Genomic DNA, 57,671 nt, shown 5'->3' with positions numbered 1-57,671 from the left:
CGCCGTGAGCATTAACCATTAAACATTAACCATTAGCCCCCCCACCTCGTCATTCCGTAGGTCTCTTAATGCGGAATCTCGTCTCTTTGTTGTAAAGGGCTTTGTTGTAAGGTACTAGGTTTTAGGGACTAGGTGCTAGGAAGAGAAAAACCAGATCCTGAATCAAGTTCAGGAAGACGAGAAAAAGCGACAAAAACCAGATCCTGAATCAAGTTCAGGAAGACGAAAAAACAAACGACAAAACCAGATCCTGAATCAAGTTCAGGAAGACAGAAAAAGCGACAAAGACAAGATCCTGAATCAAGTTCAGGAAGACGAGAAAAAGCGACAAAAACCTAGATCCTGAATCAAGTTCAGGAAGACGAGAAAAAGCGACAAAAACCAGATCCTGAATCAAGTTCAGGAAGACGAGAAAAAGCGACAAAAACCAGATCCTGAATCGAGTTCAGGAAGACGAGAAGAAGCGACAAAAAACCTAGCATGGCTTGCACCATCGCACCTAGCACCTAGTACCTAGCACCTAGTACCTAGCACCTAGTACCTAGCACCTAGTACCTAGCACCTAGCACCTAGCACCTAGTACCTAGCACCTAGCACCTAGCACCTATTTTTTAAGCAACTGCTTAATCGTTGTTAACATTTCTTTTCTAACATGGCCAAGTTTGGGCTTGTCTTCAAAAGGAATCGGGCGACATAATTGCATTGTTTTAACCCCTAAACGGGCGGTGAGCATGCCTGCGCCTAAGCCTTGTGCTAAGCGACCAGAGAGCTTACCGAGCAAATCAGCGCCAATCATGTCTGTGCCAAAATCAGCAATCAGTTCACTTGCGCCAGCATAAACCATATTAACAAACACTTGTTTTATCAATTTAATACGGCTCCAATAGCCAAGTTTTAAGCCATACAAACCTGCTACTTTATTGATCATACGTAAATTGCGCCATAATATAACTAGCATATCTATAATTGCCACTGGGCTAAGTGCTACTAAAACCACGGCTTCTGTTGAAAAACGTGCTATTTCAGCCATGGCTTTTTCATCAACCTTTGACAACACCAAACGTGAGTACAGTTGTAGTAACTCGCTGTCTGAATACTGATTGTCTAACGCCATTTGCCAGCTTTCTTTTTGGTCGGCATCGCCCGCTCCCCAAAGATCCCCAGGTAATTTGTCAGTGATCTGTTGACAAAAAACTTGTACATCTACTGCGTTTTTATTATTTTTTATAGCATTTTCAGTATGTTGTAGTAATTCATTGGCTTGCTGCTTTAATTTTTCTCGCTGCTTAAACTGCCGCAATGTTGACCATTCACGCCACACACTGGCAGAAGTGATCATGAATAAGCAAGCTAAAATCACGGCATAGATGCTGGTAATAATGGGGGAATGCACAAAACCACTAACAAAAAAATCAACCGCTTCAACCCCTATTAATACCGCCAATAAAGTAAAAACAATACGCCATAACCAGCGGCGGCGACCTTTCTTTGGCACAACACTGTTATCCGCTGCGTTGTCGTCATCCTGCACTGCTGGTAGTTCATTTACTTCCTCTATGGGTAAGTAGTCGTGGTTATCAAAAATAACCTGCTGAGCGCCCGCACCTTTGCTTGGCGATTGGCCATGTTGTGGCTCAGCGAAGTCATCTTCTGAAAATAAAATTTGTTGTTGATGGTTACTCTCATCACTTTTATTGTTTGTATGGCTCATATCATTTTATCTGCTAACAAAAATTGTAATACTTGATCCATACGAATATGGGGTAACGGTTGGTTTCTTGTCATACCACGCCTAGGCGCAAAACTGATAAAGTTAAAAGCAGCTTGTTGCCAAAACGCGGGCTTAGGGAGTTGCGCTGGTACTGAGCCAGGAAATAAGGTGAGCTTTTCACCTGAGGCGATTGCGCGGTCACTTTCTGCTGTGTTTTCACTGTCATTACTTGAATGGCTCGCATGAGTATACCCCTGTACAACCGGGATCTGCTCGCCATTATGAACACTTTTCCCTGCTGTGGTACTCTTTACTGACGCAATCGCCAAAGTTTTCATTTCAATCGCTTCAAAGTTAATGCTATGTTTACTTTGAAACAGTAATTCATTCAATAAAGACACCATTGACGCATGTTGCTCACCCGTAACATGGTCAGCCTTGGTCGCGGCAAACAATAGCTTGTCTATTTTGGGTGAAAACAAGCGTGAAAATAAACCCGCCTTGCCATAACTGTAACTTTCTAAAATCATATCAATGGCTAACTGTAAATCAGCAAAGCTCTCAGCGCCGCCAAAAGCCGAGCAGGTATTAAGCGGTGTTAAACAGTCTGCTAACACTATTTGGCGGTCAAAACGTAAAAAATGCTGTTGGTAAAAGCGTTTCACCACGGTTTCTTTATACTCAATAAAACGTGCTCTTAGCATACCAATAAAACTATTATCACTGGCATTTTGATACTCATTACCGTCAATAGCCATTAAATTAGGAAAAGGGAAAAACTCTAAAATAGGCGCGCCAGCCAATTCAGCCGGTAGAATAAAGCGCCCGGGTTGAATAACACTCAGCCCTAACTGAAAACGGAACGTTCGTAACAAGCCAGTATATTCTTGTGCTAGTTGTGCTAATAATTCTTCATCGGCCTCGGCAAAAGGATCAATGGCGGCCACTTTAGTTAAAAAGTCTTGGGTAAACTGTGCCCGTGGCGCTGACGTTAATAACGCATGCGTTTGCTCAGACCATTGCTCGTAGGTTTGCTTAAGCATAGGTAAATCAAGTAACCATTCACCAGGATAATCGGTAATATCTAGGGTTAAGGTAGCCATATCAGCGGCATACTTTAATAAAGACTTTTGTGGTTGGTAACGAATAGCCAGGCGAAGCTCACTAATACCATGTGTCGACTCAGGCCAGGTTGGCGGTTCATTGGTAAGGGCTGCCATAGCTTTGTCGTAATCAAAACGAGGAACCGCTAAATTTTTTTGCGGCACGCGCTTAGCCGCAATAAAATACCCTTTGTGTACCGGATCAAAAAAACTTAATTGGCTGTCCTTACCTTGTGTAATAAGTTGGTTCACCAAAGAAGTAATAAACGCCGTTTTACCACTACGGCTTAAGCCGGTCACGGCCAAATTAATATGTTGGTCAAGCGTGCGATTAAGTATTTCACCGGCTTTATTTTTAAATTTATCTAAGGGTTTGATAAAGCAGCTCCGCGTTGTTAATAAAAATGTTTTTTTAAGGGGCTTTAACCGCTTGAATCACCCAACATAATTTACCTAATTTAATATCTATTGAGCTTATTTCAAATGATTGCCAATTATTGTTAGCGTATGTTTTTACCTGGTTTACCTCTGCAACAGACCAAGCCGCTTCAATTTGGTCTTGCAAGCGCTGCTGAAAAAATTGGGTATTTGTGATAATAGCCGCAACACTTTGCGCGCTAGCATGACGCCAATTCATCACCACAGGCACTAATTCCTTTGCAAGTAAATTATACCAGTCTAACTCAGCTTCACTATTACATGCATGTTGCAGCTTTTTAAATAAAACTAATAGGTTTCTATTTTTATCTTTAAACAAGGTTTGCTGCGCTAGTGTCGGGTTATCTTTATTGTCTATTGTTTGGCAAAAATTTGCAAAGTCTTGTAGCTGCGCTAATAAGCCATTTTTTGTCGATAACTTATTAATAATGTTAATACCAACGTGGCAATCGTCACTAATAAAAGAATTGTGATGATGCACTAAAGCAACAAACCTGCCATTGGGCTTTAATACCCTATTCACAGCCAATAAAGCACGCGGTGTATTGGCATATTCAAAGCCAAATTGGCTTATGACCACATCAAATTCTTCATCATTAAAAGCCAACTCTTCTGATGGCATATCCGCAAAGAATTGAATTTTTTTCAGTGTATTATAAACAGTATCTGTCGGTGAAAACCGAGCAAGTGGGTCAATATTAGCTGCATCTGAGCCATAAACAGTAAAACGAGGATTAAATTCTTGGGCTAAAACAGCCAGCCCACCGTTACCGGTTGCTAGGTCTAATACTTTTGCTGTGTGAGGCAGTGTTTTAAAAACGTCTTGCCAGTACTGCGCTATTTCGCCAGTATATCCTTGCTTGTGCTCCCCTTCTGCAAAACTATTTAGTGACTGGGTTGACGACCAATAACTACTCCAATGTTGCATTTTGCTTACCCTTAAAAAAGAAAAAGGTGAGTATTAATACCCACCTTTTTAAGTTTAACCTTTCATTTAGCTGTTAATCTAGCTAAACGTTCATCTTAATAATGCATTAGAAAGACTGTGCTAAACGTATGTAAGAAACACGTCCATAACCATCATAAAGGTTGTAGTTATAATCGTTACCATCATAGTAACTTAACTGTGGGTGTTTCTCGAATGCGTTTTGCATACCGATAGAAATTTTAGTACCCGTAGATAAGCTATAAGTCGCTTGAATATCATGTGTTATCCAAGTAGCAATATTACCTGAGCGTAAAACACTACCGTCATCTTGCTGCTCAACATCTTCATACTGAGAACCAATCATATTTATGTTCCAGCTTACATCTAAGTTGTCCCATGTATAAAGATTAGTTAACACAGCACGTTGTTGAGGTTCACCTGTATCTTTAATGGTATTACGACCACCATCGATAGCACTGTCAAATTGATGACTAAACTGTAAAGACTGCTTAAACGTACCAGCATCGCCGAAATCAAAGGTAGTATTTACGTTTAAGTCAAGACCACTGATTTCCCATTTACCTTCGTTGGCATAACCTTGGGTAATTAAATCAATACCACCGTTAGCTAAACGCGACACACCTAAACCAGCAGGAATTGGCTCACCAGTTTGCTCACGTTTTAAAATTTCCTCAGCATCAAAGGCACGAATCATGTTAGTGATTTCAATTTGATAATAATCAGCAGAGAAGTTTATCCAATCGGTAGGTTGGTACGCTAAACCTAAAGATAATTGCTCAGATGACTCTGAACCCATATCTGAGTTTGCTAATGTGATTGCATTTACTTGAATTTCACAACCTTCTACATCACCAAGGTTTAGACATGACGGATCGTCACGAACTGACGGGTTATCTGGCGCAGGTTTAGCTGTTAGAATATCTAACGTAGGCGCACGGAAACCTTCACCGTATGACGCACGTAATACTAAGCCGTCCATCGGTTCAAATTTCATTGATACTTTAGGTGAGAAGTCTTCACCGTAATCAGAGTAGCTATCGTAACGACCCGCTACAGTAAATTCTAAGTTATCTAATACCGGAATTAATGCTTCAAAGAATGCACCTTTCACGTCACGACCACCGCCAGCACTGTTACCAGCAGAACCACCAACTTGACCCGCTTCAGACAATGAGTCATAAAGGTCAGAGTATGTTTCTTTACGGTATTCAGCACCAAAAACGGCTTGTACTGTACCGTTCTCTAGTTCCATTACGTCAAACGCTGCAGAAGCAAATACTTCTTCTTGGTCAAAACGGCCAATACGTGTAGTCGTAACTTTTAAACCACTTAATAATGCTTCATAATCACTACGCTCAGCATCCGTTGTAAAACGTGCACCAAACGGGTCATTTAGCATATAAGCGCCACTGTCCATAGCCACACGAGCATTACTACCCATTAAGTAGTTACGACCAACTTCGTAAGATTTAGATGTGTTTTTACGCGCACCAAAATCAACAGTAACATCGCCAATCATACCTTCTGCACCAATTAAGAAATCCGTTGACCAGTTATCAACTTCATTATCACGGTTACCTAGGGCAGCAAAGCGGTGACGAGTTTGAACATTGCGCGGATCTAAACCAGCAGCAACATCTTCAGCACGTTTAGCATCAATGTATGAAGCAAAGTCTGCATCATAAAAAGGACTGCTTGGGTTAATTGGGTTGTTCGGGCTATCGTCTGATAAAAATGCTGCATCACCGGCATCATTTAACGACGGTGCATAACGACCAAATGATTTAGTTTTAGACACCATAGTATGAGAGAAAATTTTCCAATCATCATTGATATCATATTCTGCTTTTAAGAAGGCAGAGTTATTCGCTGAAGAAGCTTCATTGGCATTGGTTGCGTTAAAGTTATAACCACAGGCTCCGGTAGCGCCAAAAGCAAAGTTTTCTAAGCTATTACACTCTTCTTCTGAAATGATTGATCTATAACCTTCTTCTTTAAGTGCGTTAACACCGAAGCTTGACGCGCCAGGTGATACCCACGGGAAAGCATTTTCAAAAATAATGTCACGCGTGTTCCAAGAAACACCACCAATAATTGAAGATTTACCACCAGTCACACCAAATACAGCAGAGCCTTCTTCTCGGTCACCGCCCTCAGAAGGGATACTTGGCTTAGAAGCACCTAAACGTAACTCTACGCCATTAAAATCTTTTTTAGTGATAACGTTAACAACACCGGCAATAGCGTCAGAACCGTATACCGCTGATGCACCATCAGACAATATTTCAATACGCTCAATTGCAGCCATAGGAATCATATTTAAATCTTGAGATTGGCCTGACTGTGAAGACTTAGGTAAACGACGACCGTCAATCAAAATTAATGAACGAGATGCACCTAAACCACGTAAGTCAATTTGTGCAACACCTTGTAAGCTACTACCCGACTTTGGACGGTAAGAGCCGGCAGCATTAAAACTTGTATTACGTAATAAATCAGACACAGACGTTTGGCCTGAGAAGTCAATTGCAGCGCGATCAATGATAGCAACAGGAACTGAAGCCTCTAAGTCAGTACGCTTAATACGAGAACCTGTAATGGCAATACGTTCTACTGATTCAATAACTTCTTCTTCTGCTGAAAATGCGGCAGTTGAAACTGTTGCTGTTGCAGCAGCACCACACATCATCGCTAGGCGGATTGCCTTAGCTACTTTGCTATTGTTATACATGTTTACTCCCTGGATCACATTCGTGATTAGTTTGTTATTTTAGTTAATTTCGAGACTATTTTGTCTCGTAAACTTTTTTGAACGGGTCGCATGACCTGATCTGTCAACTACGATATTAAACGGGATTAGCGCACACCGTCAATACTATTTATGACCACTTGGTAAATATTCTTATTGCAAGGATTTTTAAAGGCCATGGCAAAATAGTTCGAAGTATAATTAAACTTCACAAAAACAATTAGTTACAACTTATGTATGATTTAATAAAATATTTCAATAAAAAGATCATTTTCCGCTAAATTATTGAAAATAAACAAAGGTAAAAAATATATAATGTATTTAATAACAATAACTTAACATTTGAACGTTTATTAAGCTTTATTGCCAAAGCACTTTAAGATTATTAAAATACACAACAATATCAAGCACTAATAAGACAAAAAAGCAAAACCGTAAAGAATAACTTACAAAGGCAGACAAAAGGCATCTTGCTAAATTAATGTTATAGTGAGCACCCTAGCTTATTCCTTTTCAAATCAGGTTAAATAATGAACTCTATTAGGCGTTTATCTGTGTTATTAGAAACACTTAATGCGAAAGCCAAAGAAACAGACAAACAAAACAAACAGCTAAAGGCGCACCGTTTAATTGAAAACAACAACTTGTTTTCATCAACGCTGTTTGTTAGCCAAAGTGATCAGTTTTCGCCTTACATTCAAGAAACCAAGCGGAGAATAACGGAATTTTCCCGTTTAGTGGCAGCCAATAAAATCACCCTATCAAAAGAGCTATTAGTGCAAATAGAGCAACAAATATCAGCCATAGCTAATGCACTGCAATCAAATGGAGTAACACACCAAGCAGCCACTTTAAGTTTTAACGCCAACAACAAGGTACGGATAAAAAAAGCAAAAGCGAAACAAACAGCTAAATATGGTGAGTTAACGAAAAAGGTTATGTTAACTAGCCATCAACTGTACCAGAAACTAACCGAACACCATGAATACGAACGCCGTTTAATGGACATGGTGTTAGAAAGAGAAAATGCCCGACAACAGTGTAAAAGCCATGAGAGTGAAAAAATATCAATGGAAGTACTCGCCTTACACCAACGCCTTGGCCGGTGTCGAAAAGCTATTTCAGCGATAGAGCTTGATATTGAACGTGCTGAAAAGGGAAAGTGATTAGAGACTAAGGGTTAGGAAGAGACTAGAAAGACACTAGTTACTAGAAAGAACAAAGCCCAAGAACCTAGATCCTGAATCAAGTTCAGGAAGGCAGAAAAAGCGACAAAGACAAGATCCTGAATCAAGTTCAGGAAGACGAAAAGTGCCCCACCCCGTCATTCCGGTGGTCACCTCCACCCCGTCATTCCGGTGGTCACCTCCACCCCGTCATTCCGTAGGTCTCTTAATACGGAATCTCGTTTCTTTGTTGTGAAGGGGGAAGGGCAAAAACCAGATCCTGAATCAAGTTCAGGAAGACGAAAAAAAGCAAAAACAAAAACCAAACTACAAAAACCAGATCCTGAATCGAGTTCAGGAAGACGCGGTGAGCATTAAACATTAAACATTAAACATTAAACATTAACCATTAACCATCAAACACTAACCATCAACTATTAACCATTCAATATTAAAAATTCACCATTAACAAACAGGTAATTAAATTAGCATTAAATTGAATCTCAGGTTAATCTTAACCTAAGGTGCTTAGAGCAAAACATACAACGCGTGTTAGGTGCTGGAAAACGTGTTAATAACAGCAAGCAACAAGGCTATAGTAGGAAACCACAATGAAAATATCTGATGACATTCATAACTATTACGAAAAACTGGTAATGCAACATTTTACAGTGGCTAAATTTAATGAAAAATATGATGAAGACTTTATCGCAGACTTAACCTGCGTTGTGTTAAACCAACTGCCGACACGTTATATACGCCATGAAGTTGATATGGCATTTTACTTACCCGCGTCTGAACGGTTTGAAATGGAAACCAAAGTAAAAAGTGCTATTAGTAAATCACTTGAGTTTATGCAGTCACACCACATGAAAAATGACTAAAGTTGCCCTCTAGCACCTAGAATCTAGCACCTAGTAACTAGAATCTAGCACCTAGTAACTAGAATCTAGCACCTAGTAACTAGTAACTAGAACCCTAGTAACTAGTACCTAGCACCTAATCCCTAGCACCTAGTAACTAGCACCTAGAACCTAATCCCTAGTACCTAGTACCTAGTACCTATCATTAAAAATTCAACATTAAAAAAAACCGTCAACTGTCTTTCCAACGGTCTTTTATCGCTAAAATTTGCGGTAGCACTTGCTCAAATACTACCACTAATTCAGGGTCAAAGTGCACACCACTTTGCGACTTAATAAAGGTCATGGCTTTTTCTATGCTCCAAGCTTCTTTATAAGGCCTTACACTGGTGAGTGCGTCAAATACATCGGCTAGTGCAACAATCCGCCCGGCAATGGGGATATCATTACCCGCAAGGCCTTTTGGATACCCTGTTCCATCCCATTTTTCATGGTGCGTTAGCGCCACTACTTTTGCTAAGGTGATTAAATCAGAATCATCTTCACCCAATATATTCGCGCCAATCACCGGGTGGGTTCTCATAATTGCAAATTCTTCATCAGTTAATTTACCGGGTTTGAGCATAATACTGTCAGGAATACCTATTTTACCCAAATCATGCATGGGCGCTGCATGTAACAAGTTATCTGCCTGCTGCTCACAAAAACCGTACGCGAGTGCTATTACCTTGGAATAATGGCTCATACGCATCACATGCATTCCGGTTTCATTGTCTTTATATTCGGCCGCATGACCAAGGCGTTGAATAATTTGTAACCGAGTACGTTTTAGCTCGTCTGCTTGCACTAAAGACAAGTGGGTAGCCACTCTGGCTTTTACTACCGCCGCCGACACAGGTTTTGAAATATAGTCTACCGCACCAAGCTCTAACCCTTGCGCTTCATCGTCGTGCGCGCTTAATGCCGTCACAAAAATAACCGGAATTTTACGAGTAGTAGGCTCGGCTTTTAATTGCTTACATACTGCTAAGCCTGTTATATCAGGCATCATAATATCTAACAGGATCAGGTTTGGGCTTTTACTTTGCGCTAAACGCAGTGCTTCAGCGCCACTTTTAGCAAAAATTAAGCGATAATCTTGTTGTAGAATTTGCTTTAACACGCGTAAGTTGGCGGCTTCATCGTCGACAATAAGAATGGTTGACTGTTGGTTTTCCATGATACTACCCTTTACTTTCAATACGCTCAATCAGCGCAATGGTATACTCTAGTGCGCACTCAAATTCAAAATCATTAAAAGCGCTGTATATTTTATTGATTTCGCCACTGTAACTAAAGCCAGTGTTTTTGGCTGTTTCGCTATAGTCAAATAGCTGCGCTAATAATGACTCTTCTACTTCATTTTCTTTTGCTTTTTCAACAAGTGATTTTAACAGGTCAAGCAATACAGTGAGATCAACCGCTTTAGTGTCAACCGTTTTGCTTTGGCTATTTAACCAAGACGATACTTTATCAGCAAGCTGTTGGTAGGTTGAATAAATGCTGTCATAAGTGGCTGCACACTGCTCAGGGTGGCTGTTAATTAACGACTCTAATTGCGCACATAACCGCTGCAAGCGTGTTAACGCCAAGTTACCACTAATACCTTTTAACGTATGAGCTATGGTAGCAACTTCCGGCCAGTTTTTCTTGGCTATAGCCTCTTCTAGCGCTGCTAGCTGCCCTTTTTGGCCCGTAATAAAAGCCGCTATTTGTTGATAATAGTCAGTAACGCCACCCCACAAGGCAACCCCTTTGCTTTCATCTAATAGCAAGTCAGCTTTTGGTTGCTCACTCACCACTGGGCCAGCACCAAGTTCAATATTAAGTACGCGGGCCATTTCATGGCTAAGTAAGGTAAAGTCAATCGGCTTGTTGGCAAAGCCTTGCATGCCTGCGCTTTCAGCAGCCAGTTTATCGTCAAGTAACACACTGGCAGTTAAGGCAATAATAGGCAGCACAGGTAAATTGTGTTCTTTTTCATATTGCCGGCGCGCTACCGTTGCCTGCAAACCATCAAGTATTGGCATTTGAATATCCATTAACACTAAATCAATGGCTTTACAGTCAGCCATTCTTACCAGTGCTTGCTGGCCGTCTCTGGCGCTAACCACACAATGCCCATCTCGCTCTAGAATTAAGGTGAGTAAATCAAGGTTTTGTTGAATGTCATCAACAATCAATATTTTTAGCGCCGGCAATGTTATTTTTTCAATGGCTTTGTTTTCTTCTTGGCAAGCCGTGGTAGTTAACGGAATATCAAAACTAAAAGCAGACCCTACCCCCGGTGTACTTGTTGCCGTTATTTCACCTTGCATTAACTCCACTAATTGCTTACTAATGGTTGTCCCTAAACCAGTACCGCCAAAACGCCTACTCATTGACGCATCTGCTTGGGTAAAGGCATCAAAAACAGAGGTTAGCTGCTCATTACTCATCCCTATGCCCGTGTCTTCAATGTCAAACTTAACGCGCTCACCTGTAATAGGGTACACTGAAACGGTTACTTTACCTTGCTCGGTAAATTTAATGGCATTACCAATTAAATTGGTTAACACTTGGCGAATACGCTCAGGGCTACCTAAGTAAAAATCACTCAATTTATGCGAAATATTGGCCGTTAGCTCAAGGTTTTTATTACGTGCTTGCAACCACAAGGTTGAAACAACCGCATCCACTTCTTCAATTAATGAAAAGCGTCTTAATTCAAGGTCAAGCTTGCCTTTGTCAAGTTTTGCACTGTCTAAAATGTCATTTAATAAATGCAGTAAAGACTTGGCCGCATTATTAATGGTGCCCATGTGTTTGAGTTGATCTGGCGACAAAGACGACTCAAGTAAGATATCGCTAAAACCAATAATAGCATTCATCGGCGTGCGAATTTCATGGCTCATATTGGCCATAAAGTCAGCCCTTGACTCTGCCGCTAGCTCCGCTTTTTCTTTGGCAACTCTTAATTCTTGCTCCATTTCCCGGCGGTCAGTAATGTCCATAATAAAGCCGTCTAACCAAACTTCACCGCTTTTTTCGTCTGTTACGTGGTTACCATATTCCATCACCCAACGAACATCGCCCGTTTTGGTAATAAGGCGGTATTCAATATTAAACATTCCTGTAATTAACGGGTTATTAAGTACCGACTCTTTATCGTCAGGGTGATATAAGTCTGAAAAACACCGCTTAGGGTTAGGCGGTAAAAAATCACTGGCAGGATAACCGGTCACCCCTTCTACAGCATCACTAATAAAGAGTATTGGCCAGCCGTATTGGTCTGAGCAGCGATAAGCAATACCAGGAATATTACTGATTAACGACCTAAATTTTTCTTCATTTTCTTGTAAAGCTTGCTCCATTTTTATCCGTTGGCGAATATCTGACATAAAGCCAACATACAAATGGCTATTGGCCAGTTTTACATAACCCACCGACAACCTAATGGCAACCAAGCTGCCATCTTTATGCAAGGCCTTTACTTCTTGGCTTGAGCCAATAATTTTCGCTTTACCGGTTAATAAAAAGTTTTTAACAAAATCTTCTTTATTGTCATTGTCATATTTCGAGTTTGACACCAGTACGTTAACATTCTTGCCCACAAGCTCTTCAGGCGTCCACCCTAGCAGGGTTTGCGTAGCACGGTTGGCGTTTTCAATAACTCCCTCGCCATTAATACTGATAATTGCATCAACCGCGGTATCCATCATGGCACGTAAGCGGTCTTCATTACTGCTGGCTTTGCGTGAAATTTCTCGGTATTTATACAGTAAATTAATACCTAATACTAAAACCGTAATAACAATGGAAATAATTGACACCACCAGCGCCAAATAAAATGAAATATTACTGTCTTGGCGACTTAACTCTAACCCAGCGGGTTTAACAAAACGTGCTGAAGCCATACCGGTGTAATGCATACCCGAAATAGCAAGCCCCATTACAGCACTCGCCACTAAATTAGCCTGCCAATCTTTATTTTGCTGCCAAATTCTCAGTAGACCCGCTCTGATCCACAGTGACAATATTGCCAAAGAAACAGCGACCACAATTGACAGCACAAAAATAGTTAAGTCATAACGCAGTAGTGGTGCCATTTGCATGGCCGCCATCCCCATATAGTGCATAGTGCCAATGCCAGCACCCACTAAAAAGCCCGAAACAAATAACGACTGTGCATCAGCCTTATGTTTTTGTAAGTGATTTAGCGCCACCCAAGACGCCGCGACACTGGGCAACATAGACAGTAAAGTGACGCTAACCTTGTAATCAACTACCGTACATAAATCAAAAGCCAACATACCAATAAAGTGCATTGACCAAATGCCGCCACCCAGCGCCAAGCTACTAATACCAAGCATAAGTTGTCTTCTAATAGGCGAGCTTTGCGCCTGTTGTTCTGTGGCGACTTGCAACCCCATAAAAGAAGAAAGTATGGCAATAAATAGCGACAGCACAACCATACTAGGGTTGTAACTGCCATAAATAAGTATGCTGTCAGATGAAATAGTAAACTGGGCAATAATCCAATGAATCATAAGTGGTTTTTTATCTTTCGCTGAGGGGGGCGTTTATAAATAGACAAGTATTATGACATAAAACATCCGCATAAACGTAGTGTTTTTAAGGAATCTAGGGGGAAGCAGTAATGATTAAGAGTGTTAGCCAATAAGCGTTATCATTTGCTTATAAAGCACAGCACTAACCATATAAACTGCCAGTTTATTATTAGGGAATAACTTATTAGACAAAACGGCGACGAGCTTATCTATGAAATAATCACACGGTTTTGAACTCAATTAAGTAGTGTTAATTGTGATCTTCGATAATACTAAAACCATTACAACAGCGCAAAATCATCCAGCCCCGTGATATAAACTAACAAGGTTTTACGGGGCTGTTCGAGCAAGCTTAGTAAGTTTTAGTTCGTTTTCAACAATACTGCATAGCTAAATGTTTTATTTGTTCCTTCTATAGAAAAGGAAAAATTAAGATTAGCTTGAGACCGACCAGTGAGCGGGCTAACAATTGAAAACTCAACTGTTGTTCCATCAGCGATAATTTGACCATTTCTTAACCCGTCAAAATAAGGGGCTACAACTGAGTTAGCATCAGTGGCAATTAAATCCCTAATAACATAATCATTTCCTGCCGCGGTAAGTCTGAATTTAGAGATTTCATAGTAAGATACGCCAATAACACTAGCTGTTGAAACTCCGTTCGTGGAATAAGGCATCCCCCTTTCAGACCACCCTGAAAAAAACTCTTCTGCAAACAATTTTATGCTTTCTGCTTCAGCAAATACAACAACACTATCAACTATACTACTAACATAACCATCATTAACTGTTAGCGAAATTACGTACTCACCACTAACATCAGGAGTAAATGAAGGTGATACAGTAAACTCATTGAGTAATACCGTGGAGCTTCCATAAGGTACAGAAGTAAATGACCATTTATATGACAGTATGTCATTATTTTCATCAGCACTTAAACTACCATCAAGAAGAACTTCATTATTTATTAAAATACTACTATCATCCCCCGCGTTTGCTATTGGAGGAATATTTTCTTGAACAACGTCTATCTCAACAATACTCATTTGACTATTATTTTTGCCATCAGTGACAATTAAGTAAATTTGATATTCACCAAGCTCCGTTGCGACAAAGTAAGGTGTTGCTGATGTATTATTTTCTAATTCAGCATGACGAATTGGCCAACCTATGTTAACAGCAAAACCATCAAGGATATCATGTGCTCCTTCTGGCTTTGTACCTTGCCCACCTAGTGGCGTTGGATATCCGTTCGGGCTAATAGGGTTACTCCATGAATATGTAATTGTATCCCCATCTTCATCAAAACTTGCAGAACCATCTAAGTACACAGTTTCACCCAGTGTTACTATTTGATATGAGCCAGCATTCGCAACAGGTGTGGTGTTATTTTTTTCTAAAATTATTGTTGGTGCCTGAGCAACAAAACCATCAATAAACTGAGTATCGTCAATGACAGTATTACTCGTATTTTTAACTTGATGGGTTGGCAGAACCTCAATGGCAACCATATCAGTTTCACTAGTAGAGGCTTGAACGATAAATCTGTTTTGATTTGCAGAAAAAGATACATCTGAAAAAATGTAACTCCCTCCTACGTCTGTTACTACAACGTAGGTATTTTTAACATTATCATCTTCATCAAGACTTTTAAGGGTGATTTCCACATTTGCTAGAGGACTGGCTGATATACTAACGACTCCTTGAATCGATCCTCGACCCCCCAATTGAGCTTCAGGTGCTTCAGCTTCAAACTCAGGAATAAAGAAAGTACTATTTTCTGTGTTATTAGTTTGGTTTGAAGGTGACACTTCTACTACAATTGAACCATAATTTGCAGATATAATGGTTATGACATAATTACCTTGATCTTCAGTAATAGGAACATCAGAGAAATAGTATGATCCTGTATCATCTGTGGTTACTTCAAACCCAGCAAGGTATACGATTGATCCCTCCACAGGTTCACCTGATACATTGAGCACTACACCTGTAATTGAACCCGTATTATCTTTGACTGTTTCTACAGGAGGCGTAACCTCAACAGGTGGTGTAGTCGAGTCTTCACTATTTCCTTCCCCTCCACAAGCTGCTAATGAAATAATGAACAATGATTGAATTAAAATTTTATTTAGAAATGATAGAGAAAAATAATGGCTCAAAATTAGAGTCCTTCTGATTAATATAAAAAATAGGAGAGATAGAAAATATAGGAAGAACTCCTTTTTTAACTTTCTATTTACATATCAGGTAAATAGCACACTCCATTGGTCGCAAGATAATAACAGTTAACTTTATCAATACCAACAAATATCCACTAATCATACCAAACCTATCAATACACGTCGTTTTGTGGTCAAAATTGTTCTAAGTGATTTAATGAGAATAATTCAACTCTTCATATTTCTAGTTTTATATTCTAGTACTGCTTCTGAACGTACTTTTTGTTTTGTTTTTGAAAGTAATGGCAATCCATCTTGAGCGCTATATTTTTGATAAAACTCCTTTTTTGAACCGTCACTATCGACTATAAGGAAATTAGATCGCGAAGTATCTGGAACTATCGACAAGTCTCTTCTTAATTGCCTTTCACAGCTATGCTGCCAATAGATTAAATGATCGTGTTCCATTAAATGTGGGATGTCATTTAAGGTATACATATTTAATTTGCTTGTAGTAAGTAAAGTATTAATCATAGGGTTTGATTTACTATAGGCCTTAACCCCACTAAAACTACCACGTAAGTACTCAACGATAATATGTTTATCGAACTCTAATAAACACAATTCTGTTTCTTTCCAGCTTTCTGAAAAACCGTCAACAATAGTATGCTCAGGTACTCTAACGCCAAGATTCTGTATAATTGTAGCTGTTTTCAACGGTAAGAATATTCTGAAACTATGGAACCTGCTTTGGTAATTTGACCAGAACGTTACCCTGTTTTTTAATTGCGTAATCTCTCTATCTTTTAGGTTTAGCGTTTCAGCAATTTTTGGTGTTGTGATTTGGAATATAAACTTTTTAAAGTCACCAAACCATGCGGAACCTAATAAGCCTCTTAATTTATTTTGAGTATCTAAATCTAGGTTTTTCCAGCGCGTATTTGCGGCTGTTGGTGAATAGTTCTCAAGAATATAGCCAAGTAATAGCTGAGAGCTTTCTATATTTGAATTATCTATAGTGGCAATTAAACGAGTTATTGCTTGATCTGCTTCTATACCTGAATAACTTTCTAATATTTTTAAATAACGTTGTTCAAATTTAGCAACGCCTTGCTTTGATAAAACGCTCTCTATTGAGTTTATAGACTCTTGCGCTATTGCTATTTTATAAGGTAAACCAAGCTTAAATAACAAGCGCTCTGGTTTTAATGTAGACTGCAATGAGTAATATGCAAGGTCATCTTGGTTATTGTCACTTATTGCAATAACCACTAACGCTTTTTGTTTATCGACTGAAACCAGGGAAGCTAAATCATTTTTATGATTCGTTAGTAACTTATTGGGCATAATTTCATTATTGCCGTCAAAGTATAAGCACATACGCCAAAATGCTATGTGTCTAATATTAGGGTTTTGTTTTATACATTCCCAAATCAGGTTTTTACTTCGTGTTGCTTGATTTATTGTTGCATCACTCAGTAAGTCTTGTTGTTCAAATAACGTAACCCATTCTAATAACGAAATAGATTCGTCGTTACCACTTTGTATTAAATCTAAAATGTCATCTACAGACCTTGGTGGTACGGTTGGCAAAACTAAGTTATCAAATAGCTTTGTATGTTGATCTTTTTGCAACATGTTAGCTGAAGCCAACATATTTTGTGCTGATATCGCTCTAGGTGGTGTAATACAGATCAAAGACGCCATTATCTACTGTCCAACAACTTTGAAACTTTGTTAAAGGCATCTTCATTTTTAAATTGCATTCTAAAAATCACTTTACGATCTTTGTCTTCACTCAAAGTTTCATTAGCATCCATTGAACCACGACCTGCTACTTGGATTTTCTTTAAGAAGTTAGGTTTATTATCTTCAAGCTGCATAGTGTTTATGTATTGATACACACTGTTGGCTCTACCTAAGCTAAGCTGCATGTTGTAGCTTAGTGCACCGTCAGAGCTGGTATGACCTTCTATAATAACTCGAGTTATTTCTTCACTGATCCCTTCATTAGAAAATATTACGCCGCTATACACAGGAATAAAACGATTTAAAAATTCTTTACCTTCTGGCTTTAACTCTTTTTCATTAAAATCAAAAAGCACGGAATCTAACAAAGTTATATCGCCCGTATCAGGATTAATTTCGGCATTGATACCATTCGAGTTAAACTGCTCTTGTAAGGCTTGAATAACAATAACACGTTTATTTTGTGTTTCTTCTTGTGTTATTTTTAATTGTAATAAGGTAACAACGACTAGCAACGCAAATATTAATAACAAGCCCGACATTAAGTCACTTATAGAAAGCCATTCGGTTCCTTCGGTATGCCCATCGGTATCTCTAAAAGACTCCATAGGTTGCTTAAAAGACACTTTAACTAACCTCGCTGTCGTTCATCATACGACGTTGGGTTTCAGATGAAATTAGGTATTCTGCCGATTGCAATAAACGAGTATGAATTTGCGCTGACGCTTTATCCATTTCGGTAAAGAACTTTTCATGCGATTTATTTGCTCGTTCGAAATAAGTATTCAGCTCTTCTGGAATTTGTTTTATCAAAGAGCCGAACAGCTCTGATGAACTGGCATACGATTTCTCTAATTTACCTACTTGTAAGCCAATGGTACTTGCAGTTTGCTCTATTTGGTTTATGTGTGAGCTTTCCATAAGCTGAACCGCTTGAACTAACTTATTCACTATCTCAACCGATTTTTGCATTTCGGTTAGGTTGGTAGTTAGCTCTGTACCTAACTCTTTACGGCGAGTGTATTCTTCTTTGAATACCGTATCGCAGTCTTGAACCACTTTAGCTAAACCATCACGTTGCTTACCTAAAGTGCTTTCCAGCAGATTATTTTGCTCTTTAAAGAATGTATCAAGGCTTTGCTGATACGTCACTCTAAAGTTGTCTAGTTGCTCTGTGACTGTATTTTTGGTTTCAAACAATACCTTATCTACATTAATTAATGTGTTTTCTAGATTTTCTTTGGCATTATTCATTAAGCCAGTTGCGGTTGTACCTACTTGCTCAATTACTTTAACCTGTGCTTCGTTAGATTTTTGGCTCTTATCTAATATATCTTTTACGCGCTGCTCTGTGTTATCAAGCATTATTTTCTGAATACCAGCTTGATGTGTAAGAGATTTTTCTAACTCAACTTTAATGCCACTAAAGGTTCCCGCTGCTTGCTCAGCGCTTTCTTTAAAGGCAATTTTTTGCGAATCCATTGCTTCAACACTGACTTGCACAGATTTATCCAACTCTTCTGAAACACCTTCTAGAATTTCTTTGGTATCTGTTTGAAAGCTCGATAATATATTGCGTAAATCATTTGAGAACTTTCCAAGTTTAGTTAGCGTATCTTCTTGAAATTGTTGGATTGTAGTAACTGCTGTCGCAAGCTTAGTCGCAATGCCGCCAAGCTCTTTATGTAATTTAGTAACCGCACTGGTTGAGCTTTTAACAAGGCTAGACGTTTCTGAAATTTGATTTGATAGTGGCTCAATTACTTCTGAACGAAGTTGAGTCATGATCGCTTGAATTATTTTCTCACCATTGTCTTGTTTAATTTCTCGTAATGCTTTGAGCTCTGTTGAAATTTCAGTAAACACAGGAACCATTTCGGCAGTAAATATTTTATCTAAACTCGACGATATGTGTTGGCCTATTTTGTCAGCATCAAAATTATCAGCAGCTCGCTCTAACGAGCCTCCCATTGTAAGCATTGCAGTTGATGCTTCAGCGCTTTTTTTTGCCGCTTCAAGTTGTTTCTCTATTACTTCGTCTTGATCTCCACCCGCAAGTTTGTCTAAATAATCTGCCATAGTTTCGGCGCGAAACTGTTCTTTAAATCTAGCGACCACATGTAAATAATGTTTTATTGTAAACCACTCTATTAGCCTTAATGCAAATAACAATATAATAGAGGTAGTTAAACCAACAAGGGAGGTAATAAATGCTGTATCCATACCGCCAAGTAAAATTTTAACACCTTCCACCATATCAGCAGAAGTAGGTTCATTAGTGTTACTAAGTGTTTCTTGAATACCTGATAAACCAATAACAATACCTAAAAATGTACCTATAACACCAATACTCGTCAGTACACTAGTTATATATCTAAAACGACTTAACTCTGGCTTTCGTGATATTTTATCAGGGTAATTCTTTAAGAGAACTTTCGCTTCATTGGTTTTTAGTTTTGAAAAGTACTCGATTTTTAAAGTTTTCTCAGCCTTACTTAGCTCTTCACCAGATTTTATTTTAGCCGCAAGCTTGCTAAACTTTTTAAATACCAAATTTAATCGGGTTTTATTCGCAAAAAAAGTAAATACTTCAAGGGCTATGGTTAGAGTAAAAATCACTACAATAATAGTACTAACTATAGATGTTAATTTGTTACTGGTTATTACGTTATAAATGCTATTTAAAGTTTCTAACATTATTAATCTCTAACTAATCTTGATAATTCATTTTGAGTAAATAGCATTTCTGCTATTCGAACTGGCATATGCTCGGCATCGTCTTTGTATGGAAGCTCTGGTAGGGAAACAGTCGAATCAAATTGCACACTGTATAGCGGCTCTTCTGACCCTGTATTTCTATCTAATATTAAATAGGTGCCTGCATGGTCTCTTAAAAGCTCTGCTTGTAAACATGCTTTTTGATCTCGCAATGATTTGGCTAAATTTGAATGCGCACCCAGTTGTTGTAGTGCTAACTTCCAAGCGCGATTAAAGCGGATAATTTTGGTTATGAGTTTTGGTATTTCTGTTCTTTTCATTTAACCTCCTTGTTTGATTCTTTGCACTATAGCCAAGATCTCATGATAAGCATCTTTTAATAGCAAGTGATTTTCCTTCTGAGCTAATAAAAATGTAATGTATACAATATTGGAGCACTTGTCGACATATAAGCCAAGACCAACACCTTCTTTAACGTATCTAAGTAACTATATGGTTTTAAACACTATTGACAGCTTACGACCGCCTTCCTCTAAACCTTGGTACCTATGAAGTAATTTTAAGTTCTTAATTAACAGTTTTACCCGAATTATTCTTTCGGTTATTAATTCTAATTTTATACCTAGATTAAGAATCTGCTGCTTATTTAGCTTTAAACTCAAGTTCAAACTCTTCTGATTGAGTTTTACAAAAGGTTTTACTTCGTAGAACACCTGCTCTTCGTTAAATGGCGTTATTAAAAAATCAGGCGTATATCTTCTTATTTGGTCACATAGTTTATAATTAAAACCAATGGATTTCGGCTTATACATATCTATTTGTCAAGGGATGGTTGTATCAACAAGATAAAAAGGTTGGTGGCAACCCTAATAGCCACACCTCGGCACATGAGTCGTCTGCTGCGGTTGCTTCCTTCCGGACCTGGCCGAGTTCACAGAGTATCATTGCGAGGGGACCAGAAGGGCCGCCATAATGCACTTGAAAATAAGTTCTTCGTTATCAAGTGGCGCGAATTATCGCTAATCAATTCAACGGATGCAAGCACTACTTGGTTATTTTCTTATAACAGCGACTGCTTGGCTACTTTTTACGCAAACAGTCGCTAATTTGTTAAACTTACTCGCGTTTCTTGGCTTTTTTTAGCCTTGTTTTAGTTTTGCTAGTTAACCCCGTTTTGTTTTTGGGCGAGTTTTTCATGTATTTCTAATAACACAGACTTAATCACTAATAAGTTGTCTTTGCCTAAACGCAGCAGCAGTTTGTCAGAGTCAGACAAGGCTTCAAGTTTAGGGTTAGCAAACTTATACATAACGCTAGGTTGCACTAAAGCCATTGACGTTTTAGGTAGCTCCATGTCTAAAACCCGGGTAATCGCGTCTTGCAATGTGTGGGTAAAGTCGTCTTCATAACCAAGTTCAGCGTAGGCTTCATTAATTAACGGTTTAATGTCTAAGTACCATTGCACTAAGGTTTCGCTGTCTGTAGAGCGTAGTAAGTCTACATACAAATTAAAGCGATTGCCTGAGTCTTCATCCCACTGTAATACTTGCTGTTGTGTTTGTTTTACGTTTACGTTGTCATTTTCAACCACTTCACTTTCAACAATGCTTCCCTCTGCGTTATCAGTGCCTTGCTCGGCTGTAAATTTAACCGCAGGTAAAATAAAGGGGCTATGCTCGTAAACAACCGTGCCTTGGGCAAAGTTGTCGGTAAAGACAACAAAACGACGTATTATGTCTTCGTCAATAATCAGTCTTAGTAATTCTTTGCGCCAAGTAATTTCAGGCAGTTTTATTTTTAACCAGTTATCACTTTCATCTAACGTTGGTAATACTGGCTCAACCGGCGCTGGTGCAGGTTCTACCGCTTCTACTACTGGGGCTTCTACTACTGGCGCTGGTTCAGGAATAACCGCTACCTCTTCTGGCTCTGGTTCAACAACAGTAACGGGCGCTGGCTGTTCAATAACAGGAGCAGGTTTGTTGCCGGTAAACTGCCACGCAAAAACGATAGCTACAAGCACTAAAATTACAATAACAATAACCAGCCATGAAGGCTTTTTACTATTGTTTTGCACGCTGTCATCTGAAGATTGATTTAAGTTGTCCATATATACCTGTACTTATTGGTTGTGTTGCTAGTTAGCAATAATTAATTCTTGAAAATACTTTTCTTGTAAGTACCTAACGCTTTAAAACATGCAATTTTTTAAAAACAGTACACCTTGCTAAATAATTAACTTTCAAAATAAGTAACCCTATTACACCGCTAATACACCGTTAATTTATCCCGTTAAATGGCTATACACCTTACGCTGGCATAAGCAACGCTTTGTTATTTTGTGCTAACGTTTTTAAATATTGCCATACGGTATCTACCTGCGACAAACGTTTACTTTCAGGGTGCGTGACCAAATAAAAACTACGCACTAACTTAATGTCATTAGCACAAAGCTTAATTAAGCTTGTGTCTTGCTCAGCCATAAAACACGGTAAAATACCTATACCCAAGCCACTTTTTATCGCACTATATTGGCTAGTAATACTGGTGCTTTGAAAGCTAGGGGCAATGGCGCTATTTAACTCGGCTAAATATGACAATTGTTCGGTAAATAAAAGGTTGTCAACATAACTAACCCACTGATACTGATGAAGTTGGTTAATATCAACCTTACCCCCTACCCCCTTAAGATAGCTTGTATGACCATATAATTGCAACTGATAGTCACAAAGTTTAACAATTATTGTTGAGGTGCTTTTGGGTTTTTCAACCGAGATAGCAATGTCTGCTTCATTACGGCTTATTTTTACATCGCGCGAAAAATGTATTAGCTCTATTTGAATGTTGGGAAAGTGTTGTTGCAGTTGACCTAAGTTAGGGGCAATAAAAAAACTCCCCAAAGCGTCAGTAACACCAATACGCACTCGGCCGCTATTTACATATTGTTGCGCTTTAATTTCATGCCATGCTTGGTCTGCGTCAAGCTCCATGCGCCGGGCATATTGTAATAATTTAGTGCCGTCGTGCGTTAACACATGGCCGTCAAGGGTGCGCTCAAACAACTTGGTGGCTAAGCTTTGCTCTAGTTTATGTAGACGGCGCGACAAGGTTGAAGCGTCTAGGGTTAAACGCTTAGCAGCAATAGACAAGCGTTCACTGCGCGCCACTTCTAAAAAGAGTTTTATATCATGCCAGTTCATTGCCAATACCCAGTTGCAGTTGCGCTTGTTTGTCTAGCAGCTTAAACAAGCCATTAAGTGTGTTATCTTACAGCAAAACCAGACACTTGTAAAAATGCAACAGTCGTTGCTCTTTTGCTTATTGCTCAACCCCTGCTAAAAGACTACTTTAGTGTTATCACGGCGATAGCAGCGCTAAGCCATATTAATAAAGCGCTAAGCCAACAAACAACCGCAAGCTAACTCAATAAAACAAAGGCTATTATGACCATTAAAGACATTCCATTGATCATCAATGGTGAAAAAATTCGCTCTACTACCAACACGTGGTTAGATGTGTTAAACCCAGCAACGCAAGAAGTTGTTGCCCGTGTGCCTATGGCAACAAAAGCCGAAGTTAACGCCGCAGTGGCCAGCGCTGCACAGGCATTTACAACTTGGTCAAAGGTTTCATTAACCAACCGTATGCGCATTATGCTTAATTTTCAGCAATTGGTGCGAGAAAACACCCAAGCCTTAGCTGAATTAGTCACGCTAGAGCACGGTAAAACCCTACCCGACGCTGAAGGCGAAGTTGGCCGATCATTAGAAGCCATTGAAAATGCTTGTTCAATTACCCGATTACAATTGGGCGAAATGGCCAATAACGCAGCAACCGAGGTAGACACCTACACATTGAACAAACCCATTGGTGTTGGCTTAGGCATTACCGCCTTCAATTTTCCGTTAATGCTACCCTCGTTTATGTTTCCCCCAGCAATAGCCTGTGGCAACACCTTTATTTTAAAGCCGTCAGAGCAAGCCCCTTCGTCTACAATACTGCTGGTTGAATTAGCCTTAAAAGCGGGTATTCCTGCGGGGGTATTAAATGTAGTGCATGGCGGGCCCGACGTCGTCAACCAATTAATTGAAGCCGATGCGGTAAAAGCGGTGTCATTTATTGGCTCAACCCAGGTGGGTACTCAGGTTTATAATCATGCAAGTAAATTTGGCAAACGAGCCCAAGCCATGATGGGCGCTAAAAACCACATGGTTATTATGCCAGACGCAAATAAAGACCGAGCAATTAATGATTTACTCGGCTCTGCTTTTGGCGCTGCCGGACAACGCTGCATGGCAAACCCGGTCACTATTTTAGTGGGTGAAGCGCGCCAGTGGTTACCTGAAATTGTGGCACGGGCAAAGCAAATGAAAATAGGCCCAGGCACACAGCGCGATGCTGACTTAGGCCCTGTGGTATCGCCGCAAGCAAAAGCACGTATTATTAACCTACTCGACTCAGGCGTTGCACAAGGGGCAACCTTGCTGCTAGACGGCAGAAATTGCCAAGTAGACGGTTACCCCCACGGTAACTTTGTTGGGCCAAGCCTGTTTACTAATGTAACAACCGACATGGATATTTACACTCAAGAGATTTTTGGCCCTGCGCTGTGTGTATTAGAAGCCGACACCTTAGAAGACGCCATTAACATCATTAATGCCAACCCCAACGGTAACGGCACGTCAATTTTCACTGCGTCTGGTTGGCATGCTAGAAAATTTGAAAACGAGGTAGACGTAGGCCAAGTGGGTATTAATGTACCTATTCCGGTACCCGTAGCCTATTTTAGCTTTACTGGCTCACGCGGCTCTAAACTGGGTGACCTTGGCCCTAATGGTAAACAAGTAATCAGCTTTTGGACTTATACTAAATCGGTCACCGCCCGCTGGTTTGAGCCTGATCATCAAGATGGCAATAACATTCACTCAACCATTAGCATGAAGTAACAAGTTGCATAACGCGTAGCAACTGTTACGCGTTATGCGCGATTATTTGTGCTTAGCAACGCCTTGTTGCTGTAAAACGCCTTGTTGCTGTAAAAAGTGCTGATAATTTTCAAGCGCATCAACATTACCGGTAATACGCTGGCAAACGCCTTTTTGGTATTGAAAATTAAACACATCAAACCATAAATCAAGTAACTGCGCATTGTGTTGCTCCCCAGCCATATCAAGCACCCTAGCGGCAACTTCCGCGGTTGAAAACTGATGCGCTAATTGCGTTTTTCTTACCGTATAGCGCGAGTCATCCCCCACTGGCGACATTTTACTCCCGTCTAAAGCCATAGCAGCAGTTTTGTTAGCAATGGCTTGTTTTAGGTCAAATGAGACAATAGGAAACTTATCTAAATAAGGGCTTTTACGAAACATTTTTTTAGCCTCACGCCAACTACCGTCAAGCATAATAAACAACGGCCTTTTGCCTGCATTACAAACCACCTGCTGGGTAAACACTGGGCGGCTATTGTCAGTATACTCTTTGGGAAACACCACAAAAGGTTGCCATTGCTCATCGGCCAACAACGCCAGCAACTCGTCATTTTTAGTCGTTCTAGACCATAAAAAAGCAAACGTGTCTGGAATTAAATCAGCAATTAACTTACCGGTATTACTCGGTTTTAACACTTCTGTGTCATACATTAAAAGCAAAAAACCCGCGTTAGTCACCACGGTATTTTTTTCAGGCGCAATAGCACAAATACAATGCTGCTGCGCCAAACGGCAAAGTTCACAACGCCGCACCCGCTGCCCCCGCGATTTATACGTTGTTGTACAAAGGCTTTTTCTATATTGATGTAATTGATGAACAGCGTGCATAGCAAAATTGAATAAAATAAAAGGCGGCCAATGATACCACCACCAAGCCACAGAGCCCAGCGTTGTCATTCGGTTAGCACCCGCTCCCGTCATTCCGTTGGTCTCCCCGCCTCGTCATTCCGTAGGTCTCTTAATACGGAATCTCATGTCTTTGTTGTAAAGGGTTAAATGTAAAGCGTTAAGAGCAAAAACCTAGATCCTGAATCAAGTTCAGGAAGACGAGAAAAAGAGGCAAAAACCTAGATCCTGAATCGAGTTCAGGAAGACGATAAATGCGCCACCTCGTCATGCCGTTGATCACCCCACCCCCGTCATTCCGTAGGTCTCTTAATACGGAATCTCATGTCTTTGTTGTAAAGGGTAAAGAGTAAAAAGTAAAACGTTAAGGGCAAAACCTAGATCCTGAATCGAGTTCAGGAAGACGAGAAAAAGCGACAAAACCCAGATCCTGAATCGAGTTCAGGAAGACCCGGTGAGCACTAACCCATTAAAAATTAAACATTAAAAGTTCAAAATTAACCATTATCAAACCCAGATCCTGAATCGAGTTCAGGAAGACGAGAAAAAGCGGCAAAACCCAGCTCCTGAATCGAGTTCAGGAAGACGCGGTGAGCACTAACCCATTAAAAATTAAACATTTAAAATTCAACATTACCCCCCACCCCGTCATTCCGTAGGTCTCCCCGGCTCGTCATTCCGTAGGTCTCTTAATACGGAATCTCATGTCTTTGTTGTAAAGAGCTTTGTTGTAAAGGGTAAAGCGTCAAGGGCAAAAAACCTAGATCCTGAATCGAGTTCAGGAAGACGAGAAAAAGCGACAAAACCTAGATCCTGAATCGAGTTCAGGAAGACGGCATAAAACGAAACGACAAAACCCAGAACCTGAATCGAGTTCAGGAAGACGCGGTAAACACTAACCATTAAACATTCAAAACTCAACACGCTACCTAATAAACTGAGAGTGCTAATTCTTAATTAAGTATACGTTTAATTAAATTAATCATTGGTTCATAATTACCTACGTGAACATTCTTAGATGTTTCCATATTTTCCCATGAATGCACAGACGCCCAGTTCAAAGAGAAACCGTGCTTCTTTGCTAAGAGAGATATAAATATGCGTTGTGTTCTTCCATTCCCTTCAGGGAAAGGGTGATATATATTCAATATACCTAAACACCGTGCCAATTTTTCAGCTAAGTAATCTTTTTCAGGACTGATAAGATCAACGACTTCCTTTACCCTGGCAAACACAGTTGCTTCATATTTAGGTAAATCTTCAGGAGGAGTAAATTCATCACCATTCTTTCTCATTGGATAAGATCTGGTTTTCCCTGCCCATGTGTATAGATCATTAAATAAATAATAATGTATACGTTTGAGTTTATAGAGATTGAACTCTTCAGGTAATAATGATGGATCTTCGATTAACAAGTATTCGTATATAGTAGAGAAACCAGCTTCCAATTCTCTTAACTTTTTTAAATCAGTAATACCTTTGCGATTAACAAAGGTATTTGTATTCGGATAATAATCAGGCTCTACACTATCAGGAAATAGATCATTAACCACGTAAAATAGCTAAAATATAATCGGTAGTGATTGTAGGATCAGTTAGCGCTCTAGTTAGAAGCTCTTTAATCTCATCAGATAGGGACAAAGACTCTAACCTAATGTTAGCTAAAGCTTGCTGTAATGTATTTGAATTTGTAATAGGCATAAAGCCTCCTTATAAATTAACAATGACAGTATAATCGATCTCTAATGTAAGGTAAAACTAATTAATAACGCACTGATATTTACTAGGGAAAGATAGTAGGTGCTAGGAAGAGCAAAACCCTAGGTCCTGAATCAAGTTCAGGAAGACGAGAAAAAGCGACAAAACCCAGATCCTGAATCGAGTTCAGGAAGACGCGGTGAGCACTAACCCATTTAAAATTAAACATTACCACCCCTGCCCCGTCATTCCGTTGATCACCCCCGGCTCGTCATTCCGTAGGTCTCTTAATACGGAATCTAATGGCTTTGTTTGAAACATTTAAGCAAAAGCCCAGATCCTGAATCGAGTTCAGGAAGACGAGAAAAAGCGACAAAAACCAGATCCTGAATCGAGTTCAGGAAGACGAGAAAAAGCGACAAAAACCTAGATCCTGAATCAAGTTCAGGAAGACGAGAAAAAGCGACAAAACCTAGCTACTGAATCAAGTTCAGGAAGACGCGGTGAGCACTAACCCATTAAAAATTAAACATTTAAAATTCAACATTACCCCCCGCCCTTGAAGTTAACGCACCATTGGGGTATCTTCCCGTTGATTTATATACTTAAAAAGGAATTCATAATGAAAAAAACTCTATTAACACTTGCACTGCTTACCTCAACGTCAACAATGGCGGCAAATACCATCGACATGTCAAGCTTCTATGCCGGTGGTGGTGTACATCGCACAACCGTATCAGGCGCTTCAGGTATTGGCGTGCAAGCGTTTGCTGGTTACAACCTTGACAAACACTTCAAATTTCATGACCAATTAGACCTAGCTGTTGAGCTTGGTTATTCAACCGTATCAATTGACTATGGTTATTTCGGCAGTAGAAAAATTAAAGGCGATGTAAACGGTTTGTGGACTACCGCTGTTGCAGGTTATGAGCTTACCGACAATATCAAAGCCCTTGCACGCGTAGGTATTGACCTAGGTGACGACGACGGCGTTATGATAGGTGGCGGTGCTGAATACAGCTTTAACAGTAAAATTGCACTAAGAGCTGAATATGTAATCCGTCCAGACACAAATGCCTTACAAGTAAACGCTATTTATAGGTTCTAAGACTAGGATCTAGGTACTAGGTACTAGGTGCTAGGTGCTAGGTGCTAGGTGCTAGGAAAACCAAACCCTAGCGCCTAGCTACTGAATCAAGTTCAGGAAGACGCGGTGAGCACTAACCCATTAAAAATTAAACATTTAAAATTCAACATTACCCCCCACCCCGTCATTCCGTAGGTCTCTTAATACGGAATCTAATGTCTTTGTTTGAAACATTTAAGCAAAAGCCCAGATCCTGAATCGAGTTCAGGAAGACGAGAAAAAGCGACAAAAACCCAGATCCTGAATCAAGTTCAGGAAGACGCGGTGAGCACTAACCCATTAAAAATTAACCATTTAAAATTCAACATTACCCCCCACCCCGTCATTCCGTAGGTCTCTTAATACGGAATCTCGTTTCTTTGTTTGAAACATTTAAGCAAAAGCCCAGATCCTGAATCGAGTTCAGGAAGACGAGAAAAAGCGACAAAAACCAGATCCTGAATCGAGTTCAGGAAGACGAGAAAAAGCGACAAAAACCTAGATCCTGAATCGAGTTCAGGAAGACGAGAAAAAGCGACAAAAACCCAGATCCTGAATCGAGTTCAGGAAGACGCGGTGAGCACTAACCCATTAAAAATTAAACATTTAAAATTCAACATTACCCCCCGCCCCGTCATTCCGTAGGTCTCTTAATACGGAATCTCATGGCTTTGTTTGAAACATTTAAGCAAAAGCCCAGATCCTGAATCGAGTTCAGGAAGACGAGAAAAAGCGACAAAAACCTAGATCCTGAATCAAGTTCAGGAAGACGAGAAAAAGCGACAAAAAACCAGATCCTGAATCGAGTTCAGTAAGACGAGAAAAAGCGACAAAAACCCAGATCCTGAATCAAGTTCAGGAAGACGAGAAAAAGCGACAAAAAACCAGATCCTGAATCGAGTTCAGGAAGACGAGAAAAAGCGACAAAAACCCAGATCCTGAATCAAGTTCAGAAAGACGCGGTGAGCACTAACCATTAAAAATTAAACATTTAAAATTCAACATTACCAAGCCCAGCTCCTGAATCGAGTTCAGGAAGACGCGGTGAGCACTAACCCATTCAACATTAAAAATTTAACATTCACAATTATCACTTAGTCGCTACCAAACAAGTCTCTGGTATATACCTTATCTACAACATCATTTAACTCGTCAACCATGCGGTTTGACACTATCACATCAGACATGGCTTTAAATTCAGTTAACTCTTTAATCACTCTAGAATTGAAAAAATCATCTTCTTCAATCACGGGTTCAAAAACAACAACTTCAATACCTTTACCTTTAATACGCTTCATAATGCCTTGAATTGAAGACGCTCTAAAGTTGTCAGAACCTGATTTCATAATTAAGCGATAGATACCCACAATTTTAGGGTTTTTCTTTATAATTGAATCAGCAATAAAGTCTTTACGGGTGCTGTTAGCGTCAACAATAGCGCTAATAATGTTATTAGGCACGTTTTGATAATTAGCACGTAATTGCTTTGTGTCTTTGGGTAAACAATAACCACCATAACCAAACGATGGGTTGTTGTAATGGTCACCAATACGCGGGTCTAAACTTACCCCTTCAATAATATGGCGTGAGTCTAAACCATGCACTTCAGCATACGAGTCTAGCTCATTAAAGTAAGCAACGCGCATGGCTAAATAGGTATTTGAAAACAGCTTCACCGCTTCTGCTTCGGTAGAGCGAACAAATAACACGTCAATGTTGTCTTTAATTGCGCCCTGCACTAATAAATTAGCAAATACACGAGCACGTTCAGAGTCTTCGCCCACAATAATGCGTGAAGGATAAAGGTTGTCGTGCAACGCCCTTCCTTCACGTAAAAATTCAGGTGAAAATATTAAGCCTTCACAACCAAGCTCTTCACGAATACGCGCGGTATACCCCACCGGCACCGTTGATTTAATCACCATAACCGCCGCGGGGTTAATGGCCATTACATCACGAATTACCGCCTCAACAGAATGCGTATTAAAATAATTGGTTTCAGGGTCGTAATCGGTTGGCGTAGCAATAATAACGTAATCAGCATTGGCGTAAGCCGCTTGTTTGTCTAACGTGGCGGAAAAGTTTAATATTTTATTTTGTAAAAAGTCTGATATTTCCACATCAGCAATGGGTGACACTTTACGATTAAGCAGCTCTATTTTTTCAGGGATAATATCTACCGCGACAACTTCATTGTGTTGCGCTAATAACATAGCATTTGAAAGCCCTACATAACCTGTACCGGCGATAGCTATTTTCATAAATCCATCTCTATTATTTGTTGTTTATTACTGTGTTTTTGTTTGTCAGTGTTCTGTTATTGCGTTCTTCATCTTTCCGTTGATGTCCCAGCGCCGTCATTCCGTTGCTCACTTAATACGGAATCTAATGGCTCAAACCCCTAGATCCTGAATCGAGTTCAGGAAGACGACAAGTGCGCCACCTCGTCATTCCGTAGGTCACCCCGCTCTGTCATGCCGTTGTCTCCCCGATTCCGTCATTCCGTAGGTCGCTTAATACGGAATCTCATGTCTTTGTTGTAAAGGGTTAAGAGTAAAGCGTTAAGAGCAAAAACCTAGGTCCTGAATCAAGTTCAGGAAGACGACAAGTGCGCCACCTCGTCATTCCGTAGGTCACCCCGCCCCGTCATTCCGTAGGTCGCTTAATACGGAATCTCGTTTCTTTGTTGTAAAGCGTTAAGGGCAAAAACCTAGGTCCTGAATCAAGTTCAGGAAGACGAGTAAAGCTACCAATTAAACATTCACAATTCAAAATTAACCATTATCAAAACCCAGGTCCTGAATCGAGTTCAGGAAGGCGCGATGAGCACTAACCATTAAAAATTAAACATTTAAAATTCAACATTACCACCCCCCCAACACCGTCATTCCGTAGGTCTCTTCATACGGAATCTATTTCTTACTAGCTAAGGTCAATACCTGTTGAAGCACTTGAACTGTCTTCTCAATTTCGCTTTGCGTAAGTGTAGGATGCACTAAAAACATTACACTGGTTTCACCTAGTTCTACCGCATTAGGTAAACGCTTTTCAGGTCTAAAATCAGTTTTATCAAATGCCTTTTCTAAATACACTTCAGAGCAGCTGCCTTGAAAACACGGGACGCCGTTAGCGACTATTTCATTCACAATGCGATCGCGATCCCAACCATCCGCTAACAACTCAGGTTTAATAAACATGTAATGTTTGTATTCTGCATGTTCGCTGTATTCGGGTACTTCTACCAAACGAATTAAATCAAACCCTTTAGCGGCTAAATCTAATTGCTGAGCATTCGCTTGACGTTTTGACGTCCATTCTGGCATGCGTTTAATTTGAATACGACCGATAGCTGCTTGCATTTCGGTTAAGCGCCAGTTAGTACCAAATGATTCATGTAACCACCTAAAACCTGGTGGATGTTCTTTGTGGTAAATAGCATCGTAAGATTTACCATGGTCTTTATAACTCCACATGGTTTTCCATAGTGTTTCATCACTAGTAGTTACCATACCGCCTTCTCCGCCTGTGGTCATAATTTTATCTTGGCAAAAACTCCAAGCACCCACATGGCCAATTGAACCAACACTTTTTCCTTTATATTTTGCGCCATGGGCTTGTGCACAATCTTCTATTACATAAAAACCATGCTTTTCACTCAGCGCCATAATGGCATCCATTTCAGCAGACATACCCGCTAAATGCACAACAATAACGGCTTTAGTCTTTTCAGTTAATACTGCGGCAATACTTTCTGCGGTAATGTTTTGACTATTTAAATCAACATCAGCAAATACCGGTTTTGCACCGGCAGTAACAATGCTAGAAGCCGACGCTAAAAAGGTACGTGGCGTGGTAATCACTTCATCACCTGCCCCTATATTCATTGCTTTTAAGGCAACATCAAGGGCAAGTGTCCCGTTACTTAAAGCAACGGCATATTTACTGCCAGTATAAGTGGCAAATTCTTTTTCAAATTCACGCCCTTCTTGGCCTGTCCAGTAATTTACTTTATTAGATAATAAAACGTTTTGTACGGCATCAGCTTCTTCTTGAGTGAAACTAGGCCAGGGAGAAAATGGGGTATTAAGCATGTTAATCCTTTACAACTTTTGCAGGTACACCAACCACGGTTACACCTGCTGAGATATCATTTACAACGACACTGCCCGCACCTATAAGTACATCAGCGCCAATATTTATTAATTGACGAACACTTGAACCAATACCTACCCAAGTGCGTTCACCAATGCTACTACCACCCGCTAAAGCGGCATTAGGGCACACATGAACAAAATCGGCAAGTTTACAGTCGTGTTCTACCACGGCATTAGAGTTAATAATACAGCTTTCGCCAATAGAAGAAAAAGCATTAATAACCGCGCCAGCCATTACAACACTGCCATGTTTTATTTGAGCATATTTGCTAACACTTGCCGTAGGATGAATTAATGTAGGAGTACTTATATCTGCTTGCTGTAATTTAGCCGTGATAGCTTGACGAATATTAGCGTTACCTATGGCAACAACAGCACCATCAAAGTTTGCTTTGTTTATCATTAATTCATTAAAAGTTCCTGCAACAAGCCAATGTTCTACCGTAGAAACTTTTGGATAAGCATCGTCAAAAAAGGTCACTTGATAACCAAGTATTTCTGCAAGTTCGGCAATAACTTTACCGTGACCACTAGCACCAATAACTGCGAGTTTTTTATTCACTTGGTGTACCCTTGAATGGCTCAATAGTTACATGACCATCAGCGCTAATACCTTCACGGACAAACACTTTTTTTACCGTTAACAATAAAATTTTAAAATCTAACCATAAACTTTGATTATCTACATACCAAACATCAAATTTAAATTTGTCTTCCCAGCTAATTGCGTTACGGCCATTAACTTGCGCCCAACCAGTAATACCTGGACGTACATTATGACGGCGTGCTTGTTCTTTATTGTAAAGCGGTAAGTATTGAACGAGTAACGGACGAGGTCCCACTAAACTCATATCGCCTTTAATAACATTAAACAACCCTGGTAACTCATCCAAGCTTGCTGAGCGTAAAAAACCACCAAAAGCAGTCATTCGTTGATCGTCTGGTAATTGAACACCATTTTTATCAACCGCATCAAGCATGGAACGAAATTTCATCATTTTAAAGGTTTTACCATTAAGCCCTGGGCGTTCTTGGGTAAACAAAATAGGTGAGCCTAATTTTAAACGAACTAATATCGCGGTAATAATAATTACAGGTAATAATATTAAAAACGCCAATAAGCTAACGATAAGATCAAAAATACGTTTCATTATTTTACACCTGTAACCCAAGTAACCCACTTATCAGCTAGGTTATGTCGTTTAAAATCACGTTTAGCTAAGTCTTGCGCTCTTTGACCCATAGCTGGTAATAATTGTTTATTATCAGCTGCATTTTCTAATGCATCAGCAAAAGCTTTTGCATTATCTGGATCAATGGCATAACCACATTCGTTATCATTAATCATACCTGCTAACCAACCTGGGTAATTATTTAAAACAGGTAAGCCTGCAGAGATATAATCAAAAAATTTATTCGGCGATGTACCATAATAAAAAGCAGGTATATTCGCCAATAATTGCATACCAATATCAGCACCCTTCATTAGCTCAGCTAATTTACTTTTATTCACAGGAGGGTGGAAAATAACATTATCAAGATCTTCAAGTTTAGCTCTTGCTTGCAAGCTCTCTTTTAACTTACCTTGTCCTACTAAAACCAACTTTACATCATCCCTACCACGAATTTTAAGCTCTTTAGCAGCATTTAGTGCTGCATCTAATCCATTAGCTTGACCATGTGTACCAGTGAATACTGCCATTAAATCAGTATCAGCTACTCCATCAGGTCGCCACGGTGTAACATCTTCTGCAAATATATTTAAATCACAACCATTAGGTACAATTTCAACTTTACTTGCTTTTACACCACGCTTTTTAATTCCTTCAACAATACCGGGTGACAAACCAATACAGCGATGGGCTGAACGATATGAGCACCATTCCAACGCTGACATAGCAGCTAACACTAAAGGGTTTTTAATAACGCCCATCGCTTTTGGCAATTCTGGCCATAAATCTCGTACTTCAAAAACAAATGGTTTACCCCTTAACCAACGAGCAAAAATACCAGGTATACCTGCAGTTAGAGGAGTTGTCGTTGCAAAAACCACATCATATTTATATGTTAGTGCGATACCAATACTTTTAAGCGCAAACTTTAAAAAAGTTCCTGCTCGCTTGATTAACCCATCAGCATTAGAATAAGCTAAATCAAATTCAATAATATGAATACCATCAACTATTCCTTCTCGGCGACCTTTTACAAACTCTGGAGATAAACCTGTTTCACCACCACCATAACTACCACAGACCATAGTAACCTGATGCCCATGTTTTAATAAACGCTGCGCCATTTCGTATGAACGAATACCTGTAGAGCCGCTAGGAGTAGAGAAATGCTGGTGAAAATATAAAACATGCATAATTAAAATTGTACTTCCGTGGTAAGTGTTCCAGACTTGTTAACTTCTATTTCAAGTACTGGTATTTCTGATTCTTGGTAATAATAACGAGACTCAAAACCTTTAATTAGTTCTATACGCTTAATACTAATATCTGCTGAAACATTAATACGACATAACTCACTAACAAGAGTATTATCAACTAATGTCCAGTTAGCGGGAGCCAGTCTGTATCGCAATATAGCTTTTTGTTTAAAGCCAGTAATTGTATCTGTTATTGTTAATAGATTCGGCTGTAAAGAAACATCACGTATATGCTCACAACCAAAGCGATCTTTATAGCCAGCAGCAATTTCTTGTTTATCACCTGATATTTCAAGTGGCTTTTTACTAGTTGTTTTTAACCAGTCGCCCAATAAAAATCGGCTTAACCGAGGCATTTGATCGTGTGAATCAAATTCAATAGTATTATGGCTTTTTACACCACCATAATAATCAATATATTTTTGACCTGCATTATAGCTAAATGTCCCGCCATCCCTAAATATATTTTGACCATTCAGCCAAAAATCAACATGTAATGCGTCACATTGGCTTGGTCTAAATTTAAATTTTGGATAATTAAAATATAACGTTGCATTAGAAGCAGTTATAAAAGTATAACCACTATCAACAAAATCTATTGAAGCTTTATTAGTAAGGCTCTTAGTAGGTGTTTTCAGTACTAACCATTTCAGTGGTACATTAAAGTCACCAGCAAAGTCATATGCGACTTTATCATGAAACAATACACTTGCGAGCTGAACACTAGGTCTAAAGTCTCTATAGTCAGTACCCGTTAGAGGAATTAAACGCGCGCCATCATTAGCACCAAGGTTTGGAGCATCACCTGTAATACTATCAGTAAAATAGAATAGCCAATTAGTCGCGGCTTTTAGTTTTCTATATAATTGTTGACTAAATAATCTTAACTTATGCTTTTGTCGCCAAACTTCAACTAGGCTGTAAGTATCTAACATAACTCGATGATAAGTTACTGAATACTGGCTAAAACCACCATCATCTTCAATTAACTTTTTAGCCCTATTTTCAAGCCACTTTAAGCCTTGCTTCTTCCATTTAGCACCATCCTTGTCGCCATTTAACTCAAGCCAAGAACCACCAATATAAAGTGCCGCAGCTTCTGAGGTACCATGGTTATTATCTTGAGCAACTGCATACATAATTGTTGGCGATATACGTTTCAAATGCGCTTTTATGAGACTCAGTAATGCGGGGCTAGTGGCTTGTGTTTGCTGTAACAAAAACGACGCTAATGCCAAATGCATAACCCTAATAGAAGCTTCTTGCCCGCACTTCCAATTAACACCATTATAAGTAGGATTTTTATCAACCCAATCAGCTAGCCAAGTATTAATATTAACAAGACCATCTTTATCACCACTAACTGCTTGTTGAGCAAAACCAATCAACCAATCAAATCGTGAAGCTTCCCATACGCCTTTAATATCACCCAACTGGTTATTAAAGTCGCCTATCAAATACCAAGGTTTATCTGAAGGAGCTAACTCACCATTCAAACAGCTTTCATGCCAATTAGGCAACGCTAAATCGGCCTTTTCAAGACCAAAGTATGTATGTTTATTAACCCACTGTAAATTAACTTTAGAATTGACTAAAGCACCATGATAAGGAGTAAAGAAATCACCTGACTGAATATCACTCTTAATCGTTTTCACTTTATTAAGACCAATTTTCAAACCTAACTGATATAAAAAGACTCGAATTAGGTTTGGCAAACCTAATTCGAGTGCTGTTTTTAGTTTAATTAAACTCATTTTTGAACGCGCAACTGCTCTGCAATATCAATAGTTATTTTGGCAACTTCAAATAATTCATTCGCTGGTATTGGTGCTTCATCACCTTGTTTTACTGAATTAATGAAAGCAGCAGAACAAGCATTTTGACCCTTATCTTGCTTCCACAAATTAAGCTTTTTAAATCCTTTCCAACCAAAACCTTTTAATTTAATAAAGTTATCTAACTGCAAAGTACCGCCTGCAGCAAATACTTCTACACGCTCTTTAGGGAAACTAGCTGCACCATTTGCTAAATAATGAATAGTGCCAAATGAACCATCAGCAAAGCCAAGAATAATAGCAGCTTTATCTTCTGTTACCTCTACAGTATCGGTATCACCCATTCTACGAGCTTGTACACTAACTATTTCACTACCTGCAAGGTAACGCATTAAATCAATAAAGTGACAGGCTTCACCAATAATACGACCACCGCCTGCGTTAATATCTTGTGTCCAGTGATCTGCAGGTATATTTCCTGCATTCATCGTCATAATAAAAGACTTGGGTTCCTTGATTGGATCCAGTAGTTCTTTCATTTTTTGGATTTGTGGAGAGAAACGACGGTTAAAACCTACCATCAATTTAAGCGCTTTCTCAGCTTTGATCGCTTCTTCATAAGCAGCTTCAACAGCGTCTAATTCTTCATGCGTTATAGCTAACGGTTTTTCAACAAAAACATTTTTACCCGCTTTTAACGCTTGTTGAACAAAGTAAGCGTGGCTATTGTGTTGTGTAACAATCGCAATGGTATTAATACTCGGGTTTTCAATCATGGCCTGAGTATCAGTGGTAGCTTCAGCAAAGCCAGCCTTTTCACCATGCGTAACACCGTTAATGCCACCAGAGGTAGAAATACTATGGAACTGTGCACCAGCCTCTTTAAAAGCTGGAATTAGCATACGCGAGGCATAATTACCTGCCCCAATAAAACCGACAACAGGCTTATTTGCCTGATAATTTGGTGTAGCCGTTAATTTAATCGTTTTTTCATGACGACTTGTTACATCAGATCCAAACTGCAATAAAATACCTAAGGCACTTTTATCAGTGGTCAATAAATCATAAGCGTCACTCGCATTTTCAAATTTAAAACGATGGGTAATGAGTGGTTTAACATTTATTTGGCCGCCCGACATCATATCGAGTATGGCTTCAAAATTTCGCTGCTCTGTCCAACGAACAAAGGCTAATGGATAATCATTGCCTTGCTCTTCATAGCTAGGATCATAACGACCGGGGCCATAAGAACATGAAACTTGAAAAGTTAATTCTTTTTCATAAAAATCTGCTCGGCTCAGCTCTAAACCAATCACACCAACTAAAATAATACGGCCTCGTTTACGGCTCATTCTAGCTGCTTGAGTAACTGGATCATTAGACTTAGTTGATGCTGTAATAATAACGCCATCAACACCAACACCTCGACTAAATGCCATACCTGCAGCAACAGGATCTTCACCTTTACCTGGATTACAAGTTTCTGCGCCAAACTGCTTTGCTAAATCAAGTTTAGATTGATCAAAATCAATGGCTAATACTCGACAACCTTGTGCTCTAAGCATTTGAACTGTTAATAAACCAATTAAACCAACACCTGTTACAACAAAACATTCACCCATAGTAGGGTTAGCTAAACGAATACCTTGTAAGCCGATACTCGCAACAACGGTAAATGATGCTTCTTCATCACTCACGTTATCTGGAATTTTAGCCACTAAGTTCTTAGCAACACGCACTACGTCTGCATGTGGGCCATTTGATACAACACGATCGCCAACTTTAAAACTTTCTGAACCTTTGCCTACACTTTCAACAACACCAACATTGCAATAACCTAATGGTAATGGTTGAGCTAACTTTGACTTAACGGCATCAATGGTGGTCATCACACCATCAGTTTGCATTTTCTCAAGCACCATTTTCACTTTATCTGGTTGTGCACGTGCTTTATCAATTAAGTTGGCTTTACCAAAGTCAACCAACATTCTTTCTGTACCAGCTGAAATTAGCGTAGTAGTGGTATTTATTAATACATTATTTTTTGTGATTTGCGGGGCTGGGGCTTCAACAATGGCCGAGCCTCCTTTAGCCATGTCTTGGAGTATTTGTTTCATTTATATCTCATTTATTATTTTAAACAATGCATCATTATTTTCATATGAATACAACATACACTCATCTGGTCGAAACGCGGTCTCTGATGCTATTACTTTACAACCAAAATATATCGCTTCTCTAACACTAACACTATCGCCATCATAAGGTGTTAATCGCAAAAAAATAGGGCTAAATTTAAATAGAGGCCATAACTCTTTTTGGCCAGTTAATAGAAAGAGTCTATTTTCTTTAAGTAAAACATCCATATTCTTTTTTGTAGTATCTGAAAAAGATTCCGGCTGATAAACTCCAATAGCCAATAATAAATTCATACTTTTATTTTTCATTGCTGCCGTTATAGATGTTTCGAGCCCATAAAGATCTGTATTACCATATTCTACATATTTCCATGCAGAATTAATAAAAACGTTATTATGGTTCATAAAATCAACAAGCCCCGGAGGATATGATTTTAAAATCATACCCTCCTTGCTTTCATCTGGAGGTATAAAAGGGGATATAACTTCAGTCTTGATGCCAGGTGAGTAAAAGTTCGCGAGCTGCTTATTAACAACATTTACTCGCTTACAGTATTTCAAAATGAATAATAGATAGCGCTTTTTCATGCCTGAATAATGACGTGATGCATTGTGGTCTATGAATACAGTTCGTGATATTTTTCCTGTTAAGAGCATAATCAGAACTACATAAAAATTTAAACTATTGACTTCGTATAAGTCACTTTTATCAAAAAGAAGTCTGATGATGAATGCTTTTTTAGATAGATCTATCTTGTTGGTATTAGAAAAAGAAAGTAAATAACTGTACCGTCTTTTTGTATAAATACTCACACCACCTATAGGCGGTGGGAAACGACCAACAATACACCGAATAGTCATGTGGGACTCCCGTTAATGCTTAACTAGCAATTTAATTAAAAAAATATGCTTTAATAGTTTTATGAGATCTATAGTCGCACCAGATGAAATAGCTCGAAGTAAAAGAATAAACAGAGAAGAAATATCTTTTCTAGATATATTCATTTGAATCTGAGTAAGAAGAATTGCACGCTTAACAACTTTATCATTTAAAAAGGTAGTATTTTCTAAAAGTTTTATTTTTTCACTATAAATTAATGCTCTATCTGCAGATGTGTTATTCCCATGTAAACGTGAGTATGAAAGTATATTATTTAAAACAATAATATTTTCATATTTGCTCATATATTTCAGAATCACATCATAATCTTCGAGTTTTGTATCAGGATTGTATCCTCCTAGGCTTTTTAACAACTGTGTATCCCAAACTAAATTTATTGCGGGGATGTTAGACCGAGAAAATAAAAAATCTTTTAAATTATAAGTTATATACCCATTTTCTTTTGAATATAACTCTTTTTTTATATCGAAATCCTGTTTAAAAGGAAGACTCATTGCACTCGTACATTTAAGGTTGCTTTTTAACATAAATGGAACTTGAATCATTAACTTATTAATACCCCAAATATCATCTGATGCAATAGCACAAAAAAATTTCCCTCGTGCTAACTTTAGCGCTAAGTTCAACGTGGAAGAAATACCCTCATTTTCTTTTATTAAAAATTTAAAGTTATATATTTTCTTTAATTTATTTATTTTAATAAAACCATTATCTGTTGAACCGTCATCTATAACAATCAACTCAAAATCTTTAAAGTCCTGCTGCATTATAGAATGTATGCAAGTTTCAATGAAATCAGAGTGATTAAAATATGGTACTACAATAGTAACCAATGGTTTCTCAATCATCACGCTGTACCTCTAAGGTTTTGCAACCAGCTAAGTAAATAAAAAATATTGCAGGTGTAATTATGTACGGTCTCTGATAAAGGGATAAGCAAAAGACACAACAAAAGACAATTAAATACCAAGATTTTTCCTTTTTATATGAAGAGATAAAAATATAGAAATGAAAAACAAAAAATATAATCACCCCCAATATACCAACATCATAAATAATAGACTTGTAAGACGAGCTCCCATCTAATACTTTAGTGGCAGAGTATACTCCTCTACCTAAAAAGATATCTTTACTATTTAAAAAGTTCTCATAAGCAACTTCGAAGCTATCACTTGTCCTATTATCCTGTATACCTGTATCACTAGAAAGTCTATTTGCAACAAAAGAATCAAAAAATGATGTATTAAAGATTAAGATAGAAAGCATTAATAACATTATAGAACTTTTAACTCCTGCTCTTAATATATTTAATAATAGCGCTGCTGTAACTATAATAAAAAATGCTAGGGACTGACTTAAAACCCCAGAAAGGAAAACAATAAGATTCATCCAATTCAATTTAAACTTTTTAATACAAAGTAATAATGCAGACAGTGTTCCCCAAAGTCCTGGCTCATTAAATGGCCCCATCAATCGACTAACACACCCCGAGCCCGTGCAATGAGTAGTAGCATTCATCCAGTTCGAAAAAACGTTACTATAGTATATTACATTATTACTTGCTTTTATTTCCTCGGTTGTTCTCAAAAAAATCATATTTTCGATTTTAATTAAACCAAAAAACAACAAAAACCAGGTGATCACCGAAAATAAAGCAAAAAAACAGAAGATATTATAAAAAAACAAAAAGGCTGAAACGATTATCTTATCTGGTAATAAAAGTAAAAAAAATGTCATAGAGGACAAAGCTACAAATAAAATTAAATAAGATATGTTACTAATATAAAAAAATAAAACAAAAATGCAATAAATCAACCAGCACGTATATATGTAGATTGCATGATTAAACCTAAATTCAACAAGATTTATTGAAAGTACTAATATTAATAAAAAACAGACGAGTTGAATGGCACCTGAACTTAACCAAATAAAAGAAGGAGAAAATAAAATGAGTATAAAAAACGCTAATATTTTCTCATATTGTAAAGAAAAAGACATAATGTACCAAAATAAAAAATAGTTAGTTTAACATGTAAACAATTAAGTTTTATCAAAAAAACAATTCTTCGTAAGAAAAAAGACTAAGACAAGGTATAGCAAATAATTAACTGCAAAAGCGTATGTAATGCCAATTATACCGTAGTTATTTGTAAATAATATTGCTAACAAAACAAAACTGCATGTTGCTAATATTTCTGAAATCATAAAAGATTTAGTCATAGCTTTAGCTAACATCACATAACTTAATAGCCATGATGTTATTTTAAGCACATCGCCAACTAACTGCCATAAAAACAACTCTCGCATTGGCTGAAAATCTTCACTGAAAAGTATTAATATTATAAAATCTTTTAAAGCAAACATACTAATGGCTAATAAGCTAACAACGGGTAATATTATCTTATAACCACGAAGTAGCTCTTCTCGTAATTCCCTTTTATTATTAATTTCAGAAAGCCGTGGTAAATAATAAATACTTAATGATGTGGTTATAACCATTAAATACATTGATGAAATATACCAAATGGCTTGCCAATAACCTGCTGCTTCCCAACCAAATGATTCGCCTAAATGATTTCGAATAATTAAATGTGAAACAGGCCCTAGAATAGCTGCAGTTATACTCATTAAGGCATACTTGCCAAGCTTACTTGCAAATATTTTATTAAATTTAGCTTTAAAGTGCTGTAATTTAATAACGGGATGGTTTCTTAATTTCCATAATACAAAAACAAATACTACAGACTGATTTGTAACAAGAGCAAGTAATGCGCCCTTTAAGCCAAAAAAGTAAATCAACGCCGTTGTAAATATTAAACTATAAATACTTTGTGTAATATTAATACCAATAAAGGTTGGCACTTCTTTCAAACCATTAACTATAGATAACAGCAGAGAATTTAATGTATAAAAAAGAATGGTGAAACCAAGTGTTATAAATATATAGCTATAGGCACTATCCTTTAAAAAATTAGTTGCTGCATAGCTTGAAAATATAATTAATAATAAACCAACAACTACTGAGCAGGTAACGCTTATTTTAAACGCTGTACTAAATAATATTGGTAGCTCTTCACTGTCTGCTCCGATTTCCGCTGTATATTTAGTAACGCCCGCATTTATAGCACCTTGCGAAGCTGTCATAGCCAATTGCAACATATTTTGAAATTGGCCAATTACAGCAAGTCCACTTGGCCCAATATATAATGCGACCGCTTTATTAATGACCAAGGCCGCTAACAACTTTACCACTGTTGCAATAAAGCTCATTAGTGAGGTTTTTATTAATGTCATTTGTAGTTATTGATTACTGAAATAATCTTTTCTACCGCTGAATTTTCAATTACTGGGCTAATAGGCAAACTCAATACTTGTTGATGTAGTTTTTCAGATAGAGGAAAAACATTATTGTTCCATTCTTTATATGCACCTTGTTTATGAGGCGCTGTAGGGTAATGAATTAACGTTTCTATACCATTATCTGCTAAATAACTTGCTAACTTTGCACGGCAGTCTGTTTTGATGACAAATAAGTGCCAAACATGGGAATTTATATCACCAACTACCGGTAGCTCAATTAATGGGTTATTAATCTCTGTTAGATATTTTTGTGCGACGGTTTGGCGAGCTTTTATCTCGTTATCAAGATGCTTTAACTTAACACTTAACATGGCAGCCTGAATTTCATCCATTCTGCTGTTTACACCTTTCAGTTTGTGCTCATAACGTTTAGCGGAACCATAATTACCTAACGCTTTAATTGTTTCAGCTAGCTCTTCATCATTGGTTGTCACAGCGCCGGCATCACCTAAAGCGCCTAAATTTTTACCCGGGTAAAAACTAAATGCACCAGCGTGCCCCCAACTACCAGCTTTTTTTCCATTGATAGCTGCGCCATGTGCTTGTGCGCAATCTTCTAATACCAACAAGTCATTTTCTTGCGCTATTTTCATAAGCGCTGGCATAGATGATATTTGACCGTAAAGGTGCACAGGTAATATCGCTCTAGTTTTTGGCGTGATTGCTTGTTTAACAGTATTTGGACATAGGTTAAATGTTGACTCATTAGGCTCAACTAATATAGGTGTTAAGTTGTTTTCGGTAATCGCTAATATAGATGCAATATAAGTATTAGCTTGAACGATCACTTCATCACCATCTTGGAGTTTTCCAAGCTCTTTCCATGCTCTAAGTGTTAACGTTAACGCATCTAAACCATTAGCAACGCCTACACAATAATCAGTAACACAATAGGCTGAAAATTCTTTTTCAAAGGTATTGAGTTCATTACCGTTCAAATACCAGCCCGAGTCGATGACTCTTGAACAGGCCGCTTTTAGCTCTTCTTGGTATTGAGCATTTATTTCTTGTAAATTTAAAAAGGGGATCATGTGTTTATCTCTTTTGCTGGATTACCAATCACCGTTGTGTGAGGGGCTACATTTTTAGTAACTACCGCTCCAGCGCCAACCATAGCGCCTTCGCCAATGGTTATTCCAGGTAAAATAGTCGCATTAGCACCAATAGAAGCATTTTTAGCGACTGAAGTTTTTAAAAAACTAGTCAGGTACTGCTTTGAACGAGGCTTTATATCATTGGTAAAGGTAACATTAGGGCCAATAAAAACATCGTCTTCTATCGTTATACCGTCCCATACTTGTACACCACTTTTAATAGTCACATTGTTACCAATAACAACATCATTTTCTATAAAACAATGCGAGCAAATATTACAGTTACTACCAATTACAGCACCGGCTAGCACAACGCAAAATTGCCAAATATTAGTTTGTTCGCCAATATTAACTGATTGCACGTCAGTCATTTTATGAATCATTTTTCACTGTCTCTATAAATTCATCATAGTTACGAATATAGTCTGATTCATCGTAGTGCTCACTCGCCAAAACAAGTAATACACAGTCATCACTAAAATCATGCATTTCTCGCCATACCATGTCTTCTATCAAAACACCTTTAGTGGCAGAGTCTAACCATACACTTTCTTTTGTATTCCCATCATCAAGGAACATTCGGCATTTACCTGTTATGCATACTGCTACTTGTTTTAACTGCTTATGTGCGTGAAAACCTCGCGCAACATCTTGCTCAGTACCAAAAATGTAATACACTCGTTTAATATCAAATGGTATGTTTTTGTTACTTTCAAGGGCGACTAATCCGCCTCGTTCATCACCTAAAGACGGAAAGTCAATTAACTTAATTAAGCTCATCGTTAATCCTTAATTATTTCTAATAAATACTGCCCGTAGCTATTTTTAATAAATGGTTGAGCTAATGTTTCTACTTGCTGTTTTGTTAACCAACCATTATTAAAACCAATTTCTTCTAAACACGCGATTTTGTAACCTTGGCGCTTTTCAATGGTTTCAACAAACTGCGCTGCTTCAAGCAAACTCTCGTGTGTGCCGGTATCTAGCCAGGCAAAACCACGGCCAAGCATTTCAACATTAAGCTTATTTTGCTTTAAATACATTTCATTAAGGCAAGTAATTTCTAATTCACCACGGTGAGAAGGCTCTACTTGTTTCGCTAATTCAACGACTGAGTTATCGTAAAAATATAGCCCTGTTACTGCATAATGTGACTTAGGTTTTGTTGGCTTTTCTTCTATCGAAATAGCTTTTTGGTTTTGGTCAAATTCAACCACGCCAAAACGTTCAGGATCTTTTACTTGATAGCCAAAGACCGTAGCACCGTTGCCGTTTTTCGCGTTTTCAACTGCATGTTTTAGCTTAGGGGTAAAACCTTGGCCATAAAATATATTATCGCCCAGCACTAAACATACATTGTCATTACCAATAAAGTCTTCGCCTAAAATAAAGGCTTGCGCTAAACCATCAGGGCTAGGTTGTACTGTGTAACTCAATTCAATACCAAACTGTGAACCGTCCCCTAATAAACGTTTAAATGAATCACTATCTTCAGGTGTAGTAATAATTAATATTTCACGAATACCCGCTAGCATTAACACTGACAACGGATAATAAATCATCGGCTTATCATAAATAGGTAATAACTGCTTTGAAACACCCATGGTTATGGGGTAAAGGCGCGTGCCTGAGCCGCCAGCCAACACAATACCCTTGGTATTGTTTAATGGTGAATTGTTAATGTTTAGTGTTGAATTACTGCTATTGGTTGTTGAGTTGGCCATATCCATACTTTTTGTTTTGTTTATATTTTAATTAAAAATTAATAACTTAAACTTAAACATTCTCCCCTAACTGTGAGGTTTTTACAATGCTGGTGAGTAACTTTGCTAGCTCGTTGCTTTCGTCTAACAAAGTTTCTACATACCGCTCTGTAGCGTCTAAATAATCTGTTTTAATGAGTAATTTAATCCAATATTGTGTTTCGCGTGCCTCTTTACTCGCAATACTCATTTTTGCGATAAAGTCAGCTTTACTCTGCCCTGCTTGTGCTTCATTAACATTTGCGCCAATTGAAGTACCTGAACGAAGTAACTGTTTTGATAATACAAATTCTTTATGTTCTTTAACTAAATACTTATACAGCTTCACAATACGAATAGAGAATTGGAAACTTTTATCTAGTATTGCATTTTGCTTTGACATATACGCTCCTTGTATATTATTAACTACCCGTTTTATGCTGTTAATTAAAAATTAAAGATTCAAAATTTAAAATTATAACGCGCCTAATCTTTCTCGTTGATACGATCCGTCTTGTACGTTTTTACACCATTCTTGGTTGTTTAAATACCATTGTACGGTTTTACGTAAACCGGTTTCAAAGGTTTCTTCTGGTGTCCAACCTAGTTCTTTTTGCATTTTAGCTGAGTCGATGGCATAACGGCGATCATGGCCTGGGCGATCAGCTACATGTGTGATGAGTGAAGAGTAAGTAGTTAAGTGCCTACCCTCTTTACACTTTACACCTAGCGCTTCACATGATGTTAATTCATCTAAAATTTCACAGATGGTTTGCACTACTTCTAGGTTGGTTTTTTCGTTATGACCACCAATATTATAGGTTTCGCCAATTTTACCTTCAGTGGCTACTTTGTATAAAGCACGGGCGTGGTCTTCTACGTATAACCAATCGCGAATTTGATCACCTTTACCGTAAATAGGTAAGTCTTTGCCTTCAAGTGCATTTAAAATAACTAAAGGGATTAACTTTTCCGGGAAGTGATAAGGGCCGTAGTTATTTGAGCAGTTAGTAATAAGCGTTGGGAAGCCATAAGTTCTAAGCCATGCGCGCACTAAGTGATCTGAGCTCGCTTTACTGGCAGAGTATGGGCTACTTGGCGCATACGATGTTTCTTCGGTAAACATTGGCAACGGGTTGCCAATGTTTAATGGTGAATTTTTAATGTTTAATTGATTGGTGTCATCATCTTTTAATTCAGCATTCAAACTTGAACATTCATCATTATTAATATCACCATTGTTAATATCACTTGGGTGCGGTAAATCACCATATACTTCATCGGTTGATATATGATGAAATTTAAATGCTTGTTTAGGGCTTTGTTCAAGGGTATTCCAATACTCACGTGCTGCTTCTAATAGGTTGTAAGTACCGACAATATTGGTTTGTATAAACTCGGCAGGCCCGGTAATTGAGCGATCAACATGGCTTTCTGCTGCTAAATGCATAACTACATTGGGTTTGTGTGTTTTAAAGACACGGTCTAGTTCTGTGCGATCACAAATATCGACTTGCTCAAAAACATAACGCGCATTCGTTGCTACTGAGTTAAGTGATTCTAAATTACCTGCATACGTTAACTTATCAAGGTTAATAACAGTATCAGCAGTATTTTCGATAATATGGCGAATAACCGCAGAGCCAATAAAGCCTGCGCCGCCTGTGACTAAAATTTTCATTTACCAAATACCTTTTGTATCTATTAAATGTTCTGTTTTAAAATTAGTATTTTTAAATTCTTTATGATCTACCAACAAAAGATGAATGTGTGCATTTTTTTTAGCGTTGTCGAACGTTGATAAATGTAAAGCTTTTAGTTGACTTGGTAGCGCATTAATGTTTGGCTCTACGGCTATTACGTTACCTGAATGCATTACTGCTATTTGTTTAGTAATGTTTAATGCTGGGCTTTCACGCAAGTCGTCTATATCAGGCTTAAACGCTAGTCCATAACAAGCAATGGTAACATCTTTAGCGGTTTTAGTTGGGTTAGCTTGTAAAAAATCAGCAATCGCTAGCTTAACTTTATTAATAACCCAATCTGGTTTTGCATCATTTACTTTACGTGCTGTGTGGATGATTTGTGCTTCTTTTGGTGTTTTACTGACAATGAACCAAGGATCAACTGCAATACAATGGCCGCCAACACCAGGGCCTGGCTGTAAAATATTTATACGTGGATGACGATTTGCTAGTGAAATAAGCTCCCAAACATCAATATCTAACTTATCACATATAATTGAAAGTTCATTGGCAAAGGCAATTTGTACATCTCGGCATGAGTTTTCAGTTAATTTTGCCATTTCTGCAGTACGAGCATTAGTTATTACGCATTCGCCCTGAACAAACGCTTTGTATAGTGCTACTGCGCGTGCCGAACATTGTTTGGACATTCCGCCTATAACACGATCATTTTCAACCAATTCTCGTACTACATGGCCGGGTAACACTCGCTCTGGGCAATGTGCAACATTTATATCGGCTGTTTCGCCTGCTTGCTGCGGAAAACTCAAATCAGTTCTTACTTCAGCAAGCCATTGCGCCATTTGTTCTGTTGCGCCAACAGGTGAAGTAGACTCAAGTATGACTAAGTCACCTTTTTTTAATACAGGTGCAATGGCTTTAGCTGCAGACTTAATATACGCTAGATCAGGTTCTGGAATATCACCTTCTTTGCAAGGCTTAAACGGTGTTGGTACAGCAATTAAAAAGGCATCTGCAGGCTCTGGTTTTGTTGTTGCTTTTAAATAACCTTCGGTAACTGCTGCATGAACAATCATATCTAAGTCGGGTTCAACAATATGTATTTCACCACGGTTAATGGTGTCTACTGTACTTTTATTAACATCAACGCCAATCACCTTTTTTTTACGTGAAGCAAACATTGCGGCGGTTGGTAAACCGATATAACCTAAACCTACTACTGAAATTGTGTTAAATGACATTCTAATCCTTGCTGATCTTTGGGAGTTGCGCCCTAAACGGCACTACTTTTATCACTGTATTTATTTTTAACTCTGTTTACTATATTTGCTTATTATTGTTGAGCTAAGGCATCACAAATACGCTTACATGCCTGGCCATCACCGTATGGATTGTGCGCACGACTCATTTTTTTATAAGCATTGTCATCAGCAAGTAACTCGTTAAGCGAGCTAGTTATTTTATTAACTTCTGTACCAACTAGCTTAACTGTACCTGCTTCAACCGCTTCTGGGCGCTCTGTTGTATCTCGCATTACCAATACAGGCTTACCTAAGCTTGGTGCTTCTTCTTGAATACCACCTGAGTCAGTTAAAATAATATGCGAGCGATTCATTAGGTAAACAAACGGTAAGTATTGTTGTGGCTCTATAAGGTGCACGTTATCAACATCCTTTAAGATACGGTTCACTGGCTCTTGCACGTTAGGGTTTAGGTGAACTGGGTACAAAATTTGACAATCAGGATGGGCTTTAGCGGTTATGGCTAATGCTTCGCAAATTCGCTCAAAACCACCACCGAAACTTTCACGACGGTGGCCAGTGACTAAAATAAGCTTTTTACTTTCGTCAAGCATTGGGAATTTGGCTGCCAATGAATCACTTAGCTCTTGATCGTTTTCAATTTGTTGTTTAACCAAAAGTAAGGCGTCGATAACTGTATTACCGGTAACTGATATATGCTCTGGTGCATAATTTTCTTTGAGTAAATTAGCTTTAGAGTTTTCTGTTGGTGCAAAATGGAATGTTGACAATGAGCCAGTAAGTTTTCTATTACCTTCTTCTGGCCAAGGCGAATAAATATTTCCCGTTCTTAGGCCTGCTTCAACATGACCTACTGCAATTTGCTCATAATAAGCTGCTAGGCTTGCTGCAAAAGTTGTTGCTGTATCACCATGAACAAGTACTACGTCTGGTTTGAATTCTTTTAATATGGGGGTGAGCTCAAGAATTATGCGGCTGGTTATTTCAGGAAGTGTTTGTCCTGCTTTCATTATATTCAAATCGTATTCTGGGGTGATTTTGAATAAATCTAACACTTGGTCTAACATTTCACGATGCTGCGCTGTTACACATACCTTTGCTTCAAAACGATTATCATTTGCTAATGCGTGCACAAGGGGAGCCATTTTTATAGCTTCTGGGCGTGTGCCAAATACTGATAATACTTTCACTTTATTTCTCAACTTATATTTATTAATTGATTTTTTCTCTATTGTAGTAATTGTGCGAATAAATTCGCACCGTTACGAGCAGATCCTGAATCGAGTTCAGGAAGACGCGTAAAACTACTAATTAAACATTAACCATTAAAAATTCAACATTAACCATTACCAAAATCCAGATCCTGAATCGAGTTCAGGAAGACAAAAACAGCAGTTCACGGTGGCGAAACCACCCATTCAGGATGACTTAGCTCGTTGCGTTCTATATAAGGTAAAACACGAATTTTTATTAATCGTTGAATTACCTTAAAACCTTTGTCGGCATAAATACCGACCTACATTAAGTAAATGCTTTTCTTACGAGTACAAAGGCTACGCCTAGCATGCCACCGAGCATAAAACCTAAAATACAAATTAATGCCCGTTTGGGTTTGCTTTTTTCTTCGGGTATTACTGCTGGGTCTACTACTTTAAAGGCAAATTCGTCTTGTACTTCGGCTAACATTTTATTTTTAATTTGGTCTTCAATTAACTGATAAAACACACTTTGCATATCGGCAATTGATGTTGTGGTTAACTGTTGTCTTAAGTAGGTAATATTACGCGTTGTTTCTTGTAATTCTTTTTCTTTCATTACCTGGTTTAAATCACTGATTAACAGCGTTAGCCATTTTTGCGCCAGTATCGGCGATAAAAACTCGACCGTTACCGTGACTAAGGCGGTTTCTTTGTCTTGCGCTACTGAAATGATACTGGAAAATTCTTTATAAAGCTCCCAATCACTGGGCTCGGGTAATTGTCCGTCTTTAACTTCACGGGTCCAAGTTTGGCTGTCAGCATTGTAAATATCGCTATTTAAGCTTAATTCGCCGGTGTTTTTATTAAAGCCTTCGCCGGCAAAAATTAGCGGTTTAAGCTGGTATTTATTAGCAAAGGTGGTTTGAAAATCGCGTGATTTTAATACTGCCATCGCTAACTGGGTTTTATCGCCACTTTTACCGCCAATATTCACTCCGGCTAAGGCAGCTAAGCCACCTAATTGCCCTAAACCCACACCGCCACCTTCACCTGAGGTGGGTGACAGTAACACTTGCGCTTTATAATAGTTAGGTTGGCTTAGCGCGTAAAAAACCGCGGCAACACTAAAGACTAAGGTAAATAATAAAATGACCCATTTACCTTGCCAAATAGCGCTAAATAATTCGCGCAGGTCTATTTCGTCATCGCTATTGCCCGCTTGCTGCTGGAACATGTCTGGCGATAAGTAAATTGGCTGTGTATTTTTTTGCTCTGTTGTCATGTTATTTGCAAAGTTACCTTTGCCCTACCCGTTATTTATTTAGTTGTTTTATGTCACTATTTAATTGCAGCCCAAGCGACGCCAATTTGATATAACACTTGCGTTGCTGACGTTAATACGCTCATGCCGTCTACGTAGTCGGTGTCCATAGGCACTACAATAGTGTCGCCTGGCATCAATTGTTCAGTGCCGCGGTTAAACCAGTAGCTGTTGTCTGGTAGCATGACTGAGCCATTGGCTCTAATGACGTAAATACGGTCGGTGTCGGCTTGTTTTTTAGCGCCGCCGGTGGCGTTAATGTAGTCTTGCACTGTCATATTGTTGTCGTAAATTAACGAGGTTGGCATTTGAATATGCCCCATTACAGTGACTATATTACGCAGTGGCGGTATGTAAAGCTTGTCGCCATTTTCTAGCACAATGTTTTGGCTTTTATTGCCTTCTAATACTTGGTTTAGGTTTATTACCATACGGCCAACGGGTTTTGTTACGCCTAGCTTGTCTACAACGTCCATCGCCCCAGAAGCGGGTGATGCTTGTTGTAATGGGTTATTTGCTGATTGACGCCTAAAGGCTAATGTTGACACTTCTTGGCGCAGTTGTTCATGTAAAAAACGTAGTTTTTGTGCTTCTTGTTCACGTAGGCTTTCACGTGAAAAAATACTGCCTTGTGGGTAAGCATATTCAGTTAAGCCACCTGCACGTGTAATAATGTCGAGTAGGGTTTCTCCGCGTTTAAAGGTATAACGGCCGGGAAATAATACTTCACCGCCTAGTTCAATGCTTAAGTCTTCACGCCATTCGGGTTTAGAAAACACGTTAATGCGATCTTTACTGATCAGGGTAATTTGTTGTGCCTGTGCTGTTTGCCCTTGTGCTGGCTCGCCTAGTATTTTGCTTAGGTTAATATCACGGTGCACAATGTTACTTTGCCCGTTTTGCTCAACAATACGGCTCATTTCTGCGCGTGCTAAATGGGCAGACTCTTTCATACCGCCCGCAGCAGAAATTAAATCGGTTAAGTTTTGGTTTATTGCTAACGGGTAAACCCCTGGGAATTTAACCGCGCCACGAATTTCTACAATTTGCACTGGGTTAGTAACACTTGCTTGGGCTTTAAGTTGGGCAATAATAGGCTCTAGTAATGTGGTACGGATTTCTTGTGCGCCGCGCTCTAAACGGGTTTTATTGTCAAGATCATCTATTTTTAGCTGGCCCGCTTGCTCGTTGCTTACGAGGTCTTCACTGCTAATACTGCCGAGTTCAGTTTGGGCTACTTTGGCTAAACGTTGGTTTGCTTCATTGGCTTGAGTGTTATCGTTTTCAGTGGTTAAGTTTTCACGTGAGTTAACGGTGTGACGGCGCATAGCCTCTAAACGGCTTTCGGTGTTACCTATTGCTTGTGTTGAACGTTCAAGGTTACGGCCTAGGTCTTTGTTTAATACTATGATTTGGTCACGCTTTTGCAGTAATAAATCATCCGCGCTTTTAGGTGCCGCTAGGGCGTTGGCGAGGTTAAATTGGTGTACTTCAATATACCCTTGGCTATTAATTTCACGTACAACTAAGCCGTAGTTGTAGTCTGTTTCTGGGGTTAAGTTTTGTTTGTTTTCCCCAATAATGTCAGTTAAGCGCAAGCCTTGCTGCCAGTTATAAGCACCGGGGCGTTTTACTGCACCTAATAAGGCAACGGCATTGTTAAAGTTGCTTGGTACTTTGCTTACTTTAATGCTGTCGCCCGCCATTACGGTAAAGTTACGGCCAGTTGCTTGGTTCATATTAATGTTAAATATGTCGGTGCCAAACTCACTAGCGCGGGCAAGGTTAATTTGTTGGCTAAACGCGCGCTCGGTAAAGCCGCCTGCAGTGGCAATTACTTGCAACATTGAGGTAGGGCCTTTTAGCTCGTATATTGCACGGCGGCGTACTTCACCGTCTACCACTATGGTTGCGCCACGTGGTGGAATAAAGAGTGTATCGCCATCACGCAGGCGAATATCGTCTTGGGTGTTGCCTTTAAGTAATAGGTCGTATAAGTCAATTTCACGCACTAAGGAATTATCACGCTTTACTTGAATGCGGCGCAATGAACCTAAAGTGTCAATACCACCAGCCGCTCTTAAGGCTTGGGTTACGGTAGCAAGCGAGCTGAGTACGTAGGTGCCAGGTTTGTAAGCTTCACCCAAAACAAATACTTGCATTGTGCGCAGTTTGGCTAAACTTACTGTAACTTCTACGCCAATTATTTTACTTTTGATAAAAGCCGTTAAGCCGTGTTTTACTTGGTCGAAAGTATCGCCTGCGACCATGTATGGCCCTAAACGTGGAATGTCGATACTACCGTCTCGTTTAATTTTAAAGCTGTAATTACTGTTTTCTTTACCAAATATTTGAATGTAAAGTTCATCGCCTGGGCCCATCATGTAATCGGCGGGGGCTGGGATATCACCTAAGGGGGCCATGCTGGTTGGCTCGCCGGCAAACAGATCATAACCAAATAAGGTTAGTTCTTGTGTTGTTTTAGTGGTTACTTGGCGCTTGCCTATAGTAGGCGCTACGGTGGCTTCTTCCTTGCTGGTACCTTGGCTTTGCAGTGTGCTAGTGTCAATACCGTATTGTGCAGCTAACGCTTCTTGCTGTGACTTAGGCAACGACTGAAATTGCGCTATTTGCGCTGCGGTTGGCGAAGCTGCTTGCGCATAAGTTGACAATGCTACGCTTGATATTAGCAAAGCGACTAATTTTATTTTTTTAGAGATGTCCATGTAATTCCACTTGTTCATAGTCAGTTAAAAACGATAATTCCAGCTAGTCGCTAGTTGAATATTGTCTGTTTGCCAATTGGCGTTGCTCATTGACACTTGTATACTAATTTGGCCATTAAGTAAGGGCGCTTGGTATTCACTGCTAACGCGATGGTGCGATTGCTGATAAGCTTCCTTATGGTAAAAAATGTTAAACCTTTGATTACTTTGAAGTTGTACATAAGCACCAATGGAAAGTTGCTTTGACAAACTGCTTAGCTGATAAATTTCTCGGTATTTTAAACGATTTTCAGCAACACTGCTTGTAGTATTGTTGGAAACATTGCTTAACGCGGTTAAATAATTATTGAGCTTGATGTTATCAGCCAGCGTATTATGGCGGTATTCTACTACCAAGCGCACTTGGGCTTTATATAATTGGCTTTGTGTTTCAAAGCCGGTGATGTTTGTGCCTTTTTGGCCACTGTTATCGCTTAATAAGTGTTGCGTATAAAGGCCACTATACCAGTTATTATAACTGGGTAAGGATACTCTGCCTTCTATTATAAACTGGTTATTGTTGCTATTGTTTTGAGCTAACACATCATACCAAAGCCACTGTTGTTCAAGCTGGTCTGTTTTGCCTTGATAATGAATATAACTGGCCGCTATGCTAACAGGTTGTGCGAGCGTTAGGTTTATTCGCCCTGCCCATTTCTTTTGGTATGGCGAGCTTTTACTCACATCACTTACGCCAGCCTCTAGGTGCAAGCCGTTAAGTTTACCATTATTATAGCCGTTGTAACTAAGATAAAACGACGGCGCTGGGCGCGATAAATAGGGTTGCGCTAAATTAGACTGCCAACTAGCGCCCCACCACTTGTAAATACTGCCTAGTGTAAAGTCGATACTGCCGGTGGTGTAAGCTAAATAAGAGCCGTCTAAATTAAGGTCAGCTTCATCGTTTTGCCCGGTGAACTGCGCCGATGACGCACTAAGTGTTTGTGGTTCGCCATTTGTTTGGCTAATACTTTGCAAATAGTGGTGCTGCGGCAGTTGCGTTATTGCTTGATAAAAAGGCTGAGTATATAACTGGCCGTGTCTTTGGCCGTAATTAACGTTAAGCCGTGCAGCTATATGTTTAAAAGTAGCACTGTAAGCAGCACTTGTTTGCCATTTGTTAGTATTGTACTGGCCAAAACTGCTTGGCGATGGTTTATTCGCCGCCGACAGTTTAACTTGTTTATTACCACGACCTATTTGTGCGCCTTCTAGGGTATATTTTACATGGCGGTAAGCGGTTTTCACATGGTTGGGGTAGTTATTCAGTTTTACGTTTTTTAGCTCATGAGCAATCACATGCCAAGGTAATGGATACGTTTGTACTGGCGCTTGAATGATACCTGCATCAACCAGCAGGAGTAAGTTTGATCTTAAATAAGCGTCATCTGCTTCAACCCACGGTGTTGCATAACTAGCAAGTGAGTAAATAGCTAATACTATCACTAGGCATGTTTTATAAAAGTGGGAGAAAACGAGCGGCATATTGTTTTACGTACGTCCTGATAAATTATCGCAATCAATTGCTACGGTAAGGTTGAAAACATCATTTGTTAAGCGTTTAGTGCAAAGTAGTTTTTATGAAATATGACAGATAAAAGACTATCAAATAAAAACGGGGTGAATAATGCCACAACTGTGCTAATTTAACAAATAGAAAACCACCTTTTATTATCAATTTTGCCGTTGACTCTTTGTTTTTTTAAATCAAGTGTACTGAAGTAAATATATTGTAAAAACAAGCAATGAAAATAAGCTGAAATACTAGATCCTGAATCGAGTTCAGGAAGACGAAAAAACCGACAAAACCTAGATCCTGAATCAAGTTCAGGAAGACGAGAAAACCGACAAAACCTAGATCCTGAATCGAGTTCTGGAAGACGCGGTGAGCACTAACGAATTAAACATTAAGCATTTAAAATTCACCATTACCCCCCTAGCCTCGTCATTCCGTTGGTCGCCCCGCCCCGTCATTCCGTAGGTCGCTTAATACGGAATCTCGTTTCTTTGTTGTGAAGGGCTAGGTACTAGGAAGAGAAAAACCTAGATCCTGAATCAAGTTCAGGAAGACGAGAAAAAACAAACGACAAAAGACTAGATCCTGAATCGAGTTCAGGAAGACGAGACAAAAACAAACGACAAAAGACCAGATCCTGAATCGAGTTCAGGAAGACGAGAAAAAACAAACGACAAAAGATCAGATCCTGAATCGAGTTCAGGAAGACGAGATAAAAAAACGACAAAAGATCAGATCCTGAATCGAGTTCAGGAAGACGAAAAAACAAACGACAAAAGACTAGATCCTGAATCAAGTTCAGGAAGACGCTCCGGTGCTCGTCATTCCGTTGGTCACCCCGCCCCGTCATTCCGTTGGTCGCCCCGCCCCGTCATTCCGTAGGTCGCCCCGCCCCGTCATTCCGTAGGTCGCTTAATACGGAATCTCATGGCTTTGTTGTAAAAGGTTAAGGGTAAAGCGTTAAGGGCAAAAACCTAGGTCCTGAATCAAGTTCAGGAAGACGAAAAAACAAACGACAAAAGACTAGATCCTGAATCGAGTTCAGGAAGACGCTTCGGTGCTCGTCATTACGTAGGTCGCTTAATACGGAATCTCATGGCTTTGCAATTGTGTGGGTATTTTTGAAGTTTCTACAAATATGTGGTCGGCCGTGAAGGGTTGGTACCTTCGAATAGCTTGGATTAGCTGGTTAAAAGCCTTGGCTTTGCAATTGTGTGGGTGTTTTTGAAGTTTCTACAAATATGTGGTCGGCCGTGGAGGATTCGAACCTTCGAATAGCTTGGATTAGCTGGTTAAAAGCCTTGGCTTTTCTTTGAAAGTATAATCATTTTCTACAAATATGTGGTCGGCCGTGAAGGGTTGGTACCTTCGAATAGCTTGGATTAGCTGGTTAAAAGCCTTGGCTTTGCAATTGTGTGGGTGTTTTTGAAGTTTCTACAAATATGTGGTCGGCCG

Annotated in this window: 43 protein-coding genes, 1 other RNA gene and 2 pseudogenes; 5 read left to right on the top strand and 41 right to left on the bottom strand. The window is 39.0% G+C overall.

Translation table 11 applies throughout. The features are described 5' to 3' along the window. Window positions 1-604: 604 nt before the first annotated feature. The 4 genes from AC0UA9_RS09460 to AC0UA9_RS09445 form a co-directional block, all read right to left on the bottom strand. Window positions 605-1,711, bottom strand: a complete 1,107-nt coding sequence (locus AC0UA9_RS09460) for a YcjF family protein (RefSeq protein ID WP_475659509.1) — start codon at window positions 1,709-1,711, stop codon at window positions 605-607. Further along, window positions 1,708-3,114 carry a YcjX family GTP-binding protein gene (locus AC0UA9_RS09455; protein ID WP_475659508.1) on the bottom strand — a complete coding sequence of 469 codons (1,407 nt, stop codon included), beginning with the start codon at window positions 3,112-3,114 and terminating at the stop codon, window positions 1,708-1,710. Before AC0UA9_RS09455 ends, AC0UA9_RS09460 begins: the two co-directional genes overlap by 4 nt. A gap of 112 nt (window positions 3,115-3,226) precedes the next feature. Further along, the gene (locus tag AC0UA9_RS09450; RefSeq protein WP_475659507.1) at window positions 3,227-4,180 is read right to left on the bottom strand and encodes a class I SAM-dependent methyltransferase; all 954 of its coding nucleotides are present in this window, start codon (window positions 4,178-4,180) and stop codon (window positions 3,227-3,229) included. 106 nt (window positions 4,181-4,286) lie between these two features. Then, window positions 4,287-6,932 carry a TonB-dependent receptor gene (locus AC0UA9_RS09445; RefSeq protein ID WP_475659506.1) on the bottom strand — a complete coding sequence of 882 codons (2,646 nt, stop codon included), beginning with the start codon at window positions 6,930-6,932 and terminating at the stop codon, window positions 4,287-4,289. Window positions 6,933-7,480: 548 nt separating this feature from the next. On the opposite strand from AC0UA9_RS09445, the gene priC reads away from it, so the two are divergent. Together priC and AC0UA9_RS09435 are read left to right on the top strand one after the other, a co-directional pair. Further along, window positions 7,481-8,116, top strand: a complete 636-nt coding sequence (gene priC / locus AC0UA9_RS09440) for a primosomal replication protein PriC (protein WP_475659504.1) — start codon at window positions 7,481-7,483, stop codon at window positions 8,114-8,116. A gap of 611 nt (window positions 8,117-8,727) precedes the next feature. Next, window positions 8,728-9,000: a late competence development ComFB family protein gene (locus tag AC0UA9_RS09435; protein WP_475659503.1), complete on the top strand. Its 273-nt coding sequence runs from the start codon at window positions 8,728-8,730 to the stop codon at window positions 8,998-9,000. Window positions 9,001-9,211: 211 nt separating this feature from the next. Here AC0UA9_RS09435 and AC0UA9_RS09430 read toward each other — a convergent pair whose 3' ends face one another. The 11 genes from AC0UA9_RS09430 to AC0UA9_RS09380 all read right to left on the bottom strand — a co-directional run bounded on the left by AC0UA9_RS09430 (window position 9,212) and on the right by AC0UA9_RS09380 (window position 23,397). Continuing rightward, on the bottom strand, window positions 9,212-10,198 hold the full coding sequence (locus tag AC0UA9_RS09430) for an HD-GYP domain-containing protein (RefSeq protein WP_475659502.1): 987 nt from the start codon (window positions 10,196-10,198) through the stop codon (window positions 9,212-9,214). A gap of 4 nt (window positions 10,199-10,202) precedes the next feature. Next, the gene (locus AC0UA9_RS09425; RefSeq protein WP_475659500.1) at window positions 10,203-13,547 is read right to left on the bottom strand and encodes an MHYT domain-containing protein; all 3,345 of its coding nucleotides are present in this window, start codon (window positions 13,545-13,547) and stop codon (window positions 10,203-10,205) included. Window positions 13,548-13,930: 383 nt separating this feature from the next. Next, window positions 13,931-15,730, bottom strand: coding sequence for a carboxypeptidase-like regulatory domain-containing protein (locus tag AC0UA9_RS09420; RefSeq protein ID WP_475659499.1), 1,800 nt, complete (start codon window positions 15,728-15,730; stop codon window positions 13,931-13,933). 228 nt (window positions 15,731-15,958) lie between these two features. After that, window positions 15,959-17,437 (bottom strand): EH signature domain-containing protein, encoded by a 1,479-nt coding sequence (locus tag AC0UA9_RS09415; protein WP_475659498.1) that lies wholly within the window; start codon window positions 17,435-17,437, stop codon window positions 15,959-15,961. Beyond that, entirely contained in the window at window positions 17,437-18,105 is a 669-nt protein-coding gene (locus AC0UA9_RS09410) for an OmpA family protein (protein ID WP_475659497.1), read from the bottom strand. The genes AC0UA9_RS09415 and AC0UA9_RS09410 overlap by 1 nt, the downstream gene beginning before the upstream one ends. A 1-nt stretch (window position 18,106) precedes the next feature. Further along, window positions 18,107-20,176 carry a hypothetical protein gene (locus AC0UA9_RS09405; protein WP_475659495.1) on the bottom strand — a complete coding sequence of 690 codons (2,070 nt, stop codon included), beginning with the start codon at window positions 20,174-20,176 and terminating at the stop codon, window positions 18,107-18,109. A gap of 2 nt (window positions 20,177-20,178) precedes the next feature. Beyond that, window positions 20,179-20,517: a hypothetical protein gene (locus tag AC0UA9_RS09400; RefSeq protein WP_475659494.1), complete on the bottom strand. Its 339-nt coding sequence runs from the start codon at window positions 20,515-20,517 to the stop codon at window positions 20,179-20,181. Between the two features lie 168 nt (window positions 20,518-20,685). After that, window positions 20,686-21,009: a TnsA endonuclease N-terminal domain-containing protein gene (locus tag AC0UA9_RS09395; protein WP_475659491.1), complete on the bottom strand. Its 324-nt coding sequence runs from the start codon at window positions 21,007-21,009 to the stop codon at window positions 20,686-20,688. A 52-nt stretch (window positions 21,010-21,061) separates the two neighbouring features. After that, an RNA gene (gene ffs / locus AC0UA9_RS09390) (signal recognition particle sRNA small type) lies at window positions 21,062-21,158 on the bottom strand. Window positions 21,159-21,356: 198 nt separating this feature from the next. Beyond that, window positions 21,357-22,307, bottom strand: a complete 951-nt coding sequence (locus AC0UA9_RS09385; RefSeq protein ID WP_475659489.1) for a DUF3014 domain-containing protein — start codon at window positions 22,305-22,307, stop codon at window positions 21,357-21,359. Window positions 22,308-22,506: 199 nt separating this feature from the next. Then, window positions 22,507-23,397, bottom strand: a complete 891-nt coding sequence (locus tag AC0UA9_RS09380) for a LysR family transcriptional regulator (protein WP_475659487.1) — start codon at window positions 23,395-23,397, stop codon at window positions 22,507-22,509. A 243-nt stretch (window positions 23,398-23,640) separates the two neighbouring features. Between AC0UA9_RS09380 and AC0UA9_RS09375 the strand changes: the two genes are divergently transcribed. Further along, on the top strand, window positions 23,641-25,143 hold the full coding sequence (locus AC0UA9_RS09375; protein WP_475659486.1) for a CoA-acylating methylmalonate-semialdehyde dehydrogenase: 1,503 nt from the start codon (window positions 23,641-23,643) through the stop codon (window positions 25,141-25,143). Between the two features lie 42 nt (window positions 25,144-25,185). Here the strand turns inward: AC0UA9_RS09375 and AC0UA9_RS09370 are convergent, their stop codons facing one another. The 3 genes from AC0UA9_RS09370 to AC0UA9_RS09360 form a co-directional block, all read right to left on the bottom strand. After that, window positions 25,186-26,106, bottom strand: a complete 921-nt coding sequence (locus tag AC0UA9_RS09370; RefSeq protein WP_475659484.1) for a tRNA-uridine aminocarboxypropyltransferase — start codon at window positions 26,104-26,106, stop codon at window positions 25,186-25,188. An 878-nt stretch (window positions 26,107-26,984) separates the two neighbouring features. Beyond that, window positions 26,985-27,584, bottom strand: coding sequence for a Fic/DOC family protein (locus tag AC0UA9_RS09365; protein ID WP_475659483.1), 600 nt, complete (start codon window positions 27,582-27,584; stop codon window positions 26,985-26,987). After that, the gene (locus AC0UA9_RS09360) at window positions 27,577-27,732 is read right to left on the bottom strand and encodes a hypothetical protein (RefSeq protein WP_475659482.1); all 156 of its coding nucleotides are present in this window, start codon (window positions 27,730-27,732) and stop codon (window positions 27,577-27,579) included. Before AC0UA9_RS09360 ends, AC0UA9_RS09365 begins: the two co-directional genes overlap by 8 nt. 619 nt (window positions 27,733-28,351) lie before the next feature. On the opposite strand from AC0UA9_RS09360, the gene AC0UA9_RS09355 reads away from it, so the two are divergent. Both AC0UA9_RS09355 and AC0UA9_RS09350 read left to right on the top strand, forming a co-directional pair. After that, a complete protein-coding gene (locus AC0UA9_RS09355) occupies window positions 28,352-28,837 on the top strand; it encodes an outer membrane beta-barrel protein (RefSeq protein WP_475659481.1) in 486 nt (161 codons plus the stop codon). Window positions 28,838-29,041: 204 nt separating this feature from the next. Then, a complete protein-coding gene (locus tag AC0UA9_RS09350; RefSeq protein ID WP_475659479.1) occupies window positions 29,042-29,209 on the top strand; it encodes a hypothetical protein in 168 nt (55 codons plus the stop codon). A gap of 740 nt (window positions 29,210-29,949) precedes the next feature. Here the strand turns inward: AC0UA9_RS09350 and AC0UA9_RS09345 are convergent. The 23 genes and pseudogenes from AC0UA9_RS09345 to AC0UA9_RS09235 form a co-directional block, all read right to left on the bottom strand. Then, complete coding sequence (locus AC0UA9_RS09345; RefSeq protein ID WP_475659477.1) at window positions 29,950-31,116, bottom strand: nucleotide sugar dehydrogenase; 1,167 nt, start codon at window positions 31,114-31,116, stop codon at window positions 29,950-29,952. Window positions 31,117-31,767: 651 nt separating this feature from the next. Next, the gene (locus AC0UA9_RS09340; protein ID WP_475659476.1) at window positions 31,768-32,946 is read right to left on the bottom strand and encodes a DegT/DnrJ/EryC1/StrS family aminotransferase; all 1,179 of its coding nucleotides are present in this window, start codon (window positions 32,944-32,946) and stop codon (window positions 31,768-31,770) included. Between the two features lies 1 nt (window position 32,947). Continuing rightward, window positions 32,948-33,571 carry an acetyltransferase gene (locus AC0UA9_RS09335; RefSeq protein ID WP_475659474.1) on the bottom strand — a complete coding sequence of 208 codons (624 nt, stop codon included), beginning with the start codon at window positions 33,569-33,571 and terminating at the stop codon, window positions 32,948-32,950. Continuing rightward, window positions 33,564-34,160, bottom strand: coding sequence for a sugar transferase (locus AC0UA9_RS09330; RefSeq protein ID WP_475659473.1), 597 nt, complete (start codon window positions 34,158-34,160; stop codon window positions 33,564-33,566). Before AC0UA9_RS09330 ends, AC0UA9_RS09335 begins: the two co-directional genes overlap by 8 nt. Continuing rightward, window positions 34,160-35,374, bottom strand: a complete 1,215-nt coding sequence (locus AC0UA9_RS09325) for a glycosyltransferase family 4 protein (protein ID WP_475659472.1) — start codon at window positions 35,372-35,374, stop codon at window positions 34,160-34,162. The genes AC0UA9_RS09330 and AC0UA9_RS09325 overlap by 1 nt, the downstream gene beginning before the upstream one ends. Before the next feature lie 2 nt (window positions 35,375-35,376). Next, a complete protein-coding gene (locus AC0UA9_RS09320; protein WP_475659471.1) occupies window positions 35,377-37,191 on the bottom strand; it encodes an alginate lyase family protein in 1,815 nt (604 codons plus the stop codon). Next, a complete protein-coding gene (locus AC0UA9_RS09315; RefSeq protein ID WP_475659470.1) occupies window positions 37,188-39,329 on the bottom strand; it encodes a bi-domain-containing oxidoreductase in 2,142 nt (713 codons plus the stop codon). The genes AC0UA9_RS09320 and AC0UA9_RS09315 overlap by 4 nt, the downstream gene beginning before the upstream one ends. Next, window positions 39,330-40,211 carry a hypothetical protein gene (locus tag AC0UA9_RS09310; protein ID WP_475659469.1) on the bottom strand — a complete coding sequence of 294 codons (882 nt, stop codon included), beginning with the start codon at window positions 40,209-40,211 and terminating at the stop codon, window positions 39,330-39,332. 12 nt (window positions 40,212-40,223) lie between these two features. Next, window positions 40,224-41,099 (bottom strand): glycosyltransferase family A protein, encoded by an 876-nt coding sequence (locus AC0UA9_RS09305; protein ID WP_475659468.1) that lies wholly within the window; start codon window positions 41,097-41,099, stop codon window positions 40,224-40,226. Continuing rightward, window positions 41,092-41,988 (bottom strand): hypothetical protein, encoded by an 897-nt coding sequence (locus tag AC0UA9_RS09300; RefSeq protein WP_475659466.1) that lies wholly within the window; start codon window positions 41,986-41,988, stop codon window positions 41,092-41,094. The genes AC0UA9_RS09305 and AC0UA9_RS09300 overlap by 8 nt, the downstream gene beginning before the upstream one ends. Window positions 41,989-42,291: 303 nt before the next feature. Further along, entirely contained in the window at window positions 42,292-43,545 is a 1,254-nt protein-coding gene (locus AC0UA9_RS09295) for an O-antigen translocase (protein WP_475659465.1), read from the bottom strand. Then, complete coding sequence (locus AC0UA9_RS09290) at window positions 43,542-44,642, bottom strand: DegT/DnrJ/EryC1/StrS family aminotransferase (protein ID WP_475659464.1); 1,101 nt, start codon at window positions 44,640-44,642, stop codon at window positions 43,542-43,544. Before AC0UA9_RS09290 ends, AC0UA9_RS09295 begins: the two co-directional genes overlap by 4 nt. A 5-nt stretch (window positions 44,643-44,647) precedes the next feature. Further along, window positions 44,648-44,818 (bottom strand): annotated as a pseudogene (locus AC0UA9_RS09285) (DapH/DapD/GlmU-related protein); the annotation flags it as partial. 42 nt (window positions 44,819-44,860) lie between these two features. Then, a pseudogene (locus AC0UA9_RS09280) lies at window positions 44,861-45,076 on the bottom strand (LbetaH domain-containing protein); the annotation flags it as partial. Window position 45,077: 1 nt separating this feature from the next. Beyond that, a complete protein-coding gene (locus tag AC0UA9_RS09275) occupies window positions 45,078-45,485 on the bottom strand; it encodes a sugar 3,4-ketoisomerase (RefSeq protein ID WP_475659462.1) in 408 nt (135 codons plus the stop codon). A gap of 2 nt (window positions 45,486-45,487) precedes the next feature. After that, window positions 45,488-46,429 carry a glucose-1-phosphate thymidylyltransferase RfbA gene (gene rfbA, locus AC0UA9_RS09270; RefSeq protein WP_475659461.1) on the bottom strand — a complete coding sequence of 314 codons (942 nt, stop codon included), beginning with the start codon at window positions 46,427-46,429 and terminating at the stop codon, window positions 45,488-45,490. A gap of 52 nt (window positions 46,430-46,481) precedes the next feature. Beyond that, on the bottom strand, window positions 46,482-46,850 hold the full coding sequence (locus AC0UA9_RS09265; RefSeq protein ID WP_475659459.1) for a four helix bundle protein: 369 nt from the start codon (window positions 46,848-46,850) through the stop codon (window positions 46,482-46,484). 72 nt (window positions 46,851-46,922) lie between these two features. Then, window positions 46,923-48,128 (bottom strand): dTDP-glucose 4,6-dehydratase, encoded by a 1,206-nt coding sequence (locus AC0UA9_RS09260; RefSeq protein WP_475659458.1) that lies wholly within the window; start codon window positions 48,126-48,128, stop codon window positions 46,923-46,925. Then, window positions 48,129-49,394 carry a UDP-N-acetyl-D-mannosamine dehydrogenase gene (wecC, locus tag AC0UA9_RS09255; protein WP_475659457.1) on the bottom strand — a complete coding sequence of 422 codons (1,266 nt, stop codon included), beginning with the start codon at window positions 49,392-49,394 and terminating at the stop codon, window positions 48,129-48,131. A 92-nt stretch (window positions 49,395-49,486) separates the two neighbouring features. After that, window positions 49,487-50,605: a non-hydrolyzing UDP-N-acetylglucosamine 2-epimerase gene (wecB, locus tag AC0UA9_RS09250; RefSeq protein WP_475659454.1), complete on the bottom strand. Its 1,119-nt coding sequence runs from the start codon at window positions 50,603-50,605 to the stop codon at window positions 49,487-49,489. 331 nt (window positions 50,606-50,936) lie between these two features. After that, on the bottom strand, window positions 50,937-51,896 hold the full coding sequence (locus AC0UA9_RS09245) for a Wzz/FepE/Etk N-terminal domain-containing protein (RefSeq protein ID WP_475659452.1): 960 nt from the start codon (window positions 51,894-51,896) through the stop codon (window positions 50,937-50,939). A 56-nt stretch (window positions 51,897-51,952) separates the two neighbouring features. Next, window positions 51,953-54,661 (bottom strand): SLBB domain-containing protein, encoded by a 2,709-nt coding sequence (locus AC0UA9_RS09240; RefSeq protein ID WP_475659451.1) that lies wholly within the window; start codon window positions 54,659-54,661, stop codon window positions 51,953-51,955. Between the two features lie 24 nt (window positions 54,662-54,685). Then, complete coding sequence (locus tag AC0UA9_RS09235) at window positions 54,686-56,146, bottom strand: capsule assembly Wzi family protein (RefSeq protein ID WP_475659449.1); 1,461 nt, start codon at window positions 56,144-56,146, stop codon at window positions 54,686-54,688. Window positions 56,147-57,671 lie beyond the last annotated feature (1,525 nt).

It is taken from the genome of Colwellia sp. F1 (genome assembly GCF_056238625.1).
Note: the sequence above shows the minus strand (reverse complement) of the source record. Positions and strands in the feature narration are given on the sequence as shown.

Excerpts from the sequence above, each read along its gene's own strand:
- AC0UA9_RS09460 (WP_475659509.1), bottom strand. The coding sequence starts at position 1,711 with ATGAGCCATACAAACAATAAAAGTGATGAGAGTAACCATCAACAACAA.
- AC0UA9_RS09450 (WP_475659507.1), bottom strand. The coding sequence starts at position 4,180 with ATGCAACATTGGAGTAGTTATTGGTCGTCAACCCAGTCACTAAATAGT.
- AC0UA9_RS09445 (WP_475659506.1), bottom strand. The coding sequence starts at position 6,932 with ATGTATAACAATAGCAAAGTAGCTAAGGCAATCCGCCTAGCGATGATG.
- priC (WP_475659504.1), top strand. The coding sequence starts at position 7,481 with ATGAACTCTATTAGGCGTTTATCTGTGTTATTAGAAACACTTAATGCG.
- AC0UA9_RS09435 (WP_475659503.1), top strand. The coding sequence starts at position 8,728 with ATGAAAATATCTGATGACATTCATAACTATTACGAAAAACTGGTAATG.
- AC0UA9_RS09430 (WP_475659502.1), bottom strand. The coding sequence starts at position 10,198 with ATGGAAAACCAACAGTCAACCATTCTTATTGTCGACGATGAAGCCGCC.
- AC0UA9_RS09425 (WP_475659500.1), bottom strand. The coding sequence starts at position 13,547 with ATGATTCATTGGATTATTGCCCAGTTTACTATTTCATCTGACAGCATA.
- AC0UA9_RS09415 (WP_475659498.1), bottom strand. The coding sequence starts at position 17,437 with ATGGCGTCTTTGATCTGTATTACACCACCTAGAGCGATATCAGCACAA.
- AC0UA9_RS09405 (WP_475659495.1), bottom strand. The coding sequence starts at position 20,176 with ATGTTAGAAACTTTAAATAGCATTTATAACGTAATAACCAGTAACAAA.
- AC0UA9_RS09400 (WP_475659494.1), bottom strand. The coding sequence starts at position 20,517 with ATGAAAAGAACAGAAATACCAAAACTCATAACCAAAATTATCCGCTTT.
- AC0UA9_RS09395 (WP_475659491.1), bottom strand. The coding sequence starts at position 21,009 with ATGTATAAGCCGAAATCCATTGGTTTTAATTATAAACTATGTGACCAA.
- AC0UA9_RS09385 (WP_475659489.1), bottom strand. The coding sequence starts at position 22,307 with ATGGACAACTTAAATCAATCTTCAGATGACAGCGTGCAAAACAATAGT.
- AC0UA9_RS09380 (WP_475659487.1), bottom strand. The coding sequence starts at position 23,397 with ATGAACTGGCATGATATAAAACTCTTTTTAGAAGTGGCGCGCAGTGAA.
- AC0UA9_RS09375 (WP_475659486.1), top strand. The coding sequence starts at position 23,641 with ATGACCATTAAAGACATTCCATTGATCATCAATGGTGAAAAAATTCGC.
- AC0UA9_RS09370 (WP_475659484.1), bottom strand. The coding sequence starts at position 26,106 with ATGACGGGAGCGGGTGCTAACCGAATGACAACGCTGGGCTCTGTGGCT.
- AC0UA9_RS09360 (WP_475659482.1), bottom strand. The coding sequence starts at position 27,732 with ATGCCTATTACAAATTCAAATACATTACAGCAAGCTTTAGCTAACATT.
- AC0UA9_RS09355 (WP_475659481.1), top strand. The coding sequence starts at position 28,352 with ATGAAAAAAACTCTATTAACACTTGCACTGCTTACCTCAACGTCAACA.
- AC0UA9_RS09345 (WP_475659477.1), bottom strand. The coding sequence starts at position 31,116 with ATGAAAATAGCTATCGCCGGTACAGGTTATGTAGGGCTTTCAAATGCT.
- AC0UA9_RS09340 (WP_475659476.1), bottom strand. The coding sequence starts at position 32,946 with ATGCTTAATACCCCATTTTCTCCCTGGCCTAGTTTCACTCAAGAAGAA.
- AC0UA9_RS09330 (WP_475659473.1), bottom strand. The coding sequence starts at position 34,160 with ATGAAACGTATTTTTGATCTTATCGTTAGCTTATTGGCGTTTTTAATA.
- AC0UA9_RS09325 (WP_475659472.1), bottom strand. The coding sequence starts at position 35,374 with ATGCATGTTTTATATTTTCACCAGCATTTCTCTACTCCTAGCGGCTCT.
- AC0UA9_RS09320 (WP_475659471.1), bottom strand. The coding sequence starts at position 37,191 with ATGAGTTTAATTAAACTAAAAACAGCACTCGAATTAGGTTTGCCAAAC.
- AC0UA9_RS09315 (WP_475659470.1), bottom strand. The coding sequence starts at position 39,329 with ATGAAACAAATACTCCAAGACATGGCTAAAGGAGGCTCGGCCATTGTT.
- AC0UA9_RS09310 (WP_475659469.1), bottom strand. The coding sequence starts at position 40,211 with ATGACTATTCGGTGTATTGTTGGTCGTTTCCCACCGCCTATAGGTGGT.
- AC0UA9_RS09305 (WP_475659468.1), bottom strand. The coding sequence starts at position 41,099 with ATGATTGAGAAACCATTGGTTACTATTGTAGTACCATATTTTAATCAC.
- AC0UA9_RS09300 (WP_475659466.1), bottom strand. The coding sequence starts at position 41,988 with ATGACATTTTTTTTACTTTTATTACCAGATAAGATAATCGTTTCAGCC.
- AC0UA9_RS09295 (WP_475659465.1), bottom strand. The coding sequence starts at position 43,545 with ATGACATTAATAAAAACCTCACTAATGAGCTTTATTGCAACAGTGGTA.
- AC0UA9_RS09290 (WP_475659464.1), bottom strand. The coding sequence starts at position 44,642 with ATGATCCCCTTTTTAAATTTACAAGAAATAAATGCTCAATACCAAGAA.
- AC0UA9_RS09275 (WP_475659462.1), bottom strand. The coding sequence starts at position 45,485 with ATGAGCTTAATTAAGTTAATTGACTTTCCGTCTTTAGGTGATGAACGA.
- rfbA (WP_475659461.1), bottom strand. The coding sequence starts at position 46,429 with ATGGCCAACTCAACAACCAATAGCAGTAATTCAACACTAAACATTAAC.
- AC0UA9_RS09265 (WP_475659459.1), bottom strand. The coding sequence starts at position 46,850 with ATGTCAAAGCAAAATGCAATACTAGATAAAAGTTTCCAATTCTCTATT.
- AC0UA9_RS09260 (WP_475659458.1), bottom strand. The coding sequence starts at position 48,128 with ATGAAAATTTTAGTCACAGGCGGCGCAGGCTTTATTGGCTCTGCGGTT.
- wecC (WP_475659457.1), bottom strand. The coding sequence starts at position 49,394 with ATGTCATTTAACACAATTTCAGTAGTAGGTTTAGGTTATATCGGTTTA.
- AC0UA9_RS09245 (WP_475659452.1), bottom strand. The coding sequence starts at position 51,896 with ATGACAACAGAGCAAAAAAATACACAGCCAATTTACTTATCGCCAGAC.
- AC0UA9_RS09240 (WP_475659451.1), bottom strand. The coding sequence starts at position 54,661 with ATGGACATCTCTAAAAAAATAAAATTAGTCGCTTTGCTAATATCAAGC.